Source organism: Flavobacterium sp. 21.1, assembly GCF_057801535.1.
Genome location: NZ_JBYNXA010000004.1, coordinates 461,372 through 519,042, shown reverse-complemented (window position 1 = coordinate 519,042; position 57,671 = coordinate 461,372). Strand labels below are relative to the sequence as shown.

At 38.3% G+C, this 57,671-nt stretch carries 56 protein-coding genes (1 of these 56 cut by a window edge); 28 read left to right on the top strand and 28 right to left on the bottom strand.

All coding sequences use genetic code 11. The features are described 5' to 3' along the window. From mazG to def, 3 genes are all read right to left on the bottom strand, one after another. On the bottom strand, positions 1–190 hold the 5' end (the start) of the coding sequence (mazG, locus tag AC3E9U_RS11760) for a nucleoside triphosphate pyrophosphohydrolase (RefSeq protein ID WP_488747097.1). 584 nt of this gene lie to the left of the window's left edge; only the first 190 of its 774 coding nucleotides appear in the window; it begins with the start codon at positions 188–190; the stop codon falls past the left edge of the window. A gap of 75 nt (positions 191–265) precedes the next feature. Next, positions 266–688 carry a DUF5606 family protein gene (locus tag AC3E9U_RS11755; protein WP_488747096.1) on the bottom strand — a complete coding sequence of 141 codons (423 nt, stop codon included), beginning with the start codon at positions 686–688 and terminating at the stop codon, positions 266–268. Between the two features lie 66 nt (positions 689–754). Next, positions 755–1,342 carry a peptide deformylase gene (def, locus tag AC3E9U_RS11750; RefSeq protein ID WP_488747095.1) on the bottom strand — a complete coding sequence of 196 codons (588 nt, stop codon included), beginning with the start codon at positions 1,340–1,342 and terminating at the stop codon, positions 755–757. Positions 1,343–1,498: 156 nt separating this feature from the next. Here def and AC3E9U_RS11745 point away from each other — a divergent pair, with 156 nt between their 5' ends. Beyond that, positions 1,499–3,715, top strand: coding sequence for an FUSC family protein (locus AC3E9U_RS11745; protein WP_488747094.1), 2,217 nt, complete (start codon positions 1,499–1,501; stop codon positions 3,713–3,715). A gap of 46 nt (positions 3,716–3,761) precedes the next feature. Here the strand turns inward: AC3E9U_RS11745 and AC3E9U_RS11740 are convergent, their stop codons facing one another. The 3 genes from AC3E9U_RS11740 to AC3E9U_RS11730 all read right to left on the bottom strand — a co-directional run bounded on the left by AC3E9U_RS11740 (position 3,762) and on the right by AC3E9U_RS11730 (position 6,926). After that, positions 3,762–5,261, bottom strand: a complete 1,500-nt coding sequence (locus tag AC3E9U_RS11740) for a malate:quinone oxidoreductase (RefSeq protein WP_488747093.1) — start codon at positions 5,259–5,261, stop codon at positions 3,762–3,764. A 104-nt stretch (positions 5,262–5,365) separates the two neighbouring features. Further along, entirely contained in the window at positions 5,366–5,782 is a 417-nt protein-coding gene (gene ruvX, locus AC3E9U_RS11735) for a Holliday junction resolvase RuvX (RefSeq protein ID WP_488747092.1), read from the bottom strand. Positions 5,783–6,188: 406 nt separating this feature from the next. Then, the gene (locus tag AC3E9U_RS11730; RefSeq protein ID WP_488747091.1) at positions 6,189–6,926 is read right to left on the bottom strand and encodes a class I SAM-dependent methyltransferase; all 738 of its coding nucleotides are present in this window, start codon (positions 6,924–6,926) and stop codon (positions 6,189–6,191) included. Between the two features lie 207 nt (positions 6,927–7,133). Here AC3E9U_RS11730 and AC3E9U_RS11725 point away from each other — a divergent pair, with 207 nt between their 5' ends. Continuing rightward, positions 7,134–7,949: a 2,3,4,5-tetrahydropyridine-2,6-dicarboxylate N-succinyltransferase gene (locus tag AC3E9U_RS11725; RefSeq protein ID WP_488747090.1), complete on the top strand. Its 816-nt coding sequence runs from the start codon at positions 7,134–7,136 to the stop codon at positions 7,947–7,949. A gap of 80 nt (positions 7,950–8,029) precedes the next feature. On the opposite strand, the gene AC3E9U_RS11720 is transcribed toward AC3E9U_RS11725, so the two are convergent. Then, on the bottom strand, positions 8,030–8,788 hold the full coding sequence (locus tag AC3E9U_RS11720; protein ID WP_488747089.1) for a lipopolysaccharide kinase InaA family protein: 759 nt from the start codon (positions 8,786–8,788) through the stop codon (positions 8,030–8,032). Between the two features lie 64 nt (positions 8,789–8,852). On the opposite strand from AC3E9U_RS11720, the gene AC3E9U_RS11715 reads away from it, so the two are divergent. Next, positions 8,853–9,914 (top strand): glycosyltransferase family 9 protein, encoded by a 1,062-nt coding sequence (locus AC3E9U_RS11715; protein WP_488747088.1) that lies wholly within the window; start codon positions 8,853–8,855, stop codon positions 9,912–9,914. A gap of 78 nt (positions 9,915–9,992) precedes the next feature. On the opposite strand, the gene AC3E9U_RS11710 is transcribed toward AC3E9U_RS11715, so the two are convergent. Continuing rightward, the gene (locus AC3E9U_RS11710) at positions 9,993–10,811 is read right to left on the bottom strand and encodes a glycosyltransferase family 2 protein (RefSeq protein ID WP_488747087.1); all 819 of its coding nucleotides are present in this window, start codon (positions 10,809–10,811) and stop codon (positions 9,993–9,995) included. A 53-nt stretch (positions 10,812–10,864) separates the two neighbouring features. Here AC3E9U_RS11710 and AC3E9U_RS11705 point away from each other — a divergent pair, with 53 nt between their 5' ends. Beyond that, a complete protein-coding gene (locus AC3E9U_RS11705; RefSeq protein ID WP_488747086.1) occupies positions 10,865–11,602 on the top strand; it encodes a glycosyltransferase family 2 protein in 738 nt (245 codons plus the stop codon). On the opposite strand, the gene AC3E9U_RS11700 is transcribed toward AC3E9U_RS11705, so the two are convergent. Beyond that, positions 11,594–12,304, bottom strand: a complete 711-nt coding sequence (locus AC3E9U_RS11700) for a polysaccharide deacetylase family protein (protein WP_488747085.1) — start codon at positions 12,302–12,304, stop codon at positions 11,594–11,596. The genes AC3E9U_RS11705 and AC3E9U_RS11700 overlap by 9 nt on opposite strands. 80 nt (positions 12,305–12,384) lie before the next feature. On the opposite strand from AC3E9U_RS11700, the gene AC3E9U_RS11695 reads away from it, so the two are divergent. Continuing rightward, on the top strand, positions 12,385–13,137 hold the full coding sequence (locus tag AC3E9U_RS11695) for a glycosyltransferase family 2 protein (RefSeq protein WP_488747084.1): 753 nt from the start codon (positions 12,385–12,387) through the stop codon (positions 13,135–13,137). A gap of 1 nt (position 13,138) precedes the next feature. Here AC3E9U_RS11695 and AC3E9U_RS11690 read toward each other — a convergent pair whose 3' ends face one another. The 7 genes from AC3E9U_RS11690 to AC3E9U_RS11660 form a co-directional block, all read right to left on the bottom strand. Next, positions 13,139–13,933: a glycosyltransferase family 2 protein gene (locus tag AC3E9U_RS11690; RefSeq protein ID WP_488747083.1), complete on the bottom strand. Its 795-nt coding sequence runs from the start codon at positions 13,931–13,933 to the stop codon at positions 13,139–13,141. Positions 13,934–13,935: 2 nt separating this feature from the next. Then, positions 13,936–14,835 carry a hypothetical protein gene (locus AC3E9U_RS11685; protein ID WP_488747082.1) on the bottom strand — a complete coding sequence of 300 codons (900 nt, stop codon included), beginning with the start codon at positions 14,833–14,835 and terminating at the stop codon, positions 13,936–13,938. After that, positions 14,832–15,650, bottom strand: a complete 819-nt coding sequence (locus tag AC3E9U_RS11680; RefSeq protein ID WP_488747081.1) for a glycosyltransferase family 2 protein — start codon at positions 15,648–15,650, stop codon at positions 14,832–14,834. Before AC3E9U_RS11680 ends, AC3E9U_RS11685 begins: the two co-directional genes overlap by 4 nt. After that, positions 15,651–16,574: a GDP-L-fucose synthase family protein gene (locus AC3E9U_RS11675; protein ID WP_488747080.1), complete on the bottom strand. Its 924-nt coding sequence runs from the start codon at positions 16,572–16,574 to the stop codon at positions 15,651–15,653. Further along, the gene (gene gmd / locus AC3E9U_RS11670; RefSeq protein ID WP_488747079.1) at positions 16,574–17,665 is read right to left on the bottom strand and encodes a GDP-mannose 4,6-dehydratase; all 1,092 of its coding nucleotides are present in this window, start codon (positions 17,663–17,665) and stop codon (positions 16,574–16,576) included. The genes AC3E9U_RS11675 and gmd overlap by 1 nt, the downstream gene beginning before the upstream one ends. 70 nt (positions 17,666–17,735) lie before the next feature. Further along, entirely contained in the window at positions 17,736–18,872 is a 1,137-nt protein-coding gene (locus AC3E9U_RS11665; protein ID WP_488747078.1) for a glycosyltransferase family 4 protein, read from the bottom strand. Between the two features lie 5 nt (positions 18,873–18,877). Next, entirely contained in the window at positions 18,878–19,783 is a 906-nt protein-coding gene (locus AC3E9U_RS11660) for an FkbM family methyltransferase (protein WP_488747077.1), read from the bottom strand. A 166-nt stretch (positions 19,784–19,949) separates the two neighbouring features. On the opposite strand from AC3E9U_RS11660, the gene AC3E9U_RS11655 reads away from it, so the two are divergent. Beyond that, positions 19,950–20,516 (top strand): L-threonylcarbamoyladenylate synthase, encoded by a 567-nt coding sequence (locus AC3E9U_RS11655; protein ID WP_488747076.1) that lies wholly within the window; start codon positions 19,950–19,952, stop codon positions 20,514–20,516. A gap of 48 nt (positions 20,517–20,564) precedes the next feature. Here AC3E9U_RS11655 and AC3E9U_RS11650 read toward each other — a convergent pair whose 3' ends face one another. Continuing rightward, positions 20,565–21,707 (bottom strand): glycosyltransferase, encoded by a 1,143-nt coding sequence (locus AC3E9U_RS11650; RefSeq protein ID WP_488747075.1) that lies wholly within the window; start codon positions 21,705–21,707, stop codon positions 20,565–20,567. Positions 21,708–22,010: 303 nt separating this feature from the next. Between AC3E9U_RS11650 and AC3E9U_RS11645 the strand changes: the two genes are divergently transcribed. From AC3E9U_RS11645 to AC3E9U_RS11635, 3 genes are read left to right on the top strand one after another with little or no spacing between them, the layout of a single operon-like run. After that, on the top strand, positions 22,011–23,432 hold the full coding sequence (locus tag AC3E9U_RS11645) for a CCA tRNA nucleotidyltransferase (RefSeq protein WP_488747074.1): 1,422 nt from the start codon (positions 22,011–22,013) through the stop codon (positions 23,430–23,432). A 41-nt stretch (positions 23,433–23,473) separates the two neighbouring features. Next, complete coding sequence (locus AC3E9U_RS11640) at positions 23,474–23,833, top strand: four helix bundle protein (protein WP_488747073.1); 360 nt, start codon at positions 23,474–23,476, stop codon at positions 23,831–23,833. A 41-nt stretch (positions 23,834–23,874) separates the two neighbouring features. Further along, positions 23,875–24,897 (top strand): COX15/CtaA family protein, encoded by a 1,023-nt coding sequence (locus AC3E9U_RS11635; protein ID WP_488747072.1) that lies wholly within the window; start codon positions 23,875–23,877, stop codon positions 24,895–24,897. A gap of 69 nt (positions 24,898–24,966) precedes the next feature. On the opposite strand, the gene AC3E9U_RS11630 is transcribed toward AC3E9U_RS11635, so the two are convergent. The 9 genes from AC3E9U_RS11630 to AC3E9U_RS11590 form a co-directional block, all read right to left on the bottom strand. Further along, entirely contained in the window at positions 24,967–25,719 is a 753-nt protein-coding gene (locus tag AC3E9U_RS11630; protein WP_488747071.1) for a LytR/AlgR family response regulator transcription factor, read from the bottom strand. Between the two features lie 61 nt (positions 25,720–25,780). Continuing rightward, positions 25,781–27,271 carry an ArnT family glycosyltransferase gene (locus tag AC3E9U_RS11625; protein ID WP_488747070.1) on the bottom strand — a complete coding sequence of 497 codons (1,491 nt, stop codon included), beginning with the start codon at positions 27,269–27,271 and terminating at the stop codon, positions 25,781–25,783. A 61-nt stretch (positions 27,272–27,332) separates the two neighbouring features. Next, the gene (locus AC3E9U_RS11620) at positions 27,333–27,656 is read right to left on the bottom strand and encodes a 2TM domain-containing protein (RefSeq protein ID WP_488747069.1); all 324 of its coding nucleotides are present in this window, start codon (positions 27,654–27,656) and stop codon (positions 27,333–27,335) included. Then, the gene (locus AC3E9U_RS11615) at positions 27,643–27,969 is read right to left on the bottom strand and encodes a 2TM domain-containing protein (protein WP_488747068.1); all 327 of its coding nucleotides are present in this window, start codon (positions 27,967–27,969) and stop codon (positions 27,643–27,645) included. The genes AC3E9U_RS11620 and AC3E9U_RS11615 overlap by 14 nt, the downstream gene beginning before the upstream one ends. 2 nt (positions 27,970–27,971) lie before the next feature. Next, the gene (locus AC3E9U_RS11610) at positions 27,972–28,301 is read right to left on the bottom strand and encodes a 2TM domain-containing protein (RefSeq protein ID WP_488747067.1); all 330 of its coding nucleotides are present in this window, start codon (positions 28,299–28,301) and stop codon (positions 27,972–27,974) included. Between the two features lie 12 nt (positions 28,302–28,313). Beyond that, positions 28,314–29,651: a histidine kinase gene (locus AC3E9U_RS11605; protein ID WP_488747066.1), complete on the bottom strand. Its 1,338-nt coding sequence runs from the start codon at positions 29,649–29,651 to the stop codon at positions 28,314–28,316. 17 nt (positions 29,652–29,668) lie between these two features. Next, positions 29,669–29,836, bottom strand: coding sequence for a hypothetical protein (locus AC3E9U_RS11600; protein ID WP_488747065.1), 168 nt, complete (start codon positions 29,834–29,836; stop codon positions 29,669–29,671). Positions 29,837–29,861: 25 nt separating this feature from the next. Next, a complete protein-coding gene (locus tag AC3E9U_RS11595) occupies positions 29,862–30,500 on the bottom strand; it encodes a tetratricopeptide repeat protein (protein ID WP_488747064.1) in 639 nt (212 codons plus the stop codon). Between the two features lie 242 nt (positions 30,501–30,742). Beyond that, complete coding sequence (locus AC3E9U_RS11590; protein WP_488747063.1) at positions 30,743–32,896, bottom strand: TonB-dependent receptor; 2,154 nt, start codon at positions 32,894–32,896, stop codon at positions 30,743–30,745. 324 nt (positions 32,897–33,220) lie between these two features. Here AC3E9U_RS11590 and AC3E9U_RS11585 point away from each other — a divergent pair, with 324 nt between their 5' ends. The 19 genes from AC3E9U_RS11585 to AC3E9U_RS11495 all read left to right on the top strand — a co-directional run bounded on the left by AC3E9U_RS11585 (position 33,221) and on the right by AC3E9U_RS11495 (position 55,371). Then, entirely contained in the window at positions 33,221–34,387 is a 1,167-nt protein-coding gene (locus tag AC3E9U_RS11585; protein WP_488747062.1) for a T9SS type A sorting domain-containing protein, read from the top strand. A gap of 132 nt (positions 34,388–34,519) precedes the next feature. Next, entirely contained in the window at positions 34,520–34,978 is a 459-nt protein-coding gene (locus AC3E9U_RS11580) for a YciI family protein (protein WP_488747061.1), read from the top strand. Between the two features lie 2 nt (positions 34,979–34,980). Next, positions 34,981–35,328: an MmcQ/YjbR family DNA-binding protein gene (locus tag AC3E9U_RS11575; RefSeq protein ID WP_488747060.1), complete on the top strand. Its 348-nt coding sequence runs from the start codon at positions 34,981–34,983 to the stop codon at positions 35,326–35,328. Positions 35,329–35,433: 105 nt separating this feature from the next. Further along, positions 35,434–36,714, top strand: coding sequence for a chloride channel protein (locus AC3E9U_RS11570; protein ID WP_488747059.1), 1,281 nt, complete (start codon positions 35,434–35,436; stop codon positions 36,712–36,714). Between the two features lie 3 nt (positions 36,715–36,717). After that, positions 36,718–37,326, top strand: a complete 609-nt coding sequence (locus tag AC3E9U_RS11565; RefSeq protein ID WP_488747058.1) for an HPP family protein — start codon at positions 36,718–36,720, stop codon at positions 37,324–37,326. A 3-nt stretch (positions 37,327–37,329) separates the two neighbouring features. After that, positions 37,330–37,719 (top strand): SMU1112c/YaeR family gloxylase I-like metalloprotein, encoded by a 390-nt coding sequence (gloA2, locus tag AC3E9U_RS11560; RefSeq protein ID WP_488747057.1) that lies wholly within the window; start codon positions 37,330–37,332, stop codon positions 37,717–37,719. A gap of 75 nt (positions 37,720–37,794) precedes the next feature. Continuing rightward, positions 37,795–39,021 (top strand): T9SS type A sorting domain-containing protein, encoded by a 1,227-nt coding sequence (locus AC3E9U_RS11555; protein WP_488747056.1) that lies wholly within the window; start codon positions 37,795–37,797, stop codon positions 39,019–39,021. 86 nt (positions 39,022–39,107) lie between these two features. Beyond that, complete coding sequence (locus tag AC3E9U_RS11550; RefSeq protein WP_488747161.1) at positions 39,108–39,659, top strand: IS1096 element passenger TnpR family protein; 552 nt, start codon at positions 39,108–39,110, stop codon at positions 39,657–39,659. 97 nt (positions 39,660–39,756) lie between these two features. Next, complete coding sequence (locus tag AC3E9U_RS11545) at positions 39,757–40,116, top strand: four helix bundle protein (protein ID WP_488747055.1); 360 nt, start codon at positions 39,757–39,759, stop codon at positions 40,114–40,116. Between the two features lie 47 nt (positions 40,117–40,163). Further along, positions 40,164–41,222 (top strand): nucleoid-associated protein, encoded by a 1,059-nt coding sequence (locus AC3E9U_RS11540; RefSeq protein WP_488747054.1) that lies wholly within the window; start codon positions 40,164–40,166, stop codon positions 41,220–41,222. Between the two features lie 109 nt (positions 41,223–41,331). Next, complete coding sequence (locus AC3E9U_RS11535) at positions 41,332–42,594, top strand: alpha/beta hydrolase (protein ID WP_488747053.1); 1,263 nt, start codon at positions 41,332–41,334, stop codon at positions 42,592–42,594. Between the two features lie 119 nt (positions 42,595–42,713). After that, a complete protein-coding gene (locus AC3E9U_RS11530; protein ID WP_488747052.1) occupies positions 42,714–44,588 on the top strand; it encodes a hypothetical protein in 1,875 nt (624 codons plus the stop codon). A 65-nt stretch (positions 44,589–44,653) separates the two neighbouring features. Continuing rightward, a complete protein-coding gene (locus tag AC3E9U_RS11525) occupies positions 44,654–45,550 on the top strand; it encodes an ABC transporter ATP-binding protein (RefSeq protein ID WP_488747051.1) in 897 nt (298 codons plus the stop codon). Between the two features lie 51 nt (positions 45,551–45,601). Continuing rightward, the gene (locus AC3E9U_RS11520; protein WP_488747050.1) at positions 45,602–46,438 is read left to right on the top strand and encodes an ABC transporter permease; all 837 of its coding nucleotides are present in this window, start codon (positions 45,602–45,604) and stop codon (positions 46,436–46,438) included. Between the two features lie 15 nt (positions 46,439–46,453). Continuing rightward, positions 46,454–48,766, top strand: a complete 2,313-nt coding sequence (locus tag AC3E9U_RS11515) for a choice-of-anchor L domain-containing protein (RefSeq protein ID WP_488747049.1) — start codon at positions 46,454–46,456, stop codon at positions 48,764–48,766. Between the two features lie 38 nt (positions 48,767–48,804). Beyond that, positions 48,805–52,152: a T9SS type B sorting domain-containing protein gene (locus AC3E9U_RS11510; protein ID WP_488747048.1), complete on the top strand. Its 3,348-nt coding sequence runs from the start codon at positions 48,805–48,807 to the stop codon at positions 52,150–52,152. Between the two features lie 25 nt (positions 52,153–52,177). Then, complete coding sequence (locus AC3E9U_RS11505) at positions 52,178–54,547, top strand: T9SS type B sorting domain-containing protein (RefSeq protein ID WP_488747047.1); 2,370 nt, start codon at positions 52,178–52,180, stop codon at positions 54,545–54,547. 141 nt (positions 54,548–54,688) lie between these two features. Next, positions 54,689–55,030 carry a T9SS type B sorting domain-containing protein gene (locus tag AC3E9U_RS11500; RefSeq protein WP_488747046.1) on the top strand — a complete coding sequence of 114 codons (342 nt, stop codon included), beginning with the start codon at positions 54,689–54,691 and terminating at the stop codon, positions 55,028–55,030. Positions 55,031–55,116: 86 nt separating this feature from the next. Next, on the top strand, positions 55,117–55,371 hold the full coding sequence (locus tag AC3E9U_RS11495; RefSeq protein ID WP_488747045.1) for a GlsB/YeaQ/YmgE family stress response membrane protein: 255 nt from the start codon (positions 55,117–55,119) through the stop codon (positions 55,369–55,371). A gap of 48 nt (positions 55,372–55,419) precedes the next feature. Here AC3E9U_RS11495 and typA read toward each other — a convergent pair whose 3' ends face one another. Both typA and rpsT read right to left on the bottom strand, forming a co-directional pair. Next, entirely contained in the window at positions 55,420–57,219 is a 1,800-nt protein-coding gene (gene typA, locus AC3E9U_RS11490; protein WP_488747044.1) for a translational GTPase TypA, read from the bottom strand. A gap of 145 nt (positions 57,220–57,364) precedes the next feature. Then, positions 57,365–57,616 carry a 30S ribosomal protein S20 gene (gene rpsT / locus AC3E9U_RS11485; RefSeq protein WP_488747043.1) on the bottom strand — a complete coding sequence of 84 codons (252 nt, stop codon included), beginning with the start codon at positions 57,614–57,616 and terminating at the stop codon, positions 57,365–57,367. Between the last annotated feature and the right edge of the window lie 55 nt (positions 57,617–57,671).

Below are 57,671 nucleotides of genomic sequence, written 5' to 3'. Positions count from 1 at the left end.
CCAACTCTTTTTTGATTTCATCCAAATCATTATCCAGAATGGCATCTCCTAATTCGTAGACTTCTTCGATGGTTAAATGACGTAGACTTTCAAGCGTTTGCTTTTTATCCCACGGACATTTTTCGCGTAAATCGTCCATGATATCCAGTAAGCGACCAAAAGCGTCTAATTGTTGCTGACGTGTGTTCATTGCTTTAGAATTTGTGTAAAAATAACAAATCCTGCCCAACAAGGACAGGATTTATTTTCAGTATCTTCTCAGGAATTATTCTTCCGTTTTTTCTGTTTCAGCCGGAGCAGGAACTTCTTTGGAAATCATTCCTTTTGCCTGAAGCATGTTGTACCAGCTCAATACTTTTTTAATATCAGAAGCATATACTCTGTCCTCATCGTATTCCGGTAAAATTTCTCTGAAGTAAGCCGCTAATTTAACATTGTCTTCTTTGTGCGACATTGCAGGTCCGTTATCTTCTTTTTCAGCAATTCTTCTGAAAACTTCTGATAAACGTACTTCTTCATTATAGGTATAAATGGAAATTTCAGATAACAAACTTACGTTGCTACGCATTCCAACAGTGATTTTTTTACCATCAATCAATGATTCGGCAACAAATCCTGTTCTTGTTTGTAATTTTAGATCGTACAATCCCGGTTTACCTGAAATCGATAAAATTCTTTCTATGCTCATTGTGTTATTGTGTGTATTATTTTATAAGGATGACAAATATCTAATCTTTACAGCGAAAAACAAAAATTATCTGCCTTTTTTGGCAACAAATTTCATTTTATAATCCGGACGGGTTTTCCCTTCCATGATGTTCTGTAACTTCTTAGATATTAAACGTTTTTTAAGTGAAGATATTCTGTCCGTAAACAAAATTCCTTCAATATGATCATATTCGTGCTGGATTACACGGGCAATCAAACCGTCATATACTTCTGTTTTCTTATTAAAATCTTCGTCGTAATATTCAATGGTGATCTGCTCGTGGCGGAAAACGTCTTCGCGAACTTCCGGAATACTTAAACAACCTTCGTTGAATCCCCACTCTTCACCATCTTCTTTAAGGATCTTAGCATTGATGAAGGTTTTTTTGAATCCTTTCAATTGTTCGGCTTCTTCTTTTGACATGTCCTCGCTATCACTGAAAGGCTCACAGTCAACAATAAAAAGACGAATAGCCAAACCTACCTGTGGTGCTGCCAATCCAACGCCGTAAGCATTGTACATTGTTTCATACATATTGGCAATGGTTTCTTTAAGATTCGGATAATCTTTAGAAATTTCCTCGCCCATTTTGCGAAGCACCGGATCGCCATATCCTATAATTGGTAAAATCATTTTTCGAAACTTAGTTATATCGCAAAAATAATCAAAAAAGAGAGAATTAGGCAGTCTTTCAATGCTTTTGGCTTTTTTTAAACATAATATGTGAAATGATTCTTAAATTTATAGTTGCTTTTCCTACAACAGCTATATTTATAGTACTTAAACAGAATGATTCAAAAAATTAGAAAACATACAGACAACACCAACTTTGCAAATGCACTCAAAACGACAATTGCATGTGTGCTCCCTGTAATTATTCTATCTCATTTTGATCATTTCAAGGAAGGTTTTGCCATCGCAATCGGAGCATTGTTGGTCTTTCCCAGCGATGTACCCGGAAGTCTGAGCCATAAGGTAAAAGGTATTTTAATTTCCATTTTCTTAATCACCAGCACGACTTTATTGCTGAGTTCTATTCAGAACCATCCGATTATTGTCTATCCGATACTGCTGGTTTTAGTGTTCTTTTTTTCGATGATTTCCGTCTACGGACACAGAGCCAACATGATTTCCTTCGTATGTCTGATTACAATCACGCTCTCTTTCAGTCATTCGTACAAAGGCCGGGAACTTTTTGAACATGGATTATACATTCTCATTGGAGGACTTTTCTACTTATTTATCTCGTTGCTTTTTCATTTTCTGCGCCCGCATCGCTATCTGGAGCTGCGAATTGCGGATTGTTTACAACTGACATCAAAATACCTGAAACTTCGCGGCGATTTGTGGAGCACGGATGCCAACATCACGGAAATAACCGAAAAACAACTTGAAATTCAGGTAGAAATCAATACGATCCACGAAAACATCAGGGAGTTTTTATTTCGGAATACCATCAACTCAAGCAACTCCAATGAAAACCGGAAAATGCTGATTGTTTTTACAAATCTGGTGGAAATCCTGGAAATCGCACTTTCATTTTCATTCAACCATCACGAATTGCACGAACGTTTTGACAACCATCCCGTAACACTTCAAACGTATCAAAGACTGGCTTACGATATTGCGGCAACATTGCGAAAGCTATCTCACAGTCTTAAAACCGATGCAAAATACACTCCGGAGCATTCTCTGCTTCAGGATTTGGAAAAACTTCACGAGATCATTGAAACATACAGAACTGAAATCGGAACCACAGCATCATCGGAAGGTCTTATGATGCTTAAAAACATGCAGCACTATGCCGAAAAACAGGTAGAGAAAATCAAAATCATCGAAAAAGCATTGACCGGATATCTGAATCTGGATGAATTCAAGCGAAAACACAGTGAAATTGAAAAATTCCTGACCCCGCAGAATTACCGTCTTCGCGTATTGGCGGAGAACTTCAGTTTTTCATCTACTACTTTCAGACATTCTTTGCGTTTATCGTTAACGATTCTAGCCGGTTTCATCATTGGAAAACTGCTTCCGCTTCAAAACGGATATTGGATATTACTGACTATTGTCGTGATAATGCGTCCTGGTTATGGCTTGACCAAACAACGTTCCTATCAACGAATTTTCGGGACCATCCTTGGAGGAATCATTGCCTTTACGATCCTGTATTTTGTCAAAAACAATCCTATTTTAGGAACATTATCTGTAATTGCAATGATTTTGGGATTCACCTATTCTCAGATCAATTACAAAATCGGCGCTACGTTTGTCACGATTTATGTCATTCTCATTTTCGGAATGCTTACGCCTAATGTTACCGAATTGGTACAGTACCGAATTCTCGACACGCTGTTTGGTGCTGCTTTGTCCTTTTTAGCCAATTATTTCCTCTGGCCTTCATGGGAATTTCTAAATCTCAACAGTTACCTCGAAAAATCGATTGCGGCCAACCGAAATTACCTGGCAGAAATCACGCTTTTTTATAACCGAAAAGGAGAAACGACCACCGACTACAAATTATCACGAAAGCACGCGTTTATCGAAATCGGGAACCTGATGGCGTCCTTCCAAAGAATGAAACAGGAACCGAAATCGAAACAGAAAAACCTGGTCAAAATCTACAAACTAGTGGTATTGAATCATTCCCTGCTTTCGTCTTCGGCATCCTTAGGAACATATGTACAGTTACACAAAACCACGGAAGCTTCCAAAGCTTTCAATATTGTCACCGATACCATTATCCGAAATCTGAATCTGGCCATAGAAATCCTTAATGGAAACCGTAGCGTATCATCGCTTACAATAGAGGAAAAAGAACGATTGGACCTAAGCTTTTTGGAATTGAAAAACATACGCATTGAAGAGTTAAAAAACATCGATATCGATGAACGAGCATTGCAATTAAAAATGGAAGAAGCACAACTTGTGATCGATCAGCTGATCTGGCTGATCAATTTATCGGAAAACTTATTGAAAGCTGCAGAAAACCTCAATAAAGAAGAATAAAAAAACGCACCGGATAAGTGCGTTTTCAATTACTATATGTTTCAGACTAAACTAAAGTCTTTAATTTCAGTATTGTTCCTGTTTTATGACGAAGTTCGTCTGCCAATTGCGGATTGTCATTTAATTTCAAACCGTAAGAAGGAATCATTTCTTTCATTTTAGCCTGCCACTCCGGCGAAGCTAATTCCTCTTTATAGCAACGTCCGATTAGGTCAATCATGATTGACACTGCAGTTGAAGCTCCGGGAGACGCTCCTAACAGAACTGCCAAAGAACCATCAGCGGCATTCACTACTTCGGTACCGAATTCCAAAATCCCTTTGCCATTTTTATCTTTTTTGATCACCTGAACGCGCTGACCCGCATTTTCAAGTACCCAGTCTTCTTTTTTAGCTTCCGGCAAATATTCTCTCAACGCTTTCATACGATCTTCCGAAGATTGGAAAACCTGCTCGATAAGATACTTCGTTAACGGAATATTGCTGATTCCCGCACCAATCATCGGTTTGATATTATCCAACTGAATGGATTTTGCCAAATCAAGGTAAGAACCGTTCTTTAAGAACTTGGTAGAAAATCCAGCATATGGGCCAAATAACAATGCTTTTTTACCGTCAATCATTCGGGTATCGATGTGCGGAACCGACATAGGTGGTGCACCAACCGCTGCTTTTCCGTATACTTTCGCTTGATGTTTTGCAATCAGTTCTTCGTTGGTACATTTCAACCACTGACCACTTACCGGGAAACCACCGAATCCTTCTCCTTCAGGGATATTTGCTTTTTCCAGCAATAATAAAGAACCTCCTCCAGCACCGATGAAAACAAATTTCGCTTTTACGCGTTTTTTTGCGCCCGACCCAAGATCGTTAACTCGTACTCTCCAGGTATCATCACTGTACCTTCTTAATTTGCGGACTTCATGATTAAAATGCAATTCCACACCTTCCAACGTTTCAAGATATCTGAAAATGCTACGGGTTAATTCCCCGAAGTTCACATCAGTTCCGAAACGCATTGAAGTGGCAGCCAATTTTTTAGCTCCTTTACGGCCTTGCATAATCAGTGGAGCCCATTCTTTTATCTTCTCCGCATCTTCAGTGTATTCCATATCTTTAAAAAGGTGGAATTCCTGCAAAGCATCGTAGCGTTTTTTAAGGTATTTTGTATTTTTTTCACCCCAGACAAAACTCATATGAGGGATGCTTTTTATAAAATTTTCCGGATTTTTCAACAACCCTTTTTCAACTAAATACGACCAAAACTGACGGGAAACCTCAAAGGCCTCAACAATTTTAACGGCTTTTGAAGTGTCAATTGAACCATCTGCCTTTTCAGGAGTGTAATTCAATTCACAAAAAGCAGCATGACCGGTACCTGCATTGTTCCATGCATCGGAACTTTCGGCAGCGGCGATATCTAAACGTTCAAAAATTTCGATTTTTAAATTTGGCTGAAGTTCTTTCAGCAGTAATCCCAAAGTGGCACTCATAATTCCGGCGCCAATTAAAACTACATCTGCTTCTGATTTGTGTGTTGTTGTCATTGCAAAATTTTAAAATGCAAATTTACGGCTTACGATGCAAAATTTATCTTAATTTTCAACGGTTTACAGAGGCAGAATCATTTTTAGGAAATTATAACTAAAAGTTAAAACATTTTTCGGGATAGATAATCCTGAAGCATAATCGTTGCCGAAATCTCATCAATCAACGCTTTATTTTGACGTTGTTTCTTTTTGAGTCCGCTGTCGATCATAGTTTGAAAGGCCATTTTGGAAGTAAAACGTTCGTCAACGCGCTCCAAAGCCATTTCCGGAAAAGTAGCTCTGAATTTTTCCACAAATACTTCGATAACCGGCGCACTTTCAGAGGGTTGCCCATTCATTTGCTTCGGATCACCGATAAGTACCTTGGTAACGTTTTCTTTTTTAAAATAATCAGTTAAAAAAGCTATTACCGTTTCGGAAGGAATCGTGGTTAATCCGGAACCAATAATCTGCAGATCATCGGTAACGGCAATTCCGGTTCGTTTCTGACCGTAGTCTATGGCAAGGATTCTAGGCATTCTATTTTTTTTACAAATTTACCAATATATCCCAAATAAAACCTTTCCCAGAAGACTATAAACAAAAAATGGAGAAATACATCTCCATTTTTCGACCGCAAACGCAGCGTTCTTAACAGCCTGAAAATAAAAAAAATTATCGTTTAATCAATTTGAGTCTTATACTTTTAGCGTCGATACTTCCAGTTTTCACAAAATCTACATTATTTCCTTACCTCTACTTCTATGTGCGAGCAAGGCAACATCAACGTTTAGTTTTGCTAAGTTAACAATTCTCAATAAAACCTACACACAAACAATAACAATGTCACAAATTATCATAAAAAATTAAATTATTGCAAAAAACAACACTAGTAAAAAAGAATATAACAATTACAAATATTAATAGTTTTATACTTCCCTTATATTAACTGATTATCCCAACCCGGAGAAACATTGGAAAAAACACCTTCTTATCACCTTTTTCCCAGGAAATTTTCAGTTCTTCCCTTATAATATCGATGGGATTTTCGTTGTTGTTGGCTTTTTTGTAATTCGTTGTGGCCGACCAGGTTTCAAGATACCCAATAAGCTGTTCGAATGTCCAGATATAAGGCTGGCTAAACTTTTTATTTACCACTTGTTTCAACGGAAAAGGAATCGTTTGGTATTCTTCGTCAAGATATTTTCGCTCGGAATCCCAATACGGACCTACAATTTCATTATACAACCGGCCTAAAATTTCATCAGAATCTTCATTAGTGGAAAAAAATCCATAACCCAATACGGCAAAAACACCATCCGGTTTTAAAACACGGTAAATTTCCTTGTAAAAAACATCAAAATCAAACCAATGTATAGCTTGAGCAACCGTAATCAAATCAAATTGATCATCTTTAAAATCGGTTTGTTCTGCAGGCATTTTTTTATAGATAATATTTTCAGCCTGTTGCGCCTGAGCCAATTGGTTCTCACTGATATCCGTACCATAAACCGTTTGAAAAAAAGCTGAGAGTTTGACTGCGACCTGACCGTTTCCGGTACCTATATCCAACGCCGAATCCTTATTCTTCACCAATGAAATAATTTCCTGAATCATTTCTTCCGGGTAATTCGGACGAAATTGAGAATAACCTTTTGAAACACCTGAAAAATAATCTTTCATACCGTTTGTTTTTTCTCCAATTTACGACATTTTGACAAGACTCAAAAACTAAAACAGTTTCCTTTTAGGCCCTTCCCGATTGCTATCGCGACATCCATTCCAACTATCAAAATTAAAATTTAACAATCGGTTTTGGGCTTGTGAGATTCAGATTTCCATTTCAGACTTTTACGTAAATGCCTTATCTTTGCATCAAAATCAATTTATATGAACAACTTACAACCAATAATAGAGCAAGCATGGGAAAACCGCGCTTTATTACAGGAAGAAAGCACGATTAAAGCTATTCGTGAGGTAATCGAATTACTGGATTCAGGAAAATTACGTGTTGCAGAACCGATTGAAGGTGGCTGGCAGGTTAACGAATGGGTAAAGAAAGCGGTAGTAATGTATTTCCCTATCCAAAAAATGGAAACTTGGGAAGCAGGTATTTTCGAATATCATGACAAAATGTTACTGAAACGCGGTTATGCAGAAAAAGGTATCCGTGTGGTTCCTAACGCAGTAGCACGTTACGGTTCGTATATTTCAAGCGGCGTAATTTTGATGCCAAGTTATGTAAACATCGGTGCTTATGTTGATGAAGGCACTATGGTTGACACATGGGCTACAGTAGGAAGTTGTGCTCAAATTGGTAAAAACGTACACTTAAGCGGTGGTGTTGGAATTGGTGGTGTATTGGAACCGTTACAGGCAGCTCCTGTTATTATTGAAGATGGTGCGTTCATCGGTTCGCGTTGTATTGTAGTGGAAGGTGTTCGCGTAGAAACCGAAGCGGTTTTAGGAGCGAATGTTTGCTTAACAGCATCAACCAAAATTATCGACGTTACAGGTGATGAGCCGGTTGAAATGAAAGGTATTGTTCCGGCGCGTTCGGTAGTAATCCCCGGAAGCTACACTAAGAAATTTGCTGCCGGTGAATATCAGGTTCCATGTGCTTTGATCATCGGAAAACGCAAACCTTCAACGGATTTAAAAACATCATTGAACAATGCGTTACGCGAATATGACGTAGCGGTTTAATCAGTCTTCAGGCAGCAGATTGCAGAAAGCAGAAGTACAGAATAAAAAAAGTTCCAAATATTAATTTGGAACTTTTTTATTTATTTACGTTTAAGCTTGCGTTTCACCCATTTCTTTTTGGTGATTTTTCGCTTAAAATCACGAGTTTTTTCAAGAAGAATTGCATACAGTTTTTCTTCTGACATTTGGGTTAACTGGGCATATTTTTTAGCGATTACCCTAACCATGGTTTTGGACAGCCACATCTTTTTGAAATTGTCCATCCGGGCTTCGGTTGACATCGGTTCGAATTTCATTCGGTTCAAATCAATAAGATAGAACCCGTATTCGCCTGCTCCTTTTTTCACAATCAAAGTATTTCCCGGAGAATGATCAAGGAAATTCACATTCGCTTCATGCATTTTAAAAGTAAACTCAGCGAATTGCTCCAAAATGACATTACGTTCCGGAAACAACGGATCATGGATTAATTCACGAATGGTGAAATCATAATCGATTTGGTGACTTACATAATAACTGTCACCTAATAATCCCAATGCATTTCGTTCTTCCACATAAGCAATCGGGAAAGGCGTCGGAACGCCGTGTTTCAGTAAGTAATTTGCATAATCATAAGATCGTTTGGCTTTCGTACTTCTGAAAAAGGAATAAATGACCGATTTAATAAACCCGGGCTTTTTAAAATATTTGATATTTACCTTCTCTCCGCCCAAAATATTTGATTTTATGGTGTTGCGGGAACCTTTTACAATTAGGTCGCCTTCCTCAAAAAAAGCCGTAACCAATTGAAGTATAGTTTCTTCCTGCGCCGCGTAGTTGGAATGAATGGTAATTCTCACTGAGGTAAATAATATTTTGGTTTAAAAGTATAAAAAATAGTACTTTGCACCAAGAATTAGTTTTATGAAGAAAGTTTTAATCATACAAAACAAGCGAATTGGAGATGTTTTAATAAGTTCGGTGATTGCCAACAATTTCAAGGCGAAATATCCGGACAGCGAGGTTCATTTCATGGCCTATGATTTTACGCATGGCGTGATCCAGAACAATCCGAACATTGATAAAATCATTTCCATCAATGACAAAGAACTGAAAAAACTTCCGAATCTGTGGAAACTAATTCGTCAGATTCAAAAAGAAAAATACGATATCATCTTTGATCCGTATTCAAAAACACAAAGCCGCATCATCTGTAAATTTTCAGGAGCAAAACACACGATCGGACACAAAAGCCGCAAGAAATTCGGCAATTGGGGTTATTATACAAATCCGGTTGAAATCTCAAAAGAAAAAACAAAGATTTGCGGGAAGGCAATTGAGGACCGTATCCACTTGTTAAATCAGGCGGGTGATTTTGAACCTGTTGATTACGAACCGAAAATATTCTTGTCAGAAATCGAAAAACAAGAAGACTGGTTAGGAAAGTATTCTGCTAAAAAAGTAATTGTGCTGGGTGTTTTGGGAAGTACGCCTCAAAAATCCATGCCGTACGAATATGTAGCCGAAATGGTCGATTTCATTGCAGAAAAATATGATGTGAACATCCTTTTCAATTATGCGCCTCATCAAAAAGCCGAAGCCATGAAAATCTACGAAATGTGCAAAAATAAAGGCAATATCATTTTGGACATTTATGCCAAAACCATTCGTGATTTCATCAAATTAATGTCACAATGTTCGGCTTTGGTTTCCAATGAAGGCGGAACGGTTCATATTGCCAAAGCGTTGAACAAACCCACTTTTACGATTTTCTCGCCGTATGTAAACAAAGACCATTGGGCAAGTTTTGAAGATGGTAAATTCCATCATTCCGTGCATTTACTGGAAATGAAGCCGAATTTATTTGACAGCTTTACCTTTGAGGAACGCAAAAAAATCGAGAAAAACCCGGATGAACTTTACATACAATTGACGCCCGAGATGATCTTACCGGAATTAGACCGGTTCCTGAAAAATAATTTATAAGACTGAAATAAAAAAGCTCCAAACAGAATTTGGAGCTTTTATTTTTTAATCCGGCAACTGATCACTGATCATTGCCAACTATTTTTTAACGATACCGAAATCAGTCCATTTTTTCTTTTGTTCTTTGGTTTCTTTTCGGATGTTTCTGTTCTTATTGATGGATTCCGGGGTAGCATAACCTCTCGGGTGATCCAAATGCAGACAAACGGTACTGTAACGGATTTGTTTCGGCTTGATTCCGAAATTAACCAGACGCTCACCTAACTCCCTGTCCTGACCACCGTATTGCATACGCTCGTCAAAACCGTTAATGGCAAGAATATCTTCTTTCCAACCCGATGCGTTATGACCGTTCCAGCTCGGCGTAGTTGGCGTTAAAAGGTTCATAAACCAGCTTTTCATACCTACGGCGCTCACTTTATTGTTTTTAAAAGACGATTTCATTCCGTTATCCTTCAACCACGACAAGTCAAAACATTTGCCGGAATAGATATCTTCTTTGGTAATACTTCTGGATAAATCCATTGGTAATTTGTGGTATCCGCCGGAAAGAAAATAGCCTTCTTCCCTGAATTTAATATGCTGTTCGACAAAATCAGGTCGCGGAATGCAGTCTCCGTCAGACATCATGATGTAGTCTGTCGTGCAGGCCAGAATTGCCTTATTAAGGATTTGTGATTTCTGAAAACCGTTGTCTTCATGCCACACGTGGATAATCGGATAGAACACTTCCTTTTGCATCTCTTCGATCAAATCGAAGGTATCCTGACGTGAGCCATCATCGGCAATTACCATTTCGAAGTTACGATAGGTTTGCGTATTATAACCCCAAATCACTTTTTTAAGCCATTCAGGTGAATTGTAGGTACTAATTACAACTGAAATATTCTTTTGCATAATGCTGCAAAGGTAACCTAATTTTGTTAAATTTGTTTTCCCAATTAAAAATAATGAGTACGCTTTCGGTTATTATCCCCACCTATAATGAGATTGATTATATTGAAGATGCAGTGAAATCAGTAGATTTTGCGGATCAGGTCATTGTTATTGATTCGTTCAGTACGGATGGTACCAAAGAAAAGGCTTTAGCATTAGGCTGCAAAGTTCTGGAGCGAAAGTTTGATAATTTTTCCAACCAGAAAAATCATGCGATCGAGCATGCCACAGGAGATTGGGTACTTTTTATTGACGGAGACGAAAGGGTAACCCAAAAACTTAAATTCGAAATTCTTGAAACCATCACTTCAGGAAAACACAGCGGTTACAAGATCAATTTCCCGCATTTCTACATGAACCGCTTTTTATACCATAAAGTGGACCGTGTGGTGCGATTGGTAAAAAACAATAACATTAAGTTTACAGGTGATGTTCATGAAAAATTAAATGTCCCGGGCAGCGTTGGACAATTGAAAAACTTCATGATTCATTATACTTACAAAGGTTTGTTCCATCTTTTACAGAAAAAAGATTCCTATGCCTGGTTTCAGGCGAACACTTCTATTCAGAAAAAGAAAAAGGTGACTTATTTCCACTTGTTTTTCAAACCTTTATACCGTTTTTTCTCTTCTTATATTTTAAAAAGAGGATTTATGGACGGTGTTCCCGGTTTGGCTCTGGCGAGTGTGAATGCGTATGGCGTTTTTTCGCGTTATGCTAAAATGCTTCTGATCCAGAAAGGACTAAAATAATTTCAGTTTTCCGAAACGCAGTTTCAGTTTGAATTTAAGCAGACTGTCCTCTCCTTTTACATCAATACGCATAATTTCAAATGGATTTTTAAACGGAAATTTGTTGATCTTATTCCCTATTCGCAATCCCATTTTGATATCATTCTGCATCAGCGTTGTCTTGAATTTAGATTTTCCGGGCTCCTGTTTTGGAAAATTGCCGTACGGATAAGCAACGGCGCTGTATACTTTAAGATTATGCTGTGCTATATAGTTATAACATTTTTCAAAATCGGCATTGATTTCTGATTCTGAAAGACTGTCGTATTTTTTATGTGCAAAAGAATGCAAGCCCAATTCAATGATTCCCGGAAGGCTCCTCAATTGTTCCATATCCATGATTTTCTCACTTCCTACATTCCACTCATCGGTTTTTCCCACATAGGCAAAAGGAACAAAAAAAGTGGCTTTCAAATTGTATTTCTGCAAAAGCGGCACGGCATAAATCAATTGATTTTCCGTAACATCATCAAAAGTGATTACAATACTTTTCTTAGGTAATTGGCTTTTGGTTTCCAATTCGGACAAATGAAACGATGCATACTTATTCTCTGCCAAATAACGAAACTGCTTCTCTAATTTTTCAGCAGTAATGGTCAGCCCTTTACCCTTTTTTTCATTGTCGGAAACGTTGTGGTACATTAAAATCGGCAATCGTGTCATTTCGCTATTTTATATTAGTAAATAATTGTAAAATTATTACATTTGCGACTATATATACCAAAAATACACCCTTAAATAATTTGAAACCAAAAATAACGGCATTAGCAATTACTTTAAACGAAGAACAAAATGTAAAACAGTATGTTGAGAGTTTGTCTTTTGCTGATGAAATTATTTTTGTCGACTCCAACAGTACCGATAAAACGATTGAAATTGCTAAAAGTCTTGGTGTAACTGTTATTTTAAGGGATTTCGATAATTTTTCCAACCAACGCAATTTCGCCATAAGTCAGGCAAAAAATGACTGGATCGTATTCTTTGATCTGGATGAAATCGTTACCCCGAAATTAGAAGCCGAAATTATTTCCGCGGCAGAATCAGCCGAATATGTCGCGTATTATGCCAAACGAAATTTCCATTTTATGGGAAAACACATTAAGTATGGCGGATGGCAGTCTGATAAAGCAATTCGGGTTTTCAACAAAAAATTCTGCAAGTACAACGGAAATCTGGTTCACGAAACGGTTGCGGCCAACGGAAAGGTCGGACTTCTAAAAGAAAAGGTGAATCACTTTAGTTATAAAAGCTTAGACAACTATAACAACAAACTCAATCTGTACAGCAAACTACAGGCTGAAACGCTTTATCTGAAGAAGAAAAAACCCAATGCTTACCACTTTTTCATCCGACCGAAATATCGCTTTGTATGGCAGTATTTCTATCGCTTGGGAATTTTAGACGGTAAGGAAGGTTTCGTTTTAGCTTACGTACATGCCTTTTCGGTTTTCAAAAGGTATTTGCAGCTGTGGATGATGTACCGTAAACTGGAATAGTTTATTTCAGGTATTTATCTATTCCGTTATTTATCCAAACTATTTTATTGGCAATCGTCTGATTCTGCATTTCATCATTTTTTTCAAAATTGGCTCTTGAATTGATTTTATGATGAATATGGAAGACAATACCGGCGTAACGAAGACGCTTGGCTTTCACACCTTTATTGCCCATTCGGATGACCAAGTCGGAATCTTCCCTGCCCCAGCCTTCATAATCCTCATTATAACCGTTGATTTCAATAAAATCTCTTCTCCAGAAAGATACATTACATCCTCTGAATTTATCGGAATACGATTGATGCACCTTGTAAAAAGAAGCAAAAAAAGGTATGTGTAATGCTCTGGATTTATTTTTGATTTCCTTTGAAAAATAACCGAAGGAAACGATTTCTTTTTCCAAAACGTCGTTTACAGCGTCCGGAAGTATATTCACACGAGCACCATACAGATAAGCATCTTTAACCCTTGCGTTTATATGATCTTCCACAAATTTTTCGTGCATGATGCAGTCCCCATCTACCTGAATGATATAATCAACATCGGTTCCTGCCACGGCCTGATTTAAGATTCTCGATTTTCGGAAACCCAGATCTTCCTGCCAGAAATGTTTAATGGGTACCGGACATTTTCGCTGATAGCTCTCGATCAGTGCTTTTGTTTCTTCTTTTGAACCGTCATCCGCAATTAGGATCTCATCCGGCATGACCGATTGTGACACAGCACTCTTAAGTACAACATTTAGCGCTGCCGGCCAGTTGTAGGTTGAAATCAATAATGCGGTTTTTAGTTTCATTTTTATAATTCAAAATAAGATTCGAAAGAAGGTTTTTTCTTTTTAAACAAATGCTTGAACCATTGCCCGAAATTCCTAAAAAACAGTTTTGTTGGCGGAATCGTCAGCGTTTCATCCTTCTGAACTATTTTCTTGATCTCGGAAAGATCATTGGATGGAAAAAAACCAAGAGATGGCCAGGTATCGGCATCAAGATAGAAAACATCTTTGATATCCTGATAGTTTTGGGCATTAGCCATTTTCCACTTATCTAAAAACGTATCGTTTATTTCGTGCTTGTGCCCCCAATTTGCTAATTTCACCTTCAGATCCTCTTCGGTTCTGGCCAATCCTTCATGCAACACCAGTGAGTTAAAATACACAATACGCTGCTTTGTATTTTTTGCATATTTATAATTCGGATAATTGGTGGCCACTAAAAATTTAGACGGCTTGTCGATATACAAAATACCTTCAGGCAAATATTTATAGACATTAACATGGAAAGCCGCAAACTGAATCGGATTTTCAGCCGGATTCTTCAAATAGGAATCATAGTTTCTCAGGTTGTTGACAAAGGTTTTAAAATCAATAAAGATTTCATCGGAATCCACCTGAATCAGCCAGTTCCCTAAGCCCATTTTATTGCCAAGCATATGGCGCTCGCGGGTATCATTCTGGATAGCGTTTAGTTCCGCTATGTAAAAATTGTCGGCGTAAATTTCAATTTTCTTGTCAACGTCGAATGCTTTCAGCCAATCGAAAAATTCGTCCGGAATGGAGAATTTATTGCCCGACCAGGTTCTGTATTCCTTATCAACTGCCAAAAAAATCGTATCCGCTTCATTATAAACGGGAGGAATCGATTTTTTAAGCAATTCATAATCGTATGACAATAAAAAACCTACTTGTATCTTTTTCATTTTCTCATTTTTGGAATGAACAACAACAGCACACTTATCGTACTCTTTAAAATCTTCCAGGCAATCGGGTAATTCTTAATATGAAAAACCTGTTGTACCCTTTTGGAATTCAACTCCGCTACTTGTTTGTAATCCTCTGTAAACAAAGGGAAATATTGCTTCAGCGTGGCTTCTTTTTCCTTTGCAATTGTGCTTCTGCTTTTTTCGGAAGATGAAATTCCGGTAAAATCATATTCACTGATCACACAGTTTAAATATTTATACGGAACATTTTGTTTACAGATCGTGTAAATAAAGAAGTCCCAATCTGCGACAATCTTATAATCTTCTTTGTACAGAAAATGATCGAAAAACAGCTTCCTTCTTATAAAAGTAGACTGGTGGTTAAGCGAACTGGTATAAAAAAAGGAAAAGGACAATTGCTCCGGATACGTTTTTTTTCTTCCTGCATTGTCTTTAACCTTGAAATTATCACCATAATAAATATCGTACTCAGGTAATAACAATCCTTGTACGTTTTCAAGGACATTGGCATCATAAAACAAATCGCCGCCATTCATGAAGATGACAAATTCGCCTGTGGCTGCTTTAATCCCTTTGTTCATGGCACTGTAAACCCCTTTATCAGGTTCACTTATCCAATAGTCAATTTTATCGGAATAACTTTCGATGAGTTCCTTACTTCCATCTGTACTTCCTCCGTCAATAACAACAAATTCAAAATCCTGCCACGTTTGGGAAGTTACGCTTTTAAGTGTCTTCTCCAACCCGGTTTTATCGTTATAATTAACTGTTATTATTGATATTTTCGCCATTTAGCTTAAAAATTTTTCTTTGTAAACCGCCTGAATTCCTTCTTTTAATTCGATGGAATATTTCCAGCCTAAATCAGTCAGCTTACTTACATCCATTAATTTTCTAGGTGTACCATCGGGTTTCGAAGTATCAAAATTGATTTCCCCTTCAAAGCCTACAATATCTTTGACCAAAAAGGCCAGATCACGGATACTGATTTCTTTTCCGGAACCAATGTTTATGAATCCTTTTTCATTGAAATGAAGCATCGTATAGACACAGGCATCAGCCATATCCGTCGCATGAAGAAATTCCCTTAACGGAGCTCCTGTTCCCCATACGGTTACAGCAGTGTCACTGTTATGTTTTGCCTCGTGGAACTTTCGCAGTAAGGCTGGTAGTACGTGTGAATTATTTAAATCGTAATTATCATTTAAACCGTACAGGTTTGTAGGCATTACTGAAATAAAATTACATCCGTACTGATCACGGTAGGCATCGCACATTTTTATTCCTGAAATCTTAGCAATCGCGTAAGGTTCGTTGGTTTCTTCCAGCAAGCCCGTCAACAGATAATCTTCCTTTAGAGGCTGCGGAGCCAATTTAGGATAAATACAGGATGATCCTAAAAACATTAGTTTCTTAACGCCATTTTCAAAACTCTGATGAATCACATTGTTCTGAATCATCATATTTTCGTATATAAAATCGGCTCTGTAGGTGTTATTTGCCACAATTCCGCCTACTTTGGCAGCCGCCAGAAAAACATATTCCGGTTTTTCAGCTTCAAAAAAATCGGCAACCGCCTTTTGGTTGGTCAAATCAAGTTCCGAAGAAGTTCTTTTAATAATGTTGGTGTAACCTTTGCGCTCTAAATTTGCTACAATGGCACTTCCTACCATTCCGCGATGTCCGGCTACAAATATTTTAGAATATAACTCCATTATTTAGCGTATCCTTTTAAATGTCTTTCTTTCTTAAACAATTCAACATCCGCCGCCATCATTTCTTTAACAAGCATCGCTAAATCGTATTTTGGTTTCCAGCCTAATTTTGTTTTAGCCTTGGTATTATCACCAATCAGTAAATCCACCTCGGTTGGTCTGAAGTACGTAGGATCGATTTTCACAACGACCTGCCCAACAGTGAAACTGTAATCCGGATTTGATGTTGCAGTCACAATACCTACTTCCTCAACGCCTTCACCGGAGAAAGTTACTTCTACATCAACTTCTTTAAAAGCCATCTTAATAAAATCTCTTACCGTAGTGGTTACCCCTGTGGAAATAACAAAATCTTCCGGTTTTTCCTGCTGCAGGATCAACCACATTGCTTCCACATAATCTTTTGCATGTCCCCAGTCGCGTTGTGAGTCGATATTACCCATAAACAAGGTGTCCTGCATTCCCATTGCCATTTGAGCAACACCTCTTGTAATTTTGCGGGTTACAAAAGTTTCTCCGCGAAGTGGGCTTTCATGGTTGAACAGGATTCCGTTACAGGCGAACATATCATAAGCCTCACGGTAATTCACCGTAATCCAATAAGCATACATTTTTGCTACCGCATAAGGTGAACGCGGATAAAAAGGCGTCGTTTCTTTTTGAGGAACCTCCTGTACCAATCCATATAATTCGGAAGTAGAGGCCTGATAGATTTTGGTTTTTTTAGTTAACCCCAGCAATCTAACTGCTTCTAAAATTCGCAATGTCCCGATTCCGTCTGCATTGGCAGTATATTCAGGCGTATCAAAACTCACTTTTACGTGACTCATGGCACCCAAGTTATATATTTCATCCGGTTGTGTTTCCTGAATGATTCGGATCAGATTGGTTGAGTCACTTAAATCGCCGTAATGCAATCTGAAGTGTTGGTTTTCAATATGCGGATCTTCATAAATATGATCAATACGCTGGGTATTAAACAAAGAACTTCTTCTTTTAATACCATGAACCATGTATCCTTTTGACAGTAATAATTCAGCCAAATAGGCTCCGTCTTGTCCTGTTACTCCCGTTATTAATGCAGTTTTCATATTTTATTTATGAAGTAATTATTATTTATATATCTAATTTAAGGCTACCTGTCGGTCAAAAGCTGCAAAGTTACGATTTAGTTGACAGACCAACCGCTTCTGAGTAAACTTTTAAACATTGTTCCGCCGCAACATTCCAGCTGAATTCCCCGGATCGCTCCAATCCCTTCCGGCTGTATTCCGCTCTTACTTTTTCATCCGATAAAAGCATTTCAATTTTAGCTTTTAGATCGGCGGAATCATTTAATTCGAAGAATATTCCTGCGTCACCTGCCACCTCCGGGAAGGAGCTTGCGTTAGTCAACACAATCGGACATCCGCAAGTCATGGATTCCAAAACCGGAATTCCGAAACCTTCATATTCTGACGGAAACACAAAACATACTGCATTCTTGTAGTATAGTCCCAGTTCTTCTTCTTTAAAATTTTTCTGGATAACCTGTTTTTCCAATCCTGACTTTTCCAGGAATTTAATCTCTCTCTTGGAAAATTTTCCTCCGCCTGCAGCAACCACAAACAATTCTTTGTCATTTTCCATTAACGGTTTAACTGATTCGATAAAAAATTCAAAATTCTTATAGGAACCTCGGGCTCCCACAAAAAGAAGGTATTTTTTAGGAAGATCGACGGTAATCCCTTTATTTATTTCTATGGAACTTCCGTGAAAGATAACTTCAATTTTATTTTCATCAATATGCGGATAAATTTTTAGAATATCTTTTTTTGTATTGGATGATACGGCGATGACTTTAGTTGCTTTTTCCAACAGTCTTTTTTTATTTTCAACTGTGGTAGTATCATCAGGGAAATACTGGGGAAAAAGTTCATGGATCATATCATAAACCGTTAAAACGAAAGGCTTGTCTCCTATTAAATCCAAAAAGTCGGTGTCATAATAAGTAGGAATAAACAAATCGAATTCTGTTTCCTTAAGTGTTTTAAGTTTCGTTTTCGCATTAGCTTTTCTAATTTTGCTTCTGAGACTGATTCCCAATCCGGAAAGAAAATTTATAAAATCGGAATTCCTTACCTGCTTTGAAGAAATCAAAACACTATCCCTAAAATAAACATTGCTTGTAAACTTTAGAGGCACTATTATTTCTGCCTGTTTCGTTTGAGCCAGAATAGAGAAAATTTCCGTGTAATACCTTGAAATTCCACCAAATTTCTGCTGATTAAAAATCTGCGGATCTAAAACAATTTTCATCCTGATTATTTATTATATATTTTATCTAGTATTCTGTCTACATAAGCATGCTGCGGCGTTTTGTATGCCAAAACATCCAGGTAATACATTGTAGAGTGCAGATTATTGATTTGAGAACGTTTGATATATTGATTGATCTCAAAAATTTCTTCCACCGAAGAAGTCTTTTTTAGGAATGTCCCGAAATTATCAAACAAGCAGAAATCAGAATACCCAAGTTCTTGAATTTCCTTTAACGCAGTGGAATATCTATCGATGAGCTCGTTCCTTCCGTCCGGTTTTTTTTCGTTGTTATTCAAAAAAGTCTGCATTTCAAAGAAAATAAAATCCGGCAGGAAATCACTTTTTTTGGCATATTCCGAAAACGAATGTAAGATATCCCAATCAAAACCGTCGGTATCGATCTTCAAGATATCGAATTTTTCTTTCTTATCACCGGGAATCAAATCAATCAATTGCGAAAAAGAAACCGTATTGGTTTTGGCGTCAGCAGTTTCCGCTTTCTCGATTGATCCGGTTGAAAGACTATCACTTTTCTTTACAATAAAATTTCCGGATTCCGTGGTCACAAATCGGTTGACCCCCAGAAAGCGCTGTGATAGCGAATTTCGGTTGATATTAGAAATGCATGATTCAAAAAACTCGTCATCCGCTTCTACTCCAACTACAAATGCATTATCGTTTTGGGCAAAAATCGCAATGCTGGTATCTCCGATATTAGCTCCAATATCAATTATCAAACCATCAAACCCGGAGCAAAGCAAAGGCAGAAATCGGTCATAAAGCGGGAACTGCTCCTGATATTTATCCAGAACGTGATGTTTCCCTAACGAAAGTACATAGTCTCCAAAAAAATAATCCCTGCTATTTAGCTTATTCTGTTTTTTTGTAAAAATGTTTTTGAGTTTCATAACAACCTTTAACTATCTGATTTGCACATTATGACCTATAAAAAGAACTCTTTTTCATTAAAAAATAGAGTCAAAAACCCGGAAAGCAAATATAGAATATTTCTACTAATAGAATGACACACTACAATTGAAGTTGTCATATCTTTGTAACCCAAATAGTAATATCATGGACATTAATACTGAAGTTCACAACGCTTTCGAAGTCATTAAAAATGGCGGAATTATTCTTTACCCGACCGATACCGTTTGGGGCATTGGCTGCGACGCCACCAATCCTGAAGCTGTAAAAAAAATATACGCCCTTAAACAACGCGAAGAAAGCAAAAGTATGATCGTTTTGATGAACGGAGAACGAATGATGTACACTGTTTTTAAAGATATTCCCGAGGTAGCCTGGCAGATTTTGGATTTATCCGAAAAACCCACCACGCTGATTCTTGACAACCCGCGAAATGTAGCGCCAAATGTTATTGCGGAGGACAAAACATTGGGAGTTCGAATTGTAAAAGACCCTTTTTGTTTCAAACTGATGGAACGCATGAAAAAACCATTGGTTTCCACTTCGGCGAATATTTCGGGGCAGCCTACGCCAAAATCTTTTAAGGAAATAAGCCCGGAAATTTTAAACGGAGTCGATTATGTGGTTAATCTGAATCAGGATAAAATCTGTGACAAACCTTCTACTATCATTAAATTAACCAGTGACAGTCAGGTAAAAATCATCCGCAAATAAAATAGTTTCGGGATAAGAAGTAAATTTCTCGCTGCGTTGTTACAACGTTTAATTCATAAAGATCGAATCAAAAGTCTTGTACACGACATTTTTTTCGTAACTGTGCATAAAATAGTTTACCGCTTCTTCAGACATCTTGCCATAAAGGGAACTATCTGATAAAAGATTATGGATGTCTTTCGCAAATTCCGAAGGATTGTCCGTCGCTAAACATCCGTTATTGAATTTTGACGATAGACCGTCCAGTCCTCTTTCATTACAAACGATTGGAAGTCCGTACGACATGGCCTCAACAACTTTAATTTTAAGCCCTGTTCCCGAAAGCATGGGGCAAATCGCAATCTTTGATTTATTATAGTAGTCGGTCAAATCGGGAACATTTCCTAATTTGAAAACATTTTTCCTGTCTTCGATGTGTTCTCCTATTTTCCCAATTACGCAGATCTTAATTTCTTCTTTCAACAAAGGATGTACGTTCTCAAAAAACCACTTTGCCGACCTGATATTGTGGTTGTTATCGCTCGCAACATAAATAAGATCATATTCAGCATTATTTTTGGAAACCCTGCCATTAAAAGCTAGTGGATGAGGAGCCCAAACCACTTTTTTATTTAAAAACTGTGAGAATATGTATTTCTCATCCACCGAAATCGTCAAAATCTTATCGAACTTATTCAGCAATTCGAGTTCTTTTTCCAAAAAAACACCCGTTTTAAATACTTTTTCTTCTTTATACTGCGCGGTTATAAAATCATGCGTATCAATTATAAGTTCAGCTCCCTTCAGTAATTCTTTATTGTCGATCAGGTACGACCAGTACGCATAAGAAATGATGATTTTGTCATATTTATTCCTGGTTAAAATTTCCTGGAATCGGGAAACATTCACCAGTCTTCCTTTTCTGAAATACTTTCTTAAATAATTGATTTTATTGGGCAGCGAATACCCGAACAGGTACTTAATTTTATTCTTCTTTCTCGGAAGCGAATCTAAAACGTAGCCGTTTGCGATTAACCCTTCATCTTTAAGCGATTCTAAATCTTTTTCGCAAAACACATCGGTGCCTACACCCACAAAATCAACAGTGAAACCACGGTCTTTAAAATATTTAAGCAATTCTAAAGCCCTTACATTGTTTCCATGTTGTTTTAAAAGCAGGTTTTCCGGAAAAAAATAAAGTATATGACTCATTCTGGTTTTTCAATTAAAGTACAAAACTAAAATTAATTCCCTTCCATTTACAGAGAATGGAACTGTTTCTTTAATTTTTTTTTAACAATTGAAGGATTACCTACTTCCTGTCAAAAAATACAGAAAGTCACAGAATAAAAAACCTTTGAAATTTTCGTTATAGACGTTCAAAGTGGTAAATTTGCACCACGATAAAATTTGCGACAAACTTTAGACTCTCATCAAATTGAAAGCTGATAGTCAGATGGAGATTATTCGCAAATAAGTTTACGCCATTATCGTAAACTGTAAACCGTGACTCAAATGAATTATACCGAATCTTTACAGGATAAAATATTTAAAATCATTGCACAGGCTGCCAAGGAACTCAACGTGGAAAGCTACGTTATTGGCGGTTTTGTCCGTGATCTGATTTTAAAACGCGACCATAAAAAAGACATTGATATTGTTGCCGTGGGCAGTGGTATCGAATTGGCTTTAAAAGTATCCGAACTTATTCCGAACAAACCGAAAGTCCAGGTTTTCAAAAACTACGGAACCGCGATGTTACGGTATCACGACATGGACATCGAATTTGTCGGAGCAAGAAAAGAAAGCTACAATCACGACAGTCGCAATCCGATTGTGGAAAACGGTACTTTGGAAGACGACCAAAACCGACGCGATTTTACCATTAACGCTTTAGCACTTTCCTTAAATGAAGTCAATTTCGGGGATTTAGTGGACCCTTTTGGCGGGTTGGAGGATATGGAAAACAAAACCATCAAAACGCCTTTAAATCCGGATATCACGTACTCTGACGACCCATTGCGAATGATGCGTGCGATTCGTTTTGCTTCTCAACTGAATTTTGAGATCGAAACCGAATCTTTGGAAGCCATTTCAAGAAACAAAGACCGTATCAACATCATTTCCGGTGAGCGTGTTGTAGACGAACTGAATAAGATCCTGATGTCGGACAAGCCATCGGTTGGATTTTTATTGCTTTACAAAACCGGTTTGCTGGATATAATCCTTCCGGAACTGACTGCTCTGAACCAGGTAGAAGAAATAGAAGGACATACACATAAAAACAATTTCTATCACACGTTGGAAGTGGTGGATAATATCTGCCCGAATACTGATGATGTTTGGTTACGCTGGTCGGCATTATTGCATGATATTGGAAAAGCTCCAACGAAACGTTACAACAAAAAACAGGGTTGGACCTTCCACGGTCATGAGTTTTTAGGCGGAAAAATGGCCAAGAAAATTTTCACACGCCTGCATATGCCGCTGAACCAAAAACTGAAATTCGTACAAAAAATGGTGACGATGAGCTCCCGTCCTATTGTATTGGCTGAGGATATCGTTACGGATTCTGCTGTTCGCCGTTTGGTTTTTGATGCCGGAGAAGATGTGGAAAATTTAATGACTTTATGTGAGGCCGACATCACGACAAAAAATCCTAAGAAATTTCAGAAATACCATAATAATTTCAAAATAGTACGTGAGAAAATCATTGAAGTGGAAGAACGCGACCGTGTAAGAGTGTTTCAACCGCCTATTTCCGGGGAAGAAATCATGGAGCTTTTCGACTTAAAACCGTCTAGAGAAATTGGTGTTCTGAAGGAAGCCGTAAAAGAAGCTATTCTGGAAGGAGAAATCCCGAACGAATATCAGGCTGCTTATGATTTCGTGTTAAATAAGGCCGAAAAAATGGGGTTGAAAAAAGTAAGAAAGTAATAGAGTTACAAAGTTGCTGAGTTAAAAGTTTAAAAAAGTAAATGAAAACATTCAGAGATTTATTGATTTGGCAAAAGGCAATGACCTTAGTAACTCAAACCTATACTGTCACGTCAAATTTCCCAAAAGAAGAACAATTTGGCTTAACTTCCCAAATCAGAAGATGCTCCATATCGATTCCAAGTAATGTTGCAGAAGGATTTGGAAGAGGGACCAATAAGGATTATTATCGATTTTTAACCATATCAATCGGTTCATTATTTGAATTTCAAACTCAAATTGAAATTGCTTACAATTTAAAATACATTTCAGAAATAGAATTTAATACAATATTCGAAAACAGTCGAGAATTAGAAAGAATGCTAAGTTCATTAATGAACAAGGTAAAAGAAACGTTATAACTCAGCAACTTTGAAACTTTGAGACTTTGAAACTATAAAAAATGAAAAAAGAAGACAAATCCATAATCATCTGGCTGTTATCCGGTTGTGCTTTATTATTCTTAATGGTAATGGTGGGAGGCATCACCCGATTGACCAACTCCGGTTTATCCATGACCGACTGGCATTTACTAACCGACACCTTTCCTCCGCTGACAGAAGAAAAATGGCAACATGCCTTTGACGAATACAAAAAATTCCCGGAATACCAGAAAATCAACATTCATAATGATTTTGATTTAAGTGATTACAAATTCATTTATTTCTGGGAGTGGTTCCACCGTTTCATCGGCCGTATCATCGGGATAGTTTTCATAATTCCTTTTGTTTACTTCTTAATCAAAAAGCGCTTGTCTAAAGAAACCATTAAAAAATGCGTGGTTCTTTTGGGAATGGGTGCATTTCAGGGATTTTTGGGCTGGTTCATGGTGAAAAGCGGATTAATAGACAACCCGGATGTAAGCCATTTCCGTTTGTCGCTGCACTTAACATTTGCTTTCATAACTTTCGCTTATACACTTTGGGTGGCTTTGGATTTGATTTATCCGAATAAAACAGAAGTAAAAAAACAATTGCGAACGATCGCTCGAGCAGCATTGGTATTCTTAATTATCCAGATTATCTACGGCGGATTTGTAGCTGGACTGAATGCCGGATTAGTGCACAATCACTGGCCTTTGATGAGTGACGGGCAGTTTTTCCATGAAAGCATTGTATTGGAAAAAGATTCATGGATGCAACGTCTGACAGAAGGAAAAAGCGGAGTACAATTTGTTCACCGAACTATGGCTTATGTTGTAGTTGGATTGATTTTGTTTCTGTATTTCACCAGTAAAAAATACATATTGAACATTCAGCAGAAAAAAGGCGTAACCACTTTGGTTGTTATAGTGTTCGTGCAGTTTTTATTGGGTGTTTTCACATTATTATTTCATGTACCGCTTTGGTTGGGATTGGCACACCAGTTAGTGGCTTTTGTACTGCTTTCGACGATGGTCTATACATTACACAGGTTCAGTAAGTAACACTATTTACTGAACACTGTTTATTATACAGCACACACTGCATACTGAACACTAATCATTGTTCTTATCTTATCCTATCCATTCTTTAAAATCGTTCACGCGTTCGCGCGCCACGATAACCTCATCTTCATTGTAAGTCGGTAAGATAACTTTCAGGCGGGAATTACTATGCAGTTGGATTTCCTTAATCGCTTTCATCGTAACAATGAATTTTCTGCTGACACGGTAAAACTCTTTTGGATCCAATTCGGATTCCAATTGTTCCAATGTTCCATCTAACAGATAATCACGATTGTCCAGCGTGTGCAGATAAGTACCTTTGTTTTCGCTGTAAAAACATTCTACCTCTTCAATATTTATTAGTTTCAGTTGCTGACCTATTTTAACCGTAAAGCGCTTTTTATAGCTTTTATCGACCGGATTCACCAACATCTTTTTGATCATTTCAAAATCCAACGACAGGTTTTGCGGTTGGTTTCGGGCTTTGAATTTGTTTACCGCCACTTCCAGATCGTCTTCGTCAATCGGTTTTAAAAGATAATCGATGCTGTTCAGTTTGAAAGCACGTAATGCATATTCATCATACGCCGTGGTGAAAATCACAGCGCTTTTTATATCGATGTTTTCAAAAATCTCAAATGACAAACCATCGGACAACTGAATGTCCAAAAAGATCAGATCAGGATGCGGATTGCTTTGGAACCAGTTCAATGCTTCTTCCACAGAATGCAGCATAGTAGTTACCGGCAATCCTAATTTTTCCACTTTGCGCTGCAACAAACGCGCAGCCGGTTTTTCGTCTTCGATGATGATGATATTCATTTTTTTCTAGGTGCTAAGGCTCTTAGATTCTAAGGCACTAAGTTCTGAGACTTTATGTTTTTTACTCAAAAATATATTTTTCCAAATCCGGCCACAACTTATGCAAATTGACCTTCGGCTTTCGGCAAATATAAACCGGTATGCCATTTTCTTCGTCGATTGCGTATTTATGTGTCACTTTTTTAACCAGATTGTGTTCTTCAAAAAGCTTAGAAATAATTTCTTCTTCGTTTCCGATACTTATGAATACTTCTCCTTCCGTTTTGCCCGGTCCCCAGGTCCAGAAACTTCCGTGAGCACAAACAGGATCTGGCAATTGGTATTTCTTGCCTAATATTTTTATCGCTCCTGCTTCACCGTAATTTTCTGCCAGCAGAACACATTTTTGTTTTTCCTGTTCCGGTAAAGCTTCATAGAGACTGTCCACGAGTTTCACCTGCTCTTCCCATCCGAACATATCAGCATAATCATTGGTAAGGATAATCCGTCCGTCTTTCTCGGGTTGTAATTTGGCATACTTCACATATTTTTCTACTGATAAAACCGGTGTAGCCATCGGAACAAAATAAACGACAGGCACTATCAAAACTGCCACAACTGCATAGTTCCAATACGGTTTTCGCTGCAGCATTTTTTCAATTTTGACCGAACCCAAAGCAAACATCACCGGATAAGCGGCGAAGAAATAATACCCTTTGGACTGTAAAAGCCACATGGTAAAGAAAATTACCAAAAAGGCAATGGCCAGGCTTTTGTATTTTTTCAGTTCCTGATCCAAAAAGGCGGCTGTCAATCCAATCAATGTCACCACTAGAGTAAAGGGCAATTTCAACTGTTCCAAAGCAAAATCATACGGGCCAATTTCATCCAGCTGACTTTCCTTCAATTGCTCCAAATGGGCGAATAAAGGAAAATGATTTGTGTACTGCCAGAAAATATTCGGCAAAACGATCAGCAGTGCCAAAATCCCTGAAACATAAAGCCATTTGTTCTTGTAGACGGCTCCTTTTTCAAAAAACAGTAAACCTACTACAATTCCCAATCCCCAAACAGCAAAGGTATACTTGTTCATCAAACCAATTCCGGCAGTAATCCCAAGATAAATTAGGTACTTATTGTTTTTAGAATTGAGATAACGAACCAGATAGTAAAATCCCAGCGTCCAGAAAAGCTGATCGAAAGCAACCGGCTGAAAAAGAGTATGGTTTCTGAAATAAGGCAGAAAAGCCAAAACCGAAACACCAGCCAATAAAACCGCATTTTTCTTTCCTCCTAATTCTTTAGCAATAAGACAAGACAACACTAAAATAGCCACACCTGCCAGAGTTGCAAACAAACGAACGCCCGGTAAGGAATATCCAAACAGGAAATGAGCAAACTTCCCGACCACCGCAATAAAAGGCGGAAATTCCATATATCCCCAGGCCAAATGCTCACTAACGGACAAATGCAATAATTCATCCCGGTGGAATCCGTAATTGGAATTCGCAACAAGATGAATTATTAATTTAACAAGGGATAATAAAAGGATTATCGAAAGGTATTTTTTCATTTTTATGGCTGATGATTTTTTCGGACTCAAAGCTAAGACTTTACCTTTATTTAAAGTAAAACTATTCCCACTTTTCGTGTTCCTGCTTATCCTTTTCCATGAACTCTTTTATCTTTCGTTCTTCCCATTCCTTTCCGAAAATAAGATGATGACCGAAAACGCTCACGCCGTGGGCCAACAATCCGATTCCCCAGAAGAAAGCCGTGAAAAAGTTCTCGAACTTAAAATAACTTTCGCCCGGTTCAAGATTGCTGATGTTCAAAAAAACAATTATGGTATTGACCAAAACATAAGCCAACAGATGCGAATAAAAGCCTTTCAGCCGTTTTACCCTCTTTTGTGCATCTTCATAACGTTCCTCAAAGTTATTATTATTGTTTTCCATGACCCTGATTTTTTAAATCATTTTTCTGACGTTCTTCCTCCTCCATGAATTCCCTGATTTTGCGCTCTTCCCAATCCTTTCCGAAAAAAGGCGTAACGTTAAAAACGCGGAAACCATGGAACATTACCCCAATTCCCCAGCCTAACATCGGCCAGAAAAACCATAAATCGTCCGGTGAAGTTAAAAGGTTAATTACCAGGAAAAAGATGTTAACCCCAACGTAAGCCGCTAAATGCCCATAAAAACCTTTGATTTCCTCAACCCGCTTTCTGGCTCTTTCCAGTTGTTCTCTTTCGTTATACTTTGTTTCCATGATTACTTCCATTTTTGATTTTGTGACTCCGATTGCATGAACTTATCCATTTGTTTGTTTTCCCATTCTTTTCCTAAGATCACTTCCCTTACCAGCAATTTGATCCCCTTAACACATACGAAGAAAAACCAGATTGCCATAAAAAACCAATTGATATGCTGTAGTGGTAAAAATTTAAAATCAATATTACAATACCGTTTCAGAATGAAAATCGTAAATACGATACCAAAAACGAAAAGATGAATGAAAAAGCTTTTTATTTTCCGAACCCGCTTTTTTGCGATGGCTTCCAATTCCGCATGAAAATCGTTTGTATGTCTAAATCTTCGCATGATCTCTGATGATTATCTCCAGTTTTGTTTGTCTTTGTGTTTGCTAAGAATTTCTTTTATTTTTCGTTCTTCCCATCGGGAACCGTATCCGAAAACGCCGAATCCGTGCATTAAAAGGCCAATTCCCCAACCTATCATCGGAAACCAAAACCATTGGAATTTCGATGAAAAAGTAAGATTGATGATAATCAAAACCGGAATCACCACGCAATACGAGATCAGACTTCCGTAAAAACCTCTGATGGCTTCCACGCGTTTTTTGGCTCTGTAATAAGATGAATCGTCTTCGGATGTATATGCTGTTGTCATAATCCCTATTTGTTTGGTTAATAACGGTAAGGCTACAGAGAACTCTTTTTCGGTTTGCTGAATGCTCACTTTTCGCTCAGTAAGAATCGCATAGCGGCTAATGATATTCTGCAATCCCACTCCTTGCCTGTCTTTTAATACTTCTTTTTTCTGCAGATCGTTCTGAACGACCAGACAGTTGTCTTTTTCAAAAATCCGTATGTGTAACGGTCGCTGTTCGCTGACTACATTATGTTTTATACTATTTTCCAATAATAATTGTAACGACAACGGCACCACTTTAGCTTCCGGATTGTTTACTTTTTCCGGCAGTTCGTAAAATATACTATTCTCGAAACGCATTTTCAGTAGATTCATGTAGGTCTTTGCAAATGCTAATTCTTCTTCCACACTTACCAGTTCTTTATCACGCTGTTCCAGCACGTAGCGGTAAATTTTTGAAAGAGAAGAAGTGAATTTCTGGGCACTCTCCGGATTCTCTTCAATCAAAGAACTCAATACATTCAGACTGTTGAAAAGAAAATGCGGATCAAGCTGGTTTTTTAAACTCTCAAATTTCGCCGAAGCCGTTCCTGCAATGATCTTCTGTTCTTTAACCCTGTTTTCCTGATAGGATCGGTAGAAGTAAATCGCGTGGATAATCAGACTGATGATAATTGTCAGAACGATCGGCATTACATAATCGGCTGCAGTTTCTTCCGCTAAAAAATCAGACAATGTATTTCCGTCGATTATCACTATTTCAATTAAATGAAGAAGAAATAAAGTGAATATCGTAATGATCAAAGAACTTATGAATCCAATTACAATCCGTCTAACTGAAAAACGATTTTTACTGAATAAGTTATCCAACAAAATAAACAGCACCATATTGACCATATACAAACTCACCGAGTACAGGAGCGTGAACTGGAAGCGCATTAGCAGCTGATGATTCCATTGTACACTTTCTTCTGTGATCCAACCCACAAAAAGGAGCACGAAAAAAATAATGATTCCTAATGCTATGGATCGAAGAAAATGGCTGAGATACTTATTCATTGTAAACTGTAATAGGATTAGATTTTAGCTTTGGCAATGGCAGAGGCAATAAAACCAACTCCCATTCCAACCAAAGTTCCGACAGCCACTTTACCTAAGTACATTCCGATTCCTATTCCGACGAACATACAACCAATGAAAATTGTTCCGGCTATCTTATTTTTATTCTGATTTTGCGTTTCCATTTTACTTTCTTTAGATGAATTATGATTACTTACCGCAGTTTGCTAAAACTTCTTTCGCGCGGTCTAATCCCCAGCTTGGGTGAAATTGCGTCTCCGGTTGGAATTTAGCAAAAAGTCCGATCGAGCGTTCTACCTCAGCACACATAGGTTTTGTATCCTTACCCCAATATTTTGCGCCGCCGATTTCAAATTCTGCTTTGGAAAACACTACTCTTGGATTGTCTGGTGCCAAAGCTTGTGCTTTATAGTACTGCTCCATTGCTTTACTTGAATATTTCATTCCGTTAGCCATCGGATCCTGAACAATCCATGCGGTATAAATCAAGGCCTGGACCACCATCAGTTCCGGATTATTAGGGCTCACAGTTGTCGCATCATCCAAAGCCACCTGTGCTTTGTCCAGCAATGCCGGTGCTTTCGACTTGTCCTGTAATTTAAAAACCTCAACGGTATTAATAAAAGCTACATAATAGTTTGGCAACCAGTTCGTTTTTTCCACTGATGCGATTCGTTCTAAGATAGCAACCGCTTCCGTTGATTTACCTTCTTTCCATAGTCCCATTGCTTTTCCCATTCCCGTTTCGTAAGGCGAACTCGTTTTTGCTGATTGTGCAAATGCCAGACTACTGATAAATAATACTAATGATGTGATAATCCTGATCATAATGTTTTGTTTTTTTAAGTTGAATAATAATTACTTTTTGATTGATTGATTAAAACTTCTTTTGATTTTATACTCCAAAAGTATTTTAGATTTTACTCCTTTAAAATTTATACTTACCGAACTGTCGAAATTGGAGGATGAACTGTTTTTTTGAAAGGTTCTAAGCAGCTAAAAGCTTCCTTCTCCCTTCTCCCTTTTCTCTTGCTTCTTGCTTCTTGTTTCTATCCTCTATCCTCTCCTCGCTACAAATTATCCAACTGGTTCTTACTCTTGTCCTTGCTGATGGTCCAGAAGAACCCGATAAAAAAGAATCGGTCGGCTGGCTGCGTAATTGCCTGACGTTGGTAAATACCGTCACTGCCCGGCGAAAGCGCATAGTCATATCCAAAAATATTATCCCTTCCCAACACATTGGATACGGAAAAATACAAAATTTTCTGAGGCGAAAGCAAATAAGCCCAGCTCATACTCAGACTATTATAATCTTTTGCCTTTCCGTTCATGAATGCCGATTCATTCGGATTATCATAAGGACGGCCGGTCGCGAAACTGTTGGTGACACTCAGCTGCGACTTCCAGTCTTCGATCCAATACTTTGTCACAACGGAAAACGTGTGCGCGGCTACAAAACTTGGCGTTACCTTGCTTTCATAATTTCTGTAATCACGTTCGCTGTCGATATACGAATATGAAATCCAATAATCGAGGTTTCGAACTGATTTACTATCTCTGAAAAACACGTCCAGCCCTTTCGCATACCCGTAACCGTTGTTGCTGTAATTGCTGTTGAACAGCGGGGTGTAAGTGTCGTATTTCACCAGATCGGAATAGTCTTTATAGAAAATTTCAGTTCTGAGCGTTCTCTTATTTACGGAATACATATAATTCAGAATATAGTGTGATGTCTTTTCGTAATTGAAATCCGAGTGGAATTTCAGGTACCCCTGAATAGGATTCTGGTGAAAATCGCCGTAAGCCAAAGAAACCTGTCCATTTTTACTGGTTTTATAGGCCAATGAGATTCTCGGCTCTATACTGCTTTTGTCAATGTAGCTGCTGTTTAAGGCACGCAGACCTACTTTCGCGGCCAGTTTTTTCGAAAAGAAAATATCGGTTTCGGCATAAATGGCTCCGGTATTATTACGATAACCGTAGTCAAATGCGCCTAAGGTTACATCCGTGTAATTTTCGTTAAAATCAGTGATAAAGTAATCACCTCCGAAAGACAAATGAACCCAGTCTGAGAATTTTTTGATAAGCTTCAATTTCATATGGGTCGCATTTTCCCTGTTTTTCAGATCGCTTCGGTCTACTTCATTTTTATTCTGATTGTAACCGAAACTGATTCCGGTCTGAATCCCCCATCCTGAACCGAAATTTCCTTTATAAGAAGAATTCAGATAAAAATTGTTGTTTTGGGTGTCAACGGCGATCGGCTCGGAAAAATTCACATTCTTTTGGTTCAGTTTGAAGGTCGTATAGTCGAATGCTGCATATAATTTGAACAATCCGTTATTGAAATTTTTTCGAAAAACTGTTTCGCCTGAAGCTGACTGATAGGGCTTGATCCAATCCACATTCTGTTTCACGACTTTCTGATAAGGTTCTAAGTTGATGTAACTCAAATTAAAAGTCAAAGCACTTTTCTTCCATTTTTGGGTGTTGCTTGCTCCTAAACCTACCGTCATAAATGAAAAATTCGATTCTTCATTATCAACCTCATTGATGGTATTCAACAAAAGGACACTTGATAAAGCATCGCCAAATTCTGCGGAATACCCTCCGGTTGAAAAAGTCATCCCACTGAATAAAAAGGGAGAAAAACGACCCCGGGTCGGAATATTGTTTGCGGAGGCATTATAGGGTTGTGCCACGCGAATTCCGTCAACATAGGTTTGTGTTTCATCGGCTTCTCCACCACGTACGAACAAACGGCCGCTCTCACCTACGATCTGCGCTCCCGGCAAGGTTTGTAAAGCGCCGATGATATCGCCTGCAGCTCCGGCCGTGGTAACAATGTCCAATGGCTTCAAAGCAGAGGCTTTCGAATTGTCTCCTGCTTTAAAAGCACCTGCCGAAATCACTACGGTGTCAAGCGTATTTAAACTTTCTTTGAGTTTAATGGTCTGTGGAATATAATTTTCAATTACAATCGGAACTCTCTGTGTTTCAAAACTCAAAAAAGTAATTACCAAAGTCTGATTGCCTTTCTCCGATGTCTCAAAAGAAAAATCACCGTTTGAATCTGTTGTCGCTCCGTCATAGGCACCTTCAATAAAAACATTCGCTCCTATACAAGGTTTTCCCTTATTATCCAAGACTTTACCGGATATAACAGTTTGTGAAAACAGGTTCATACTGCATAAAATAACTAAAAAGGTAAAAAAGGTTTTCATCTGCTTAATTTTAACGGAACAAATTTGCGTCAGAAAAAACGGAAATACCAAAAAAGAATTCCGAAATGTTGATTTTTCAGGATGAATTGTTTTCATCCGACTTCATTACTCCTCTAACTAACTAAAAACCAATTGGTTATCATTTTTAATTAATAACTTTGTAGTTATATTCCAAAAGCTCCATTGGAGGTAACTTACATTAGTCTTCTATTCTGAGAAAGGCTTGTACCCGACGGCTTACACGGTCTGAAAGAGCGCGTTATACAATTGGTCAAAATCTTCTGACTTCGAATGTTTTACGGACAAAAAAATAAAATTGTCACAATGAAAACAATTACTTTCCCGAAAAACCCCAAAATAAAACACATACGGTATTTATTACTCCTCACAACTTTATTACTGAGTACAAATATGCCGGGACAAAACGTTTATTCTGTGCTTATTGAAAACTGGGTGAATCCTAACTGGCAAAATCAGGTGCAAATACTCAACACGTATGATGGCTCTAATCATTTAACCCATTCCATAAGCTATGATTGGATAATATCTCCGCCCCCGGGCGCTTGGCAAAATTATGCTCAGACTGATTACGCAAACAATCCGGATGGTACGGTATACCAATCCGTTACACAGTTCTGGGATAGCGGAAGTAGCTCCTGGGAAAATTCCCGAAGATCTACATATACATATATGGCATCCAAAAAAGTACTCACCAATATTATGGAAATTTGGGGAGGAGCCTGGTATAACCAATCAAAGCTCACCAATACTTATGATGGAAGCGGGTATCTAATCAACGAATTGCAGCAGAACTGGGATTTCATAGGCAGCTCATGGAAAAATAGTACCCAAACCAATTACACTAACAATCCTTCAGGTTATCCCACACAAACTATAAGACAATCCTGGAATGCTAGTAATATATGGGTAGACCAAGAAAGAACCACCTATACTTACACCGGAGCGAATAAAGTACTTACTGCTACCAGCGAAACATGGACGGGAACTAATTGGTTAAATTCCACAAAAGTTATCAATACGTACAATCCTGCGGGGTACATTACTGTTGAATTAAATCAAAACTGGAATGCTGCTTCGAGCACTTGGGTGAATAATACGCAATCCTTATACTCTTACAATGGAAGTAACAGTATCACACAGATTTTAGGTCAAAACTGGGACATCGGAACAAGTACCTGGGCAAATGCGACAAGAATCACCTTTGGCTATACTTTAGGAATAGACGAATTTACAGCCGGTAAAAAACTGGTATTATATCCTAATCCCTCTTTGGACGCCATAACTGTAATGAGTAGTGCTCCTCTTTTCGAAGCAGATTATTTCATAACCGATCAAACCGGAAGAATCATCAAAAAAGGGCAGTTGAATGATCAGGAAACAGTTATTGATATCAGCCAAATGTCAAAAGGTCTTTATTTCTTCAGAATTGATGACAATTACAAAAATTCCATTAAACTGATTAAAAACTAAACAACCACTTTTCTAAATAGTACTGTTGCCTGTGCTGATTTTCAAATTCAGAAAATCATGCGGTTTTATATGCTCTTATTCATTCATAACTTGGTTCGTTTCGCTATCTTTGAAAGATTAAACGGTAATTTTATGAAAAAAATATTTTTTGCTTTATTGCTGCTTTCGGGCATGAATATGGTTTCAGCTCAGGAAACCAGCACAACCTATGATGAAAAACTGGCGAAAGAATTAGGTGCTGACGAACGCGGCATGAAAACCTACATCTTCTGTATTCTTAAAGGAGGCACAAACACTACTGCCAGCAAAGAAGAAAAAACGAAATACATGGAAGGTCATATGGCTAACATCAACCGTCTGGCAAAAGAAGGCAAACTTGTTGTGGCTGGTCCGTTTATGAAAAACGACAGAAATTATAAAGGAATCTACATTTTTAACTGTGCTACATTAGAGGAAGCGCAAAAATTAGTGGAAACCGATCCTGCCGTGAAAGCCAAGATATTTGAAGCGGAACTAACCCCATGGTACTGCAGCGCCGCCTTAATGGAAGTCCCTAAAACTCACGAAAAAATAGCCAAACCAAAACTATAATTATGAATATTGAAGAGTTACAGGAACTTTGCAAATCCTTACCATCCGTTACCGAAGATATCAAGTGGGAAAGCGATTTGTGCTTCTGCATTGGTGAAAAAATGTTCTGTGTAGTGGGATTGAACCAATCGCCTACATCGGCTTCCTTTAAAGTTACTCCGGAGGAATTCGATGAACTTTCAGCTAAAAAAGGTTTTATGCCTGCGCCGTACGTGGCTAGGTACAAATGGGTTTTAGTGGAAGACATAAGTACTTTATCGCCAAAGGAATGGAAATATTATGTAACTCAATCTTATACGTTGGTTAAAGATAAATTACCTGCAAAGATCAAAAAGCAATTGAGTCTTTGATGATATGACTTTGCTATTGCATTAAACTTTAACGTTTTGAAAGGATTTTTTCATTGACTGATAATTATTTTTGCAGTGCAAGTCTTTTCCCAGATTCCATAACCAATGAATAAAACCACACAACTTCGCAAAAGTTACAAACGGATCAAATTTCAAAAACTGAGTATTGCTTCTCTTTTGATTGGTTTCCTGTGTGCGTTCATGGCGGTTTGTTTAAAACGGTTGACCGAGCATTATGAAGAGATTCTCTTTCACAAGGCTTCTTTAAACTGGATTTTTTATCTGGTTTTCCCCTTTTTCGGTTTATCGGTGATTTACTTTTTGCGAATGTATCTGTTCAAAAAGAAAGAGAACAAAGGAATTAAGGAAATTTTCGAAGCCACGGATTCTTCGTCAAAAAAGCTGCCTATCTATAAAGTACCGTCCCATTTTTTTAATGGTTTGCTAACAGTGGTTTTTGGCGGCTCTACGGGAATTGAAGTAAGTACTGTGGTTGCTTCCGCGGCTATTGGAGCGGTGGCACAGAAAAAAGAAAATATATTCAAAAGACATAAAACCGAGCTTATTTGTGCGGGAATTGCCGCCGGAATCACTGCTTTATTCAGCAGTCCGATTGCCGGAATTCTATTTTCCTATGAAGTAATTTCAAAAAAAGTAACCAAGATATTTGCCTTAACCACAAGTTTATCGGTAGCCGTTGCTTACGGTTTCATTTTGCTTTTGGACGAAAAACCGATTTTTCAGGTTTCAGTTACCAAATGGCATTTGAACGCCTTCCCTTATTTTTTGGTATTGGGGGTTTTGGCAGGAATCAACTCGGTTTATCTCACCAAATCTGTGATTTACATTAAATCGAGATTCGCTCAGATTGAAAAACATTCCATCAAAATTCTGATCGGTTCTGCCATTATCAGTATATCGCTGTTGGTTTTACCGCAGTTATACGGAGAAGGATATCACGCAGTTAAGAATTTGTTGTCGAATTCCGATTCCATTTTTTTGACGACTTCTTTCGTACTTACGATGACCGGAGTCTTGCTTCTTAAGCCGATTATAACATCAGTAACATTGGCTTCCGGAGGCGATGGAGGGGTTTTCGCTCCCAGCATGTTTCTTGGGGCATTCCTTGGATTATTGACCGCATCGATACTGAATACGTATTTCGATGCCAATGTGATTCCGCTGAACTTCATGATCATCGGGATGGCAGCGATGCTGAGTGCCAGTATCCATGCACCGTTCACCGCTTTATTTTTAATTTGCGGACTGATAAACGATTACACCTTATTCTTCCCGATCCTGATAGTCTGTCTGGTTTCCAAAACCACGGCACAGCTTATTTATCCACATACTGTTTATACGTATCAGCCAAAAACCGTTTCATAAGTTATGCCGACCAAGCACATCAAACGTAATTACAGAAAAGCCAAATACGTACTGTATAAAGAAACGCTTGTTGATTTCAAGGAACATTTCTGGGCTTTCACTGGTGCTTTTGTTGGGATGGGATTAATTGCCTACCTGCAATACAATGCGTTTCCAAAAGAAGATTTTGTGTTTCTCATCGGTTCCTTTGGAGCGTCTTGCGTTTTGGTTTATGGAGTGATCCAAAGTCCGCTTGCCCAACCTCGTAATCTTATCGGTGGCCATGTAATTTCTGCCTTTATCGGTGTTACTGCGGCTAAACTTTTTCCCGATATGATCTGGCTGGCTTCGGCAGTTGCTGTAGCTGCATCGATCGTGTTAATGCAGATTACGAAAACCCTGCATCCACCCGGCGGAGCCACCGCACTTATTGCCGTTACCGGTTCGCCGGCTATTTTGAAATTAGGTTATTGGTATGTAATTTCACCTGTATTGAGTGGCGCTTTGATTCTTTTGGTAGTGGCTTTGATTTTCAACAACATGACTACAAACCGTCATTATCCAACCAACAAAAAGTTCACAAAATTCAAAAAGAATATTTCAGGCCAGCTGAGTGCAAATAAAACCAAATAAGCAATGTTACACCTGAATAAAATCCATCATATCGCTATTATCTGTTCTGATTATGAAAAATCGAAACGTTTTTATACAGCGATCTTAGGTTTGGAAATCCTTCAGGAAATCTATCGTGAAGAGCGACAGTCTTATAAACTTGACTTGGCTTTAAACGGAAATTATATAGTGGAACTATTTTCGTTCCCAAACCCTCCCAAACGTGTTTCCCGGCCGGAAGCTTCCGGAATGCGACATCTCGCATTTGAAGTGGACGATATCGAAAAGGCAAGACAGTTTATCCTTTCTAATGGGATTGAAGCCGAAACCATCCGCACTGATGAATATACTGACAAACGTTTTTTCTTCTTTGCCGACCCTGATGATTTGCCTATCGAATTCTATGAAAAATAAATTATTTCATTGTTTTATAACAGTTTACAAATAAAATTACTAAAATTGTAACACCCAAATTGTTAAACTGAAACAATGAAACTAAAACTACTAATCTGTGTAAGTCCATTTTTGCTTTTATCAGCAATCTGTTTTTCCCAAAATCCTCAAAAAAACATACTTTTTGTAGGTAACAGTATTACGTATTTTAATGATATGCCGATTTTGTTTCGTGATATCGCGAACAACAAAGGAAAAAATGTCGTTACGCAAATGCATACCGTTGGGGGTGCCGGATTTGTAAATCATGTTACGGATTCTAATCTCTATACTCTTTTCAGAAACACGGTATGGGATGCAGTCGTTTTACAACCGGGAAGTGGTGAATCGGCGGGAGCATCCTGGCCAGTCAACACAACTATTGAAAGAGGTCAAAAACTTCTCGATTCGATAAGAAGATACAGTCCATGCGCTAGAGTTTTCCTATATGAAATTCCGTATGGGGTGCCATCCGAAACGGCCTATGGCACTTATCAGTCCGTTCAGACACAAATCAAAGATTCGATCACAAAAATGGCGGATAATTTACATCTTCCATTTGTGCCTGCTGGTGAATCGGCAAGAATGCATTATACAGCACAGCAGGATTTACTTCTGCACGGAAGTTATAACGACATTCACCCTAACTTAAATGGTTCGTATCTTATTGCTTCGACCATGTTTTCTGCTATTTTTCAGGAACCAGTAGCCGGAACAACATCCTATGGTGGCATAACTCGGGCAACTGCAGAATACTTTCACGGGATTGCCGATCAGGTGGTTTTGCCCAACAAACCGCAATGGCGCATCAACACCTATAACCTGCACGCAGATTTTAACTATATTATAAATGGCAATTCCGTCAGTTTTGCGAACACTTCAAATAACTATACTTTATTGCTTTGGGATTTTGGAGACGGAATCACATCAACGCAACAAAACCCAACCCACATTTATACATCAGGAGGGATTAAAATCATTAAACTAAAGGCAATCCGAAACGGCTGTGATGAAATTATCGAAAAGCAAATCGATTTGGGAACCTTATCAACGATTAGTTTTGAACAAAATAATGTCCGACTGTATCCGAATCCGGCACAATCGGTTTTGAATTTTGAAATGCTTTCACCATCTTCCATAAAAATTATCTCCACTTTAGGTGAGGAAATTTTCCGTTCAGACGAACAGAAAAACAATTGGCAAATAAATGTTTCAAGCCTTCAGAGCGGAATCTATTTTGTGGTTACTGAAAGTCAGTCGGTTTATAAATTTATTAAATCCTAACTGAAAATCTTATCAACAATTCGCATTTCGGAAATCTGAAATCTAAAAATATGACTACCTTTGGCCTTTCAAAAAATGATAAGGTCATGGTTTACAAATTCAGGGTAATCCTCGATGCAGAGGAAGATATTTTCAGAGATATTGCAATTCTTGAAGACGACACTTTAGAAGATTTACATAATGCAATCGTTAATGCTTTTGGCTTTGACGGTACGGAAACGGGTTCTTTTTTCACTTGTGAAAACGACTGGACCTGGAATGAAGATGATGAAATCCCAATGTTCGACACAGGAGATGTTCTTGGCGAAATGAAAACGATGGCTGATTTCAAAATCAACGATCTATTGCATAAGGATAATACCAAAATGGTGTATATCTATGATTTCTTCAGTATGTGGACCTTCTTCTTGGAACTTGCTGCCATTGAAGAAAAAGAAGATGGCGAAACGTATCCTGCTTTGTTATTCTCGCATGGTGAATTACCGGCAGAAGCAGGTTCAAGCGGATTTAGAGGCGCGGATGTTACCGAAGATGACATTTACGGTGATTATGAAGACGATTTCGACGATGAAGACATGGACATGTTCGACGGAGACGATTCCTTTGAGGATTTTGGTTACGAAGAGAACTGGAATTAATTTTTTTTAAGATGCTAAGGTTCTGAGACGCTAAGGCTCTAAGTATTTTTTTTGTAGGAATTTAATTATTTTTACATTTGTTTATAAAAAACAAAAAATGAGTACTTTCAGAGACCTTTTAGTTTGGCAAAAAGGGATGAACCTTGTCACAGAATGCTATAAAACCACAAAGAAATTCCCAAAAGAAGAACTCTTTGGATTAACATCACAAATAAGAAGAAGCGCAATTTCAATTCCGAGTAATATTGCTGAAGGCTATGGAAGAAACGGAAAAAATGATTATTTAAAGTTTCTGAATATTTCTTTATCCTCGTTGTTCGAATATCAGACACAAATTGAAATCGCCTATAATATAGATTACATAACCGAATTAGAATTTAATAATACATATGAAAAAAGCCGCGAGGTAGAGAGAATGTTGGTTTCATTTATCAACAAAATTGAAAAACGAACCTAGAACCTTAGTTCCTCAGCGCCTTAGTTCCTTAGCACCTTTACATAAACATGATCAACTTATTCAACACCCACATAGACAATCTTTCCATCCACCGTGTTGGAAACAAAAGCCGTAACGAAGCAATTTTCCTTTCAGAGCAACCGTATGGTCTGAACGACGAGATCATGCCGCTTTTAAAAGAGTTTTTCTTTAAACCTTTCAGAGATAAAGAAGAGAACTACTTTCAGTTTGCTCATGATGTGGATTTAGATTATAACGAAATGTACAATTTCGCGAACGAGATTTTCGCTAATCCGGGAAGCGTACATGAAGTTTCAAAAAAGATCACCCGTCATTTGTTCGAGCAATCCAACCATCCGCACATCAAAAACGGAGAAGTCTATGTGACCTACCTTACAAATGTTTCGATTGACAACAATATTGTGGACGCCATCGGTGTTTTCAAAAGTGAGATCAAGTCCGATTTCCTTCAGTTTGAGGAGAAAGACACTAATTTGGACATGATCCTGCAACAGGGAATCAGCCTTAACAAATTGGACAAAGGCTGTCTGATCTTCAACTATAAAAAGGAAGAAGGTTACAAAATCCTAACCGTAGACAGCAACCGTTATGATGCACGCTACTGGTTAGAGCATTTCCTTTCTGTGGATGCGTTCCAGGATGAGAATTTCATCACTAAAAAATACCTTAAATTCTGCCAGGATTTCGCTAAAGAAGTTGTTCTTCCGGCTGAAGACAAGAAAGAGGAAGTAATGTTCATGAACCGTGCCGTAAACCACTTCGCTAAAAACGACAATTTTGAAGAAACCAATTTCATTAATGAAGTAATTGATAATCCGGATCTGATTTCGGAATTCAAAAACTACAAAGTAGACAAAGGCGAAAAATACAGCATTGAAGATCTAACTTCTTTCCCTATTGCCAATGCTGCCGTTTCCGATGCACGTAAGAAAATGAAAAACGTAATTGAATTGGATACCAACATCCAGATTAAATTGGATTTCATCAATCCTGAAAGTGCCGAGAAATTCGTTGAAAAAGGCTGGGATGAAGAAAAACAGATGTATTACTATCTGGTTTACTTCAACAAAGAGCAAAAGAGTTAATACATTGATATAAAATCCCCGATTGTGAAAAACAGTCGGGGATTTTTTTATAAAAACGGGCATTCACTTGTCAGAATAATAGCTATTTTTACCTTTATAAAAATTTCCCATGAAACGACTTTTTGCAATCATCTTACTTTCCTTATCCCTTTTAGCCCAATCGCAAAACAAAAAAACAGGAAGCGATTTCATCCAGACTTTGCTGGTCGATAAAAACTATGAAAAAGCCTACTCTTATTTTGATGAAACTATAAAAGGCCAGGTGACACTTCCGGTTTTGGAACAAACGATCAATCAGCTCGAGTCGCAATTAGGCAAGTTCAAGAATGTTATTGAGATTAACGATCAGAACGGAATGTATTATTACTATTCCGACTTTGAAAAAATGAAATTGGACATCAAAATTGCGTTTCGTAATTCCGATAAAATTGCAGGCTTCTTTTTCGCTCCGCACAAAGAATTTGACAAAGGAAATTCATTGGGAAAACCATATAATGTAGCTAGTAGTGGTATTGAACTGAAAGGCACGCTACTCATTCCAACAGAAAACAATCTGAAAAAAATAGTTATCCTTTTACACGGTTCAGGTCCTCATGACAGAGATGAAACAATTGGAGAAAACAAACCGTTCAGGGATATTGCCGAAAACTTATATCAAAAAGGAATCGCATCGTACCGTTTTGACAAGAGAACATTCTCGAACCCGGAGTCTTTTTCGGATAAAAGCACAATCGATGACGAAGTTGTGACTGATGCACTAAATATCATTAATCACTTCAAAACCAATCCGGAATTTAAAGATTATGAAATAATCGTGCTAGGCCATAGTTTGGGCGCTTACATATTGCCGCGTATTGCCAACAAAACGAATCAGATTTCGAAAATTGTACTTTTAGCCGGTAATGCGCGTCCTTTGGATCAGTTGATCATGGAACAATACAATTACTTATTAAGCGCAAATCCGTCAGAAGAAGCAAAAAAAGAAGTGGATAAAATGAAGGAGCAGATTGCTTTCCTAAATTCCAAAGATTTTAATTCGGAATCTCCAAAAGAAAAACTGCCCTTTAATCTTCCGGCACCTTATTGGAAATCCCTACAGGCATATCAGCCTCTAACCGAAGTTAAAAAGGTCAAAACGCCAATCTTGATCTTACAGGGTGAAAGAGATTATCAGGTGACCATGACCGATTTTAATCTGTGGAAAAAAGCACTTCAGAATAACAAAAAAGCGAAATTCATCAGCTATCCTACCGTAAATCATTTGTTTATGAGCGGAACCGGAAAACCGAATCCCGAAGAATATGTTATAAAATCGACTGTTGACCAGAAAGTAATTGACGATATTTTCAATTTCATTACTGAGAAACAATAGTCATTTACTCGAAAATAAGGTTAATTACAACAAAAAGAGGTCGTTGGATCTCTTTTTTATTTGCCAGACATAACAATAAAGAGTAAATTTATTGGTCGATTTCCCCCCGAAGTCTAATTATGCGCAAAAAGTTTCTTTTATATATCGTCCTGCTCTTTAGCTTCTTGCAACCACTGGATGCACAGGTGGTTACTATAAAAAAAGATTCAACGAAGGCAAAAACGGAGGCACTTAAAGCAAAACAGGATTCCACTGACGTGGTGTTTCACAATATTGAAAATTATTCAAAAAAGAGAAAATTCACCCGATTCCTTCATCGTCTTATTTTTAGACCAACAGACAAAAAAAGCGCTGTCAAAAAAAACAAAGCTCCAAATTACAGTCCAAGTTTTACCAAATATCAGGGGAAGATCATCCGAAAAATTGACATTACTACTTTAGATCCTTTCGGATTTGATATTGACGGATCCGAAAAAAGTAAAAAACTGTGGCTGGAACGACAGGGAAACGCGATACATCTTAAAACCAAACACTGGACGGTCAGAAACCATCTTTTATTTAAAAAGAACGAGCCTCTCGATTCTCTTTTGCTAAAAGAATCCATTCGTCTGATCCAGCAGCAGCGCTATGTCCGAAAAGTCGCCATGCGTCCGGTCCCGGTTCCCAATTCTAAGGATTCTGTTGACATTGAAATCACCGTTTTAGATTCCTGGACCCTAATCCCGTCGGGTTCTTTATCGGATTCGCATGTCACTTTGGAAATTACGGAGCGAAATTTTTTAGGTTTAGGCCACGAATTTCAAAACGTTTTCAAACAGCGCTTTGCGGATAATAAAAATGCGTATCAAATGCTGTATACCATTCCGAACTTTAAAAACACCTTCATACGGACCACATTTCTTTATGACAAAGAATACAACAACGATTACATAAAAGCCATTGGGTTCAACCGCCCTTTCTTTTCACCTTATACCCGATGGGCCGGAGGAATTATCCTGGAGCAACGTTTTCGTAAAGATTCCATAAGAGCAATCAGCCGACCTCCTATTTACAGCAATTTCAAATCCGAAGCAGAGGACTTCTGGTCGGGATATCAAATGCGGATCTTCAAAAGAACCCGCGAAGAAAAACACATCACCAATCTTGCCACCACAGTTCGTTACAAAAACCTGAAATTCACGGAAAGACCGGACATTATGTATGACAGCATTCAATTTTTCAACGATTCCAGATTGTATCTCGCGAGTATCGGTGTTACTTCCCGTCAATATATAGCCGATAAATTCCTTTTTAACTATGGCATTCCCGAATATGTTCAAATTGGAAAAACCTACTCAATAACGGGCGGAATTGAAGATAAAAACAATATCCAACGGCTTTATTTCGGAGGACGGTTTGCTATCGGAGGTTATTATTCCTTTGGTTTTTTAGCCGGTACCCTGGAACTGGGCAGTTTTTTTCATGACGACAATACCGAGCAAACCACTTTTAATGCCGAGATCAATTACTTCACTCCCTTGTTCGAGTGGGGAAATTGGAAATTCAGACAATTCATTAAACCGCGATTTACCATCGGAAACAACCGTTTGGCAACCAGTGCGGATTTAGTTGATCTCGCCGGCAACTCCGGTATCGAAGGTTTTGACACTTCGCGGAAAGGAAGCAAAAAGATGTTACTCACCTTCCAGACACAATCCTATGTACCTGGACAATGGTATGGCTTCAGGTTAAGTCCGTTTTACAACATGGAATTCGGAATGCTCAGCAGTTCGACCGAAAAATTACTGCAAAGCAAATTGTATTCGAAATTTGGGATTGGGTTTATCATCAGTAACGATTATATGGTTTTTAACAGTTTTATCCTGTCATTTGCCTACTATCCTTCCGTTCCAGGCGTTGGAGACAGTATATTTAAGTCCAATGCTTATAAAAACAACAATATTGAGCTTCCTGATTTTCAGATCGGCAAGCCTGAAATCGTACCTTATCAGTAATTTATGGTTATTCGGTAACAAAATAAACAATCGTTCGTCCTATAAATAACTTAAACGAATTTATTTTGGAAACTATACTGACGATTGACAATCTGAATAAGAAATACGGCAAGATCCAGGCTTTAAAAAACGTTTCATTTGAGATAAAAAAAGGAAATGTTTATGGTATTTTAGGACCTAACGGAAGCGGAAAATCCACCACATTGGGGATTATCCTGAATGTTGTCAATAAAACTTCAGGCAACTTCAAATGGTTTGACGGAAAACTGGACACCCATTTTGCACTTAAGAAAGTGGGTGCCATCATTGAGAGACCGAATTTCTATCCCTATATGACCGCTGAAGAAAACTTGAAATTAGTCTGCAATATCAAAGGAATCCATTACGACAAAGTAGAAGAAAAACTCCAGGTTGTAGGCCTTTTGGAACGAAAAGACAGTCAGTTTCGTACCTTTTCTCTTGGGATGAAACAACGTTTGGCTATCGCTTCTGCCCTGTTAAACGATCCCGAAATACTTATACTGGATGAACCTACCAACGGATTGGATCCGCAGGGAATCCGTCAGATCCGCGACATTATAAAATATATTGCTTCATTCGGAACTACTATTTTACTGGCATCCCACCTTTTGGATGAAGTGGAAAAAGTATGTTCGCATGTAGTTGTTTTGCAAAAAGGAGAAATCCTATACTCGGGCTCGGTACATGAAATTATGGCTAATGAAGGATTCTTTGAACTGCAGTCCGCAAATAATTCCGAGTTAAAATCATTATTACAAAATCACGTTGCAGTGGACAAAATCGATGAAGAAGAAGGAAAATTATATGTGTTTTTAAAATCGCCTTTAGATGCGGCCGAATTAAACCGATATCTGTTCCAAAACAACATTTCTCTTCAGCATCTTGTAAAACGTAAGCATAGTCTGGAAGAACAGTTCCTACATCTTACTAATCATCAATAGAAACCAAATTCCAATCCCGAAAGCTTTCGGGACCAAATTCCACAACCACAAATGAAACGACTTTTAAATATAGAATTACAAAAACTTTGGAAAAACAGAGCCAGCCGCGTGTTGATAATTACCTATTTTGTCCTGATCTGCTTTATTTCCTTAATTGCTTCCATCAAATTTGATTTAGGTCCTTTAAAATTCAATGCTGCCGACAGCGGTATCTTCAACTTCCCGTACATATGGCATTTTAACACCTATTTTGTGGCATGGCTTAAATTATTTCTGGCCGTTGTGATCGTCTCCATGATTGCCAACGAATACAGTTATGGCACTTTGAAACAAAACCTGATCGACGGAATGAGCAAAAAGGAATTCATCCTGTCAAAGTTCCTGACCGTACTTTTATTTGCCGGAATTTCGACCGTATTCGTGTTTATCGTAACACTCATTTTAGGATATTCATTTTCTTCCTACAACGAACTGGGTATTGTTTTTTCGGACCTCGAATACCTGCTCGCCTATTTTATAAAACTGGTGGCCTTTTTCTCTTTCTGTCTGTTCGTTGGTATCTTAATTAAACGATCTGCTTTTGCTCTTGGATTTGTCATGCTTTGGTTTATCATTGAAAAGATCACTTATGGAGTAATGGGCAAATTCATATTCGAAGATTTTGATAAAGCTTACGAAATTTTCAAGTATTTTCCACTGGAATCAATGTCTAATCTAATCATTGAACCTATTAGTCGATTGAGCTTTATTCAGACAGTGAGCAACCAAATGGGAGCTGAATACATTAAAGATTACAATGTCCATTTTTTCCCGATTTTCATCACATTGATTTGGACAGTTATTTTTGTGTTTATGTCGTATAAAATTCTAAAGAAAAGAGATTTGTAGTATCTTTGAGGTACTATGCGTGCATCCTATATTACATATCAGACTTTATTACTGCTGTTTTTCGGCATAGTAGTCAGTGCGCAAAACATAACCATTGACAATACAAAGACTCCTGAACAATTAGTTCAGGATCTCTTTACCACAGAAAGTTGTGTCGAACCGACTAATATTTCTATTTCAGGATGGGATTTTGGTAACGGAGAGAAAAGTTACGCGTGGTTTAACAGCAATTCCTCCGGATTTCCTCTAAATCAGGGACTGATTATTTCCACAGGGAGAGCTTCATCGGCAGTTGGTCCCAATACATCGTTACTTAGCGAAGGCCCTTCAAACTGGCCGGGTGACGTGAACTTAGAGCAGGCAATTGGCGAAAGTAACACCGTGAATGCTACCATAGTCGAATTTGATTTTGTTTCGGTAACCAATTACTTAAGTTTCAATTACATCTTTTCGTCCGAGCAATATTTATCAAATCCGAATTCCAATCAATGTAACTATTCCGATGGCTTTGCCTTGCTGATAAGAAAAAGCACGACCTTTACTTACCATAATCTTGGGGTGGTTCCGGACACTAGCATTCCGGTAAAAGTAACAACCGTTCGAGGCCCCGGGACGATATGTCCTGCAGCCAATGCGGAATATTTTGATGCCTTCAACGGCAGCAGTCATCCAACCAATTATAACGGGCAAACCGTAATTATGAATGCGGAGGCGGATATCGAACCCGGAGCCACTTATCATGTGAAATTGGTTATTGCCGATCAGGGAAACAATCTTTATGATTCAGCGATTTTCATAGGGGGAAATACCTTCACCAACGATTATGCAATGGGAGATGACCGATTGATAGCTGACGGAAACCCGCTTTGTCCGGGCGAAACTTTAACGGTGTCACCAGACTATACCGTGCCGGGAACATTGAGTTATACATGGTATAAAGATGGTGTGCCGATTCCAGGTTATGTAAACGTTAGTTCCCCCTCCTACACCATTTCTTCAGCAGGAGTATATATGTTGGTTGCCGATGTAGGCACCTGCACGGTTCGCGGTTATATGAACGTCGAATATGCCCCCGAACCAAATGACGCTGTGCTACTGCAATGTGATGATAATAACGATGGAATTGCAACTTTTAATCTAAACAATGCTGTTACTACCATCACTGGAGGCGAAAGTCAAATGGTCATCATTGGCTTCTACCATAATCTGACTGATGCCCAAAATGAACAAAGTGCGATTACCAATCCGCAGACCTACTCTAACGCTTTCGGAAGCACTATTGTAGTAAGGGTTGAAAACCAATTTGGATGTGTTGATTATGCTATTATTACACTTCAGGTTGGCAACAACACCTTAAATCCTATTAATCCTGTAAGGGAATGTGATACGGTTGCTCCGCAAGATGGCTTATATCCGTTTGATCTTGATATGATCTCACAACAGATCAGAAACAGTAATGCACTGCCTTCAACTTACGAAATTCGTTATTTTATAAATTCAGAAGATGCCTTTACGGTGAACAATCCGTTAAACACACCTTTTACCAATACGATAGCCAATCAGCAGATCATCTACGCACGAATAACCAACGGTCCGGACTGTCAAGGAATATTGCCGATTACCCTTATCGTAAGTTCTTTCCCGGATCTTGAGGACGAAACAACGGCTATTTGTGATGGGGATAGTACGATTTTGGATGCCGGAAGTGGGTATGCGAGTTATTCATGGGATACGACACCGATTCAGACAAGCCAAACCATAACCGTATCGGACGCGGGGAATTATACGGTTACTGTTACCAATTCCGAAGACTGTTCCGCTACCAAAACCTTCACCGTGACCGTATCTGAAATGGCGACCATCCGTAGTATAGAAGTAGTTAGTTTTTCCGGTATGAATAATTCAATCACAGTTCATTACAGCGGAAACGGAAATTATGAATTTTCATTGGATGGTGTAACTTACCAGGACAGCAATGTTTTTACAAACGTTTTACCCGGTGAATATCAGGTTTTTGTCCGCGATAAAAACGGATGTAATAACCCCCCTCCTCAAATTGTGTATGTATTAGACTATCCGAGATTTTTCACGCCGAACGGAGATGGCTACAACGATATTTGGTTCATTAAAAATCTTGATATGTTTTATCCTAATTCAAAACTTCTTGTATTTGACCGTTATGGTAAATTAGTAAAACATATTTTCCCTCTGAATGACGGGTGGAATGGCACTTTTAACGACACTACACTTCCTTCCGACGATTATTGGTTTACACTTTCTTTGGACAATGACCGAATTATTAGAGGACATTTCAGCTTAAAAAGATAGAAATTCTTACATTTGTCTTTATAAGCATAACAATTATTATGAAATCTTTTAAGTTTTTCTTCCTGATACTTCTTTTTTCTGCTTCCTGTTACTCCCAGGGAGAAGCTAATAATTGGTATTTTGGTAACGGAGCCGGAATTAAATTCATGCCGGATGGTTCTGTTGTACCCTTGTCAGGCGGACAAATATTCACATTTGAAGGCTGCAGTTCCATATCAAATTCAAATGGCGATTTACTGTTTTATTCTGACGGAAGAAATGTCTGGGACAGAAATCATGTAATTATGCCTAATGGTGATTACAATGCCGGAACCGGTCTTTTAGGAGATCCTTCCAGTACCCAATCAGCCATCATTGTTCCAAAACCCGGAAATCCGAATATTTATTACATTTTCACGGTTGATGAGCCTCATAATGACAATGCTGCAGTTTTCCCCGATCAGAATACTAATGTAAGTTCGGATCAGGATGACGGCTTCAATAATGGTCTTAATTATTCTATCGTAGATTTATCACTTACAGGAAATAATGGCAGTATTGGAAATGTCACTACCAGAAACGTACACCTTGTTACGTACAATCCTTCAGTCATCTCCGAAGCAAAATACAAATGCTCCGAAAAAATTACAGCTGTAAAAAACAACAACGGATCCGGTTATTGGGTCATCACGCATTTTATTAATAAATTTTATGCCTTCAGGATTGACAGTAATGGTGTTGATTTAAATCCTGTTGTTTCCGTCGACGGACCAACGGTAGGGATTAACGGCTACAGAAGAAACGCGATTGGTTATCTGAAATCGTCACCTGACGGTCGAAAAATTGCCATAGCTCATAATCAGCTAGGGACAAGTACAGGTGGTACTGAAGAAAACGGACAGGTTCTGCTACACGATTTCAATAATGCGACCGGAGTTGTATCCAATGCCATTACAATTATCAATGGAGGTAATCCTTATGGTGTGGAATTCTCGGCTGATTCAAAAAAACTGTATGCCACTAATGGCTTAAACAACAATTTCATCAGCCGTCTTATACAATTCGATCTTACGGTTTCTCCGCTAACACCGGTAATCATTGACGAATCGAATGCTTCTGCCGGTGCACTTCAGTTGGGACCGAATAAAAAGATATACCGTGCTAATTTCTCCAACCAGTCTAATATTAGTTCGCACATCGGGGTAATCAACCAACCGGAAATAAATGGTGTGGCCTGTGATTACCAGACAATGGGAGTTGCACTGGTTTACGGAACTTCTTCCTTAGGATTGCCTCCGTTTATAACTTCCGTATTCAACTCAAGTATCATCGTGAGTAAGACTTGTTTTGGCGACGCGACCCAGTTCAGCATACCTGACAATCCCAATTTGGATAGTATCGTTTGGGATTTCGGAGATGGCACAAGTTCATCCCAGTTATCACCAACACATGTTTATAGCGCTACCGGAGACTACACCGTCACGGTAACGGTTACAGTGAACGGAAGTCCTATAACCAACGAACAGATTATTACAATTCATGATGTTCCGACAGCGGTTCCAATCCCGAATCAGACATTAAATCAGTGTGATGACGATGGCGATCAGATTTATACGTTTAACTTTTCCGCACTTTCAGGAACTATTCTGGGAAGTCAGAATCCTTCCCTTTACGACGTAAAATATTATCTGACCAGTCAGGATGCTATTGATGATACAAATGCGATTAACGCTTCAAGTTACACAAACACAGTGCCTTCTTTTGAAATTTATGCAAGGGTTTTAAATAAGAACAATCCGTTGTGCTACGACCTAACGAATTTTACGGTCAATGTTTTCAAACGTCCGGTGATAAATTCATTGACCGATTATAATTTATGCGATGATAACTCGGATGGTAATACAGCCAACGGACAGACATCTTTTAACCTTTCCCAGTTAAACAATGGTATTTTAGGAAATCAAAGTGCCTCTGACTATACCATTTCCTATCATTTGAATCAGAACGATGCCGATTTTGACAGTAATCCGCAACCACTTTCGTTCTATAATACAATTCCTTTCCAACAACCGTTAGTTGTAAGAATTGAAAATAATTTAAACACCACTTGTTATACTACACGTGAATTTAATTTAATTGTAAATCCGTTACCGAATGCTTCTCCGGGGCAATTACTACAATGTGATTTTCAGGTAAATCCGGATGGCTTCACAACCTTTAATTTATCGGAAGCAAATAGTACGTTAACGGGTAATAATGCGAATTACAGTACCGAATTTTATGCACAGGGTAACGCTACGCCTCTGAATACGATTTATACCAACATTCAGAATCCGCAGACACTTACTGTACATGTTATTGATAATGCAACAGGATGTTTTAGTATCACTACATTAACTTTAACCGTGAATACCAACCCGACGGTAACTGCCATTCTTCGCAAGTGTGATGCTGATGGTACTGAGGACGGGTTTACCGAGTTCAATTTAGCAGATGCCGGTTTTGAACTACCGGGAAACACAACCACCTATTATCTAAGCAGTAATGACGCGCTACTCGAGCAAAATGGAATAGCACAGTCGGCAAATTTCACCAATACAATAAGGGATACCCAACGTATTTATGTGCGAATTGAAAACGGCAATGACTGTCTTGGCCTGAATATCATTGATCTGATCGTAGATCCCCTGCCAAATATCGATATTGATGACACTGCTGTCTATTGCTTAAATCTGCCATCGGTCCCGGTTACTTTGGAGGCAGGTATCGGCTCACAAAACCCTAGTTCGTTTACCTACTTATGGTCGCCGGGAGGAGAAACCACCCCAACTATAAGTGTTTTGGCTTCCGGAACCTACACGGTCGCAGTTACAAATAGTCTAAACTGTTCTAAAGAAAGAACTATAATAGTTAAAGATTCTGATATTGCCGTAATTGAATCCGTTTATGTTTTAGATCTGTCCGATAATAACTCCATTACGATCTATGTTCAGGGTAATGAAAATGAATTCGAATACAGCCTTGATTCCGCGACCGGACCTTTCCAGGCAAGCAATCATTTTGAAAATGTTACCCCGGGAATCCATACTGTATACGTAAACGATATTGACGGATGCGGAATGATCCCTAAGGAAGTTTCCGTTTTAGGCATACCGAAGTTTTTCACACCTAATGGAGATGGATACAATGACACCTGGAAAATCATTGGTATGGAGCAGGGATATTATTCGGACAGCAAAATTTACATTTTTGACCGTTACGGAAAATTATTAAAACAAATGGACCCGCATGGAGAAGGCTGGAATGGTATTTTTAACGGACAACCTCTGCCCTCTACTGACTATTGGTATCTCATGAATCTTGAAGACGGAAGAACGGTGAAAGGACATTTCACGCTGAAACGATAATTTTTACAAAAGCCGCCCCCAATTAATGAAAGTATTAAAAAAAGTCTGCTTTCTTATTCTATTTGCAGCCCTACAAATTCAGATCGGACATACACAAAATAATTGTGCGGATGCGATCACCGTTTGCGGAAACAGTAATTTTTCAGGTCTTTCTACCACCGGTGAAGGAATTCAGGAATTGGATTTTACAAACAACGACTGTTCTTCTGTAGAAACTAACAGTTTATGGCTTAAAGTCCCTATCGCAACAAACGGGACACTTGCCTTCGAACTTGTCCCTCAAAGCAGCAATATTAATGTAGATTTTGATTTTTTCATATTCGGACCAAATGCAACCTGCAACAATCTGGGACATACTATTCGATGCTCTACCACAAATCCGGCTGCGGCCAATCTTGCAAACAATATAACCGGTATGAACACAACGGAAACCGATATAAGTGAAGGTCCCGGTGGATTTGGCAATAGCTTTGTCAGCGCAATCAATGCACAGGCAGGCGAAACTTATTTCATTGTTATCGACAGGCCCATCGGAACAAGCAACTTTTCTATTAATTGGACCGGTACTGCCACATTTGTTTCACCTCCCATAATAAATAACATAACGGATATCAGTAAATGTGATTCTGGTTTTCTCGACAACATAACATCATTTGACTTTACCACAACTTCAGCATTAGCAATCGGAAACCAGACCGGAATTGCAACGACCTTCCATACCTCGGTAAATGACGCGATTACGGGAACCAATCAAATCCCTGACATTACGAACTTTCAAAACACATCTAATCCTCAAACGATACACATCCGTTTGACCAATACCGCCACCGGATGTTTTTCCACAGCCTTGTTCACACTGAATGTGACACCATACCAGACCAACACTCCGTCAAATTTGGAAAAATGCGATTTGGACAATGATGGTTTTGCCACTTTTAATCTAAGAGACAATGATCCAATTTTAACCGGAGGAGATCCGAACATAGTGATTAGTTATCATCCTTCTGCAAACAGCCCTATAACATTACCGGACAATTTTACCAATACGGTTGTTAATACGAATGAAACCGTTTGGGCAAAAATCACCAATATTGTTACCGGATGCCATGCTTTCAAACTGTTTGATCTGATTATAAAAAGGATTCCATCGGTTACAGCTGCTCAATTAACACAATGTGATTTTCAGTTAAATCCTGACGGTTTGACAACTTTTAATTTATCTGAAGCCAATGGCGCACTAACCGGCAACAATCCTAACTTAACAACAGAATTTTACGTTCAGGGAAGTACAATCCCTTTGAACACAATTTATACCAATATCCAGAACCCGCAGGTACTTACTGTTAAAGTTACGGACAACACTACGCAATGTTATGCTTTTGCGACTTTGACGCTTAATGTAACCGTAAACCCAACTATTACAGCTGATTTATACGAATGTGATGCAGACGGAACCGAAGATGGATTTACAACATTTGATTTGACCCAGGCGGGATTTGCTGTCGGCGGAAATACGGTTACGTACTTCACTAACAGCAACGATGCCCTATTGGAACAGAACGAAATTCAACCTAATTTTATTAATACTATTGCAGATAATCAAAGACTTTATGCGAGGATTGAAAATGGAAATGACTGCATTGGAATCAATATAATTGATTTGCATGTTGACCCATTACCTAACATAGAAATCGCTGCAACAGATGTTTATTGCTTAAATCAGCCGTCCGTTCCTGTAATTTTAAATTCGGGTATCGGGTCACAAAACCCCGGTTTGTTTACTTACCTATGGTCGCCGGGAGGAGAAACCACCCCCACAATTAGTGTCTTGGCTTCGGGAAACTATACTGTTACTGTTACAAATAGTCTAAACTGTTCAAAAGAAAGAACTATAGTGGTTAAAGATTCAGACATTGCTGTAATTGAATCTGTTTACGTTTTAGATCTGTCCGATAACAACTCCATTACGATCTATGTTCAGGGTAATGAAAATGAATTCGAGTACAGCCTTGATTCCGCCACCGGACCTTTCCAGTCAAGCAATCATTTTGAAAATGTTATCCCGGGAATCCATACAGTGTATGTCAACGATATTGACGGATGCGGAATGATCCCTAAAGAAGTTTCTATTTTAGGCATTCCGAAGTTTTTCACACCTAATGGAGATGGATACAATGACACCTGGAAAATTACGGGCATGGAACAAGGATATTATTCAAACAGCACAATTTACATTTTTGACCGTTATGGAAAGCAATTGAAACAAATGGCGCCCGGCGGAGAAGGCTGGAATGGTATTTTTAACGGTCAACCTCTTCCCTCTACGGATTACTGGTATGCGATGAACCTGGAAGACGGAAGAATAATTAAAGGGCATTTTACACTGAAACGATAACTTATCAAACAGTTTAATTAAAGCTATGAGATTCATTCTCCATTTTTGTCTTTTTTTCATCTTGTCAATGACTGTCAGGGCGCAAAACATTCAAATTGATGAAAGTTATACTGCTCAACAACTTGTTAGAGATGTGTTTTCGTGGATCTATATCCCGGACGATATACCGTTTATGTACGTGACAAGCATGATTGTGGTTATACGACCGATGTAACTTATATCCTTGATTATCCGAAATTCTTCACGCCCAATGGTGATCAATACAACGACACCTGGAAAATAATGAATCTCGAATTATATAATCCAAATTCGGCATTGTCAATATTTGACCGATATGGAAAACTTATTAAACAAATGAATCCTTCTCGGGAAGGCTGGAACGGAACACATCTTGACAAACCGTTACCCGCCACCGATTATTGGTTTGAACTGAAATTAGAAGACGGAAAAATTATTAAGGGACACTTTGCCCTGAAGCGATAATCCAACTTAACTAACCAACTCAAATTGGGCTTTTTATTGATTTAATGTGGTAACTTTACATGTTAAAACCTGTAAATCAATAAATTATGGAAATCATTGCTACATTAGTTATTGGCGCCGTTGCCGGTTGGCTGGGAAGCCAAATTTTCAGCGGCAGCAGTTTAGGATTAATCGGAAATATCGTTGTTGGTATTTTGGGTAGTTTTGTCGGTTATTGGCTTTTAGGCAAATTAGGAATAAGTTTTGGCACCGGCATCTTAGGTGCTATACTAACCGGAGCTACAGGAGCTATCGTCATCTTAGCGATCCTTAATCTTATTTTTAGGGGGAATTCGAAGTAATAAAAAAAAGCCGCTGTTTGAGCGGCTTTTTTATTATATAACTTGAGATTAGTCAATTTTAAAACGTTTTCTGTCGTTTTCGTTCAAGTAGATTTTACGTAAACGCAACGATTTTGGCGTTACCTCTACATACTCATCTTTCTGAATGTACTCTAAAGCTTCTTCTAATGAGAATTTGATTGCAGGAATAATTCTTGCTTTATCATCCGCTCCGGAAGAACGTACGTTTGTTAACTTCTTAGTTTTAGTTACGTTCACAACCATATCATCCCCTCTTGAGTTCTCACCGATAACCTGACCTTCATAGATATCTTCATTCGGGTCAACGAAGAATTTACCTCTGTCTTGTAATTTATCGATTGAATAAGGAATCGCTTTACCATTCTCCATAGAGATCAATGAACCACTTAAACGACCTGGAATTTCACCTTTGAACGGTTGGTATTCCAAGAAACGGTGTGCCATGATAGCCTCACCTGCAGTTGCCGTTAACAATTGGTTTCTTAATCCGATGATTCCACGCGAAGGAATATTGAACTGAATGATCATACGCTCACCTTTAGGCTCCATGCTTAACATTTCACCTTTACGAACAGTCACGAATTCAACTGCTCTACCGGAAACGTTTTCAGGTAAATCGATAGTCAATTCCTCAATCGGTTCACATTTCACTCCGTCAATCTCTTTGATGATAACCTGAGGCTGACCGATTTGTAATTCATATCCCTCACGACGCATTGTCTCGATAAGTACCGACAAGTGAAGAACTCCACGTCCGAAAACCATGAATTTATCTGCAGAATCCGTTTCGTTTACTCTTAGAGCAAGGTTTTTCTCCAACTCTTTGTTTAAACGGTCTTTGATGTGTCTTGAAGTAACGAATTTACCTTCTTTACCGAAGAATGGGGAATCGTTAATAGTAAACAACATACTCATTGTAGGCTCGTCGATAGCAATTGTTGCCAATGCTTCCGGATTTTCGAAATCAGCAACAGTATCCCCAATTTCGAAACCTTCCAATCCAACGATAGCACAGATATCTCCAGCTTTAACGCTTTCCACTTTTTTACGCCCTAAACCGTCAAAAGTGTGTAATTCTTTAATTTTAGATTTGATGATCTTTCCGTCACGTTTTACCAACGAAATATTCTGACCCTCTTTTAATTCGCCTCTTTGTAAACGACCGATAGCGATACGTCCTGTGAAAGAAGAGAAATCTAAAGAAGTGATCAACATCTGCGGCGTTCCTTCAGAAACTTTTGGTGCCGGAATGTGCTCCAATACCATATCTAAAAGCGGCTCGATGTTCTCTGTTTGGTTTTTCCAGTCATCAGACATCCAGTTGTTTTTAGCCGAACCGTAAACGGTAGGGAAATCCAACTGCCACTCTTCTGCTCCTAATTCGAACATTAAGTCGAAAACTTTCTCGTGAACTTCTTCCGGAGTACAGTTTTCTTTATCTACTTTGTTTACCACCACGCATGGTTTCAAACCTAAATCGATTGCTTTCTGCAATACGAAACGCGTTTGCGGCATTGGTCCTTCAAAAGCGTCTACTAACAATAAAACACCATCGGCCATGTTTAACACACGTTCCACTTCTCCACCAAAATCGGCGTGACCCGGAGTATCGATAATATTAATTTTAGTTCCTTTATAAACAACAGAAACGTTTTTAGAAGTAATGGTAATACCTCTTTCTCTTTCTAGATCGTTGTTATCTAGGATTAAATCTCCTGTATTCTCGTTTTCACGGAATAACTGACAGTGATACATAATTTTGTCAACCAATGTGGTTTTACCGTGGTCAACGTGAGCAATAATCGCGATGTTTCTAATTGAAGTCATATACAAATTTTGAAGGTGCAAAAGTACAACTAATTTTTGAATTAAAAACACTAACTATGAACTAGTTAGCTAAATTTTAACCAATTAATAACAATAAAAAAAGCTCTCAGTGATGAGAGCTTGATTATTTTCCAAAGAACGACTACTATAAAGCAGCTACGTGTCTTGTTAATTTTGATTTTAAGTTTGAAGCTTTATTAGCGTGAATAATGTTTTTCTTCGCTAATTTGTCAATCATAGAGATTACAGAAGATAATTTTGCAGAAGCCTCCGCTTTATCTGTAGCTAAACGGATTGCTTTGATAGCATTACGTGTAGTTTTATGTTGGTATCTGTTTAATACTCTTTTTTTCTCGTTGCTTCTGATTCTTTTTAAAGCTGACTTATGATTTGCCATTTTTTTAAATTTTTAATTGTAATAATTATTTTAAATTATTAGTTAAAAAAGAAAA

Coding starts and splice junctions, on each gene's coding strand:
- AC3E9U_RS11700 (WP_488747085.1), bottom strand. CDS start 12,304: ATGACACGATTGCCGATTTTAATGTACCACAACGTTTCCGACAATGAA.
- AC3E9U_RS11740 (WP_488747093.1), bottom strand. CDS start 5,261: ATGACAACAACACACAAATCAGAAGCAGATGTAGTTTTAATTGGCGCC.
- AC3E9U_RS11625 (WP_488747070.1), bottom strand. CDS start 27,271: ATGAAAAAATACCTTTCGATAATCCTTTTATTATCCCTTGTTAAATTA.
- AC3E9U_RS11675 (WP_488747080.1), bottom strand. CDS start 16,574: ATGGAGTTATATTCTAAAATATTTGTAGCCGGACATCGCGGAATGGTA.
- AC3E9U_RS11645 (WP_488747074.1), top strand. CDS start 22,011: ATGAATTATACCGAATCTTTACAGGATAAAATATTTAAAATCATTGCA.
- typA (WP_488747044.1), bottom strand. CDS start 57,219: ATGACTTCAATTAGAAACATCGCGATTATTGCTCACGTTGACCACGGT.
- AC3E9U_RS11510 (WP_488747048.1), top strand. CDS start 48,805: ATGAAATCTTTTAAGTTTTTCTTCCTGATACTTCTTTTTTCTGCTTCC.
- AC3E9U_RS11660 (WP_488747077.1), bottom strand. CDS start 19,783: ATGAAACTCAAAAACATTTTTACAAAAAAACAGAATAAGCTAAATAGC.
- AC3E9U_RS11620 (WP_488747069.1), bottom strand. CDS start 27,656: ATGGAAAACAATAATAATAACTTTGAGGAACGTTATGAAGATGCACAA.
- AC3E9U_RS11580 (WP_488747061.1), top strand. CDS start 34,520: ATGAAAAAAATATTTTTTGCTTTATTGCTGCTTTCGGGCATGAATATG.
- gloA2 (WP_488747057.1), top strand. CDS start 37,330: ATGTTACACCTGAATAAAATCCATCATATCGCTATTATCTGTTCTGAT.
- AC3E9U_RS11505 (WP_488747047.1), top strand. CDS start 52,178: ATGAAAGTATTAAAAAAAGTCTGCTTTCTTATTCTATTTGCAGCCCTA.
- AC3E9U_RS11640 (WP_488747073.1), top strand. CDS start 23,474: ATGAAAACATTCAGAGATTTATTGATTTGGCAAAAGGCAATGACCTTA.
- AC3E9U_RS11680 (WP_488747081.1), bottom strand. CDS start 15,650: ATGGCGAAAATATCAATAATAACAGTTAATTATAACGATAAAACCGGG.
- AC3E9U_RS11690 (WP_488747083.1), bottom strand. CDS start 13,933: ATGAAACTAAAAACCGCATTATTGATTTCAACCTACAACTGGCCGGCA.
- AC3E9U_RS11535 (WP_488747053.1), top strand. CDS start 41,332: ATGAAACGACTTTTTGCAATCATCTTACTTTCCTTATCCCTTTTAGCC.
- AC3E9U_RS11610 (WP_488747067.1), bottom strand. CDS start 28,301: ATGCGAAGATTTAGACATACAAACGATTTTCATGCGGAATTGGAAGCC.
- AC3E9U_RS11520 (WP_488747050.1), top strand. CDS start 45,602: ATGAAACGACTTTTAAATATAGAATTACAAAAACTTTGGAAAAACAGA.
- rpsT (WP_488747043.1), bottom strand. CDS start 57,616: ATGGCAAATCATAAGTCAGCTTTAAAAAGAATCAGAAGCAACGAGAAA.
- AC3E9U_RS11515 (WP_488747049.1), top strand. CDS start 46,454: ATGCGTGCATCCTATATTACATATCAGACTTTATTACTGCTGTTTTTC.
- AC3E9U_RS11630 (WP_488747071.1), bottom strand. CDS start 25,719: ATGAATATCATCATCATCGAAGACGAAAAACCGGCTGCGCGTTTGTTG.
- AC3E9U_RS11725 (WP_488747090.1), top strand. CDS start 7,134: ATGAACAACTTACAACCAATAATAGAGCAAGCATGGGAAAACCGCGCT.
- AC3E9U_RS11655 (WP_488747076.1), top strand. CDS start 19,950: ATGGACATTAATACTGAAGTTCACAACGCTTTCGAAGTCATTAAAAAT.
- AC3E9U_RS11665 (WP_488747078.1), bottom strand. CDS start 18,872: ATGAAAATTGTTTTAGATCCGCAGATTTTTAATCAGCAGAAATTTGGT.
- ruvX (WP_488747092.1), bottom strand. CDS start 5,782: ATGCCTAGAATCCTTGCCATAGACTACGGTCAGAAACGAACCGGAATT.
- AC3E9U_RS11585 (WP_488747062.1), top strand. CDS start 33,221: ATGAAAACAATTACTTTCCCGAAAAACCCCAAAATAAAACACATACGG.
- AC3E9U_RS11745 (WP_488747094.1), top strand. CDS start 1,499: ATGATTCAAAAAATTAGAAAACATACAGACAACACCAACTTTGCAAAT.
- AC3E9U_RS11685 (WP_488747082.1), bottom strand. CDS start 14,835: ATGAAAAAGATACAAGTAGGTTTTTTATTGTCATACGATTATGAATTG.
- AC3E9U_RS11715 (WP_488747088.1), top strand. CDS start 8,853: ATGAAGAAAGTTTTAATCATACAAAACAAGCGAATTGGAGATGTTTTA.
- AC3E9U_RS11595 (WP_488747064.1), bottom strand. CDS start 30,500: ATGATCAGGATTATCACATCATTAGTATTATTTATCAGTAGTCTGGCA.
- AC3E9U_RS11755 (WP_488747096.1), bottom strand. CDS start 688: ATGAGCATAGAAAGAATTTTATCGATTTCAGGTAAACCGGGATTGTAC.
- AC3E9U_RS11575 (WP_488747060.1), top strand. CDS start 34,981: ATGAATATTGAAGAGTTACAGGAACTTTGCAAATCCTTACCATCCGTT.
- AC3E9U_RS11530 (WP_488747052.1), top strand. CDS start 42,714: ATGCGCAAAAAGTTTCTTTTATATATCGTCCTGCTCTTTAGCTTCTTG.
- AC3E9U_RS11555 (WP_488747056.1), top strand. CDS start 37,795: ATGAAACTAAAACTACTAATCTGTGTAAGTCCATTTTTGCTTTTATCA.
- AC3E9U_RS11650 (WP_488747075.1), bottom strand. CDS start 21,707: ATGAGTCATATACTTTATTTTTTTCCGGAAAACCTGCTTTTAAAACAA.
- AC3E9U_RS11590 (WP_488747063.1), bottom strand. CDS start 32,896: ATGAAAACCTTTTTTACCTTTTTAGTTATTTTATGCAGTATGAACCTG.
- def (WP_488747095.1), bottom strand. CDS start 1,342: ATGATTTTACCAATTATAGGATATGGCGATCCGGTGCTTCGCAAAATG.
- AC3E9U_RS11615 (WP_488747068.1), bottom strand. CDS start 27,969: ATGGAAACAAAGTATAACGAAAGAGAACAACTGGAAAGAGCCAGAAAG.
- AC3E9U_RS11705 (WP_488747086.1), top strand. CDS start 10,865: ATGAGTACGCTTTCGGTTATTATCCCCACCTATAATGAGATTGATTAT.
- AC3E9U_RS11565 (WP_488747058.1), top strand. CDS start 36,718: ATGCCGACCAAGCACATCAAACGTAATTACAGAAAAGCCAAATACGTA.
- AC3E9U_RS11600 (WP_488747065.1), bottom strand. CDS start 29,836: ATGGAAACGCAAAATCAGAATAAAAATAAGATAGCCGGAACAATTTTC.
- AC3E9U_RS11710 (WP_488747087.1), bottom strand. CDS start 10,811: ATGCAAAAGAATATTTCAGTTGTAATTAGTACCTACAATTCACCTGAA.
- AC3E9U_RS11495 (WP_488747045.1), top strand. CDS start 55,117: ATGGAAATCATTGCTACATTAGTTATTGGCGCCGTTGCCGGTTGGCTG.
- AC3E9U_RS11730 (WP_488747091.1), bottom strand. CDS start 6,926: ATGAAAGATTATTTTTCAGGTGTTTCAAAAGGTTATTCTCAATTTCGT.
- AC3E9U_RS11550 (WP_488747161.1), top strand. CDS start 39,108: ATGGTTTACAAATTCAGGGTAATCCTCGATGCAGAGGAAGATATTTTC.
- AC3E9U_RS11605 (WP_488747066.1), bottom strand. CDS start 29,651: ATGAATAAGTATCTCAGCCATTTTCTTCGATCCATAGCATTAGGAATC.
- AC3E9U_RS11545 (WP_488747055.1), top strand. CDS start 39,757: ATGAGTACTTTCAGAGACCTTTTAGTTTGGCAAAAAGGGATGAACCTT.
- AC3E9U_RS11540 (WP_488747054.1), top strand. CDS start 40,164: ATGATCAACTTATTCAACACCCACATAGACAATCTTTCCATCCACCGT.
- AC3E9U_RS11570 (WP_488747059.1), top strand. CDS start 35,434: ATGAATAAAACCACACAACTTCGCAAAAGTTACAAACGGATCAAATTT.
- AC3E9U_RS11635 (WP_488747072.1), top strand. CDS start 23,875: ATGAAAAAAGAAGACAAATCCATAATCATCTGGCTGTTATCCGGTTGT.
- gmd (WP_488747079.1), bottom strand. CDS start 17,665: ATGAAAACTGCATTAATAACGGGAGTAACAGGACAAGACGGAGCCTAT.